Origin of the sequence: Candidatus Tumulicola sp. (assembly GCA_036490475.1) — a bacterium.
Classification (GTDB): Bacteria; Vulcanimicrobiota; Vulcanimicrobiia; order Vulcanimicrobiales; family Vulcanimicrobiaceae; genus Tumulicola.
Window position 1 is genome coordinate 1,326,447 of sequence record DASXDT010000006.1, and the last position, 56,563, is coordinate 1,383,009.

At 59.9% G+C, this 56,563-nt stretch carries 61 protein-coding genes and 1 pseudogene (2 of these 62 only partly in view); 36 read left to right on the forward strand and 26 right to left on the reverse strand.

Annotated elements, in window-relative coordinates; genetic code table 11:
- From VGF98_13865 to VGF98_13890, 6 genes are all read right to left on the reverse strand, one after another.
- On the reverse strand, positions 1–77 hold the beginning of the coding sequence (locus VGF98_13865; protein ID HEY1682727.1) for a hypothetical protein. 529 nt of this gene lie to the left of the window's left edge; only the first 77 of its 606 coding nucleotides appear in the window; it begins with the start codon at positions 75–77; its stop codon lies off the left edge, out of view.
- Positions 78–207: 130 nt separating this feature from the next.
- Positions 208–1,596: a hypothetical protein gene (locus tag VGF98_13870; protein HEY1682728.1), complete on the reverse strand. Its 1,389-nt coding sequence runs from the start codon at positions 1,594–1,596 to the stop codon at positions 208–210.
- Between the two features lie 33 nt (positions 1,597–1,629).
- Complete coding sequence (locus VGF98_13875; GenBank protein ID HEY1682729.1) at positions 1,630–2,085, reverse strand: TadE/TadG family type IV pilus assembly protein; 456 nt, start codon at positions 2,083–2,085, stop codon at positions 1,630–1,632.
- The gene (locus VGF98_13880; GenBank protein HEY1682730.1) at positions 2,082–2,495 is read right to left on the reverse strand and encodes a TadE family protein; all 414 of its coding nucleotides are present in this window, start codon (positions 2,493–2,495) and stop codon (positions 2,082–2,084) included. The genes VGF98_13875 and VGF98_13880 overlap by 4 nt, the downstream gene beginning before the upstream one ends.
- Before the next feature lie 59 nt (positions 2,496–2,554).
- Positions 2,555–3,763: a pilus assembly protein TadG-related protein gene (locus tag VGF98_13885; protein ID HEY1682731.1), complete on the reverse strand. Its 1,209-nt coding sequence runs from the start codon at positions 3,761–3,763 to the stop codon at positions 2,555–2,557.
- 10 nt (positions 3,764–3,773) lie between these two features.
- Positions 3,774–5,189, reverse strand: a complete 1,416-nt coding sequence (locus VGF98_13890) for a pilus assembly protein N-terminal domain-containing protein (protein ID HEY1682732.1) — start codon at positions 5,187–5,189, stop codon at positions 3,774–3,776.
- A 195-nt stretch (positions 5,190–5,384) separates the two neighbouring features.
- Here VGF98_13890 and VGF98_13895 point away from each other — a divergent pair, with 195 nt between their 5' ends.
- The 11 genes from VGF98_13895 (at position 5,385) to VGF98_13945 (ending at position 14,133) form a co-directional block, all read left to right on the forward strand.
- Entirely contained in the window at positions 5,385–6,128 is a 744-nt protein-coding gene (locus tag VGF98_13895) for a hypothetical protein (GenBank protein HEY1682733.1), read from the forward strand.
- A 37-nt stretch (positions 6,129–6,165) separates the two neighbouring features.
- Positions 6,166–6,327, forward strand: coding sequence for a Flp family type IVb pilin (locus tag VGF98_13900; protein ID HEY1682734.1), 162 nt, complete (start codon positions 6,166–6,168; stop codon positions 6,325–6,327).
- A gap of 97 nt (positions 6,328–6,424) precedes the next feature.
- Positions 6,425–6,889, forward strand: coding sequence for a prepilin peptidase (locus tag VGF98_13905; protein ID HEY1682735.1), 465 nt, complete (start codon positions 6,425–6,427; stop codon positions 6,887–6,889).
- Between the two features lies 1 nt (position 6,890).
- Positions 6,891–7,733 carry a Flp pilus assembly protein CpaB gene (gene cpaB, locus VGF98_13910; protein HEY1682736.1) on the forward strand — a complete coding sequence of 281 codons (843 nt, stop codon included), beginning with the start codon at positions 6,891–6,893 and terminating at the stop codon, positions 7,731–7,733.
- A 6-nt stretch (positions 7,734–7,739) separates the two neighbouring features.
- A complete protein-coding gene (locus VGF98_13915) occupies positions 7,740–9,794 on the forward strand; it encodes an ATPase, T2SS/T4P/T4SS family (GenBank protein ID HEY1682737.1) in 2,055 nt (684 codons plus the stop codon).
- Positions 9,788–10,651: a type II secretion system F family protein gene (locus tag VGF98_13920; protein HEY1682738.1), complete on the forward strand. Its 864-nt coding sequence runs from the start codon at positions 9,788–9,790 to the stop codon at positions 10,649–10,651. The genes VGF98_13915 and VGF98_13920 overlap by 7 nt, the downstream gene beginning before the upstream one ends.
- The gene (locus tag VGF98_13925; protein ID HEY1682739.1) at positions 10,648–11,511 is read left to right on the forward strand and encodes a type II secretion system F family protein; all 864 of its coding nucleotides are present in this window, start codon (positions 10,648–10,650) and stop codon (positions 11,509–11,511) included. The genes VGF98_13920 and VGF98_13925 overlap by 4 nt, the downstream gene beginning before the upstream one ends.
- Entirely contained in the window at positions 11,508–12,119 is a 612-nt protein-coding gene (locus VGF98_13930) for a prepilin peptidase (GenBank protein HEY1682740.1), read from the forward strand. The genes VGF98_13925 and VGF98_13930 overlap by 4 nt, the downstream gene beginning before the upstream one ends.
- Before the next feature lie 14 nt (positions 12,120–12,133).
- Positions 12,134–12,472: a DUF192 domain-containing protein gene (locus tag VGF98_13935; protein ID HEY1682741.1), complete on the forward strand. Its 339-nt coding sequence runs from the start codon at positions 12,134–12,136 to the stop codon at positions 12,470–12,472.
- A gap of 50 nt (positions 12,473–12,522) precedes the next feature.
- Entirely contained in the window at positions 12,523–13,044 is a 522-nt protein-coding gene (locus VGF98_13940) for a D-Ala-D-Ala carboxypeptidase family metallohydrolase (GenBank protein HEY1682742.1), read from the forward strand.
- Between the two features lie 3 nt (positions 13,045–13,047).
- Positions 13,048–14,133 carry an acyltransferase gene (locus tag VGF98_13945; protein ID HEY1682743.1) on the forward strand — a complete coding sequence of 362 codons (1,086 nt, stop codon included), beginning with the start codon at positions 13,048–13,050 and terminating at the stop codon, positions 14,131–14,133.
- Here the strand turns inward: VGF98_13945 and VGF98_13950 are convergent.
- Genes VGF98_13950 through VGF98_13960 form a run of 3 tightly spaced genes read right to left on the reverse strand, consistent with a single transcriptional unit; the run spans position 14,072 to position 18,391 of the window.
- Complete coding sequence (locus VGF98_13950; protein ID HEY1682744.1) at positions 14,072–15,478, reverse strand: glycosyltransferase family 87 protein; 1,407 nt, start codon at positions 15,476–15,478, stop codon at positions 14,072–14,074. The genes VGF98_13945 and VGF98_13950 overlap by 62 nt on opposite strands.
- A gap of 11 nt (positions 15,479–15,489) precedes the next feature.
- Positions 15,490–16,911 (reverse strand): glycosyltransferase 87 family protein, encoded by a 1,422-nt coding sequence (locus VGF98_13955; GenBank protein HEY1682745.1) that lies wholly within the window; start codon positions 16,909–16,911, stop codon positions 15,490–15,492.
- Between the two features lies 1 nt (position 16,912).
- The gene (locus tag VGF98_13960) at positions 16,913–18,391 is read right to left on the reverse strand and encodes a BTAD domain-containing putative transcriptional regulator (protein ID HEY1682746.1); all 1,479 of its coding nucleotides are present in this window, start codon (positions 18,389–18,391) and stop codon (positions 16,913–16,915) included.
- A 334-nt stretch (positions 18,392–18,725) separates the two neighbouring features.
- Between VGF98_13960 and VGF98_13965 the strand changes: the two genes are divergently transcribed.
- The gene (locus VGF98_13965) at positions 18,726–19,823 is read left to right on the forward strand and encodes a glycosyltransferase family 87 protein (protein HEY1682747.1); all 1,098 of its coding nucleotides are present in this window, start codon (positions 18,726–18,728) and stop codon (positions 19,821–19,823) included.
- A 26-nt stretch (positions 19,824–19,849) separates the two neighbouring features.
- Positions 19,850–20,131: a DUF2277 domain-containing protein gene (locus tag VGF98_13970; GenBank protein ID HEY1682748.1), complete on the forward strand. Its 282-nt coding sequence runs from the start codon at positions 19,850–19,852 to the stop codon at positions 20,129–20,131.
- Here the strand turns inward: VGF98_13970 and VGF98_13975 are convergent.
- Entirely contained in the window at positions 20,128–21,216 is a 1,089-nt protein-coding gene (locus VGF98_13975) for a hypothetical protein (protein ID HEY1682749.1), read from the reverse strand. The two genes, VGF98_13970 and VGF98_13975, sit on opposite strands and share 4 nt — an antisense overlap.
- Positions 21,217–21,321: 105 nt before the next feature.
- On the opposite strand from VGF98_13975, the gene VGF98_13980 reads away from it, so the two are divergent.
- The 5 genes from VGF98_13980 (at position 21,322) to VGF98_14000 (ending at position 28,197) form a co-directional block, all read left to right on the forward strand.
- Positions 21,322–21,879 carry a hypothetical protein gene (locus VGF98_13980; GenBank protein HEY1682750.1) on the forward strand — a complete coding sequence of 186 codons (558 nt, stop codon included), beginning with the start codon at positions 21,322–21,324 and terminating at the stop codon, positions 21,877–21,879.
- Positions 21,876–24,557 carry an AAA family ATPase gene (locus tag VGF98_13985; GenBank protein HEY1682751.1) on the forward strand — a complete coding sequence of 894 codons (2,682 nt, stop codon included), beginning with the start codon at positions 21,876–21,878 and terminating at the stop codon, positions 24,555–24,557. Before VGF98_13980 ends, VGF98_13985 begins: the two co-directional genes overlap by 4 nt.
- 100 nt (positions 24,558–24,657) lie before the next feature.
- Complete coding sequence (locus VGF98_13990) at positions 24,658–26,061, forward strand: PQQ-binding-like beta-propeller repeat protein (GenBank protein ID HEY1682752.1); 1,404 nt, start codon at positions 24,658–24,660, stop codon at positions 26,059–26,061.
- A gap of 93 nt (positions 26,062–26,154) precedes the next feature.
- Positions 26,155–26,706, forward strand: coding sequence for a hypothetical protein (locus VGF98_13995; protein HEY1682753.1), 552 nt, complete (start codon positions 26,155–26,157; stop codon positions 26,704–26,706).
- Positions 26,707–27,141: 435 nt separating this feature from the next.
- Entirely contained in the window at positions 27,142–28,197 is a 1,056-nt protein-coding gene (locus tag VGF98_14000; protein ID HEY1682754.1) for a hypothetical protein, read from the forward strand.
- A gap of 2 nt (positions 28,198–28,199) precedes the next feature.
- Here the strand turns inward: VGF98_14000 and VGF98_14005 are convergent, their stop codons facing one another.
- From VGF98_14005 to VGF98_14025, 5 genes are all read right to left on the reverse strand, one after another.
- Entirely contained in the window at positions 28,200–28,619 is a 420-nt protein-coding gene (locus VGF98_14005) for a type II toxin-antitoxin system VapC family toxin (protein ID HEY1682755.1), read from the reverse strand.
- The gene (locus VGF98_14010; protein ID HEY1682756.1) at positions 28,615–28,848 is read right to left on the reverse strand and encodes a type II toxin-antitoxin system prevent-host-death family antitoxin; all 234 of its coding nucleotides are present in this window, start codon (positions 28,846–28,848) and stop codon (positions 28,615–28,617) included. The genes VGF98_14005 and VGF98_14010 overlap by 5 nt, the downstream gene beginning before the upstream one ends.
- A gap of 120 nt (positions 28,849–28,968) precedes the next feature.
- A complete protein-coding gene (locus VGF98_14015) occupies positions 28,969–29,952 on the reverse strand; it encodes a hypothetical protein (GenBank protein HEY1682757.1) in 984 nt (327 codons plus the stop codon).
- A gap of 75 nt (positions 29,953–30,027) precedes the next feature.
- On the reverse strand, positions 30,028–30,933 hold the full coding sequence (locus VGF98_14020; GenBank protein HEY1682758.1) for a helix-turn-helix domain-containing protein: 906 nt from the start codon (positions 30,931–30,933) through the stop codon (positions 30,028–30,030).
- A 30-nt stretch (positions 30,934–30,963) separates the two neighbouring features.
- Positions 30,964–31,461, reverse strand: a complete 498-nt coding sequence (locus VGF98_14025; protein ID HEY1682759.1) for a hypothetical protein — start codon at positions 31,459–31,461, stop codon at positions 30,964–30,966.
- 123 nt (positions 31,462–31,584) lie between these two features.
- Here VGF98_14025 and VGF98_14030 point away from each other — a divergent pair, with 123 nt between their 5' ends.
- The 5 genes from VGF98_14030 to VGF98_14050 are packed head-to-tail and all read left to right on the forward strand — an operon-like array spanning position 31,585 to position 35,384.
- A complete protein-coding gene (locus VGF98_14030) occupies positions 31,585–32,259 on the forward strand; it encodes a hypothetical protein (protein HEY1682760.1) in 675 nt (224 codons plus the stop codon).
- Between the two features lie 43 nt (positions 32,260–32,302).
- Positions 32,303–32,887 (forward strand): hypothetical protein, encoded by a 585-nt coding sequence (locus tag VGF98_14035; GenBank protein ID HEY1682761.1) that lies wholly within the window; start codon positions 32,303–32,305, stop codon positions 32,885–32,887.
- A gap of 2 nt (positions 32,888–32,889) precedes the next feature.
- Entirely contained in the window at positions 32,890–33,750 is an 861-nt protein-coding gene (locus VGF98_14040) for a bile acid:sodium symporter (protein HEY1682762.1), read from the forward strand.
- Positions 33,747–34,496, forward strand: coding sequence for a TRIC cation channel family protein (locus tag VGF98_14045; GenBank protein ID HEY1682763.1), 750 nt, complete (start codon positions 33,747–33,749; stop codon positions 34,494–34,496). The genes VGF98_14040 and VGF98_14045 overlap by 4 nt, the downstream gene beginning before the upstream one ends.
- Positions 34,497–35,384 carry a formylglycine-generating enzyme family protein gene (locus VGF98_14050; GenBank protein ID HEY1682764.1) on the forward strand — a complete coding sequence of 296 codons (888 nt, stop codon included), beginning with the start codon at positions 34,497–34,499 and terminating at the stop codon, positions 35,382–35,384.
- Here the strand turns inward: VGF98_14050 and VGF98_14055 are convergent.
- Positions 35,381–35,806: an MgtC/SapB family protein gene (locus VGF98_14055; GenBank protein HEY1682765.1), complete on the reverse strand. Its 426-nt coding sequence runs from the start codon at positions 35,804–35,806 to the stop codon at positions 35,381–35,383. The genes VGF98_14050 and VGF98_14055 overlap by 4 nt on opposite strands.
- Positions 35,803–36,708, reverse strand: a complete 906-nt coding sequence (locus VGF98_14060) for a hypothetical protein (GenBank protein ID HEY1682766.1) — start codon at positions 36,706–36,708, stop codon at positions 35,803–35,805. Before VGF98_14060 ends, VGF98_14055 begins: the two co-directional genes overlap by 4 nt.
- Positions 36,709–36,880: 172 nt before the next feature.
- Between VGF98_14060 and VGF98_14065 the strand changes: the two genes are divergently transcribed.
- From VGF98_14065 to VGF98_14080, 4 genes are read left to right on the forward strand one after another with little or no spacing between them, the layout of a single operon-like run.
- Positions 36,881–38,404, forward strand: a complete 1,524-nt coding sequence (locus VGF98_14065) for an arylsulfatase (GenBank protein HEY1682767.1) — start codon at positions 36,881–36,883, stop codon at positions 38,402–38,404.
- 60 nt (positions 38,405–38,464) lie between these two features.
- Positions 38,465–39,313 (forward strand): hypothetical protein, encoded by an 849-nt coding sequence (locus VGF98_14070; GenBank protein HEY1682768.1) that lies wholly within the window; start codon positions 38,465–38,467, stop codon positions 39,311–39,313.
- The gene (locus VGF98_14075) at positions 39,294–40,139 is read left to right on the forward strand and encodes a M48 family metallopeptidase (GenBank protein ID HEY1682769.1); all 846 of its coding nucleotides are present in this window, start codon (positions 39,294–39,296) and stop codon (positions 40,137–40,139) included. The genes VGF98_14070 and VGF98_14075 overlap by 20 nt, the downstream gene beginning before the upstream one ends.
- Positions 40,140–40,160: 21 nt before the next feature.
- Entirely contained in the window at positions 40,161–41,441 is a 1,281-nt protein-coding gene (locus tag VGF98_14080) for a divalent metal cation transporter (GenBank protein HEY1682770.1), read from the forward strand.
- Between the two features lie 9 nt (positions 41,442–41,450).
- On the opposite strand, the gene VGF98_14085 is transcribed toward VGF98_14080, so the two are convergent.
- From VGF98_14085 to VGF98_14105, 5 genes are all read right to left on the reverse strand, one after another.
- The gene (locus VGF98_14085) at positions 41,451–41,915 is read right to left on the reverse strand and encodes a hypothetical protein (protein ID HEY1682771.1); all 465 of its coding nucleotides are present in this window, start codon (positions 41,913–41,915) and stop codon (positions 41,451–41,453) included.
- Positions 41,916–42,061: 146 nt separating this feature from the next.
- Positions 42,062–42,493, reverse strand: coding sequence for an RES family NAD+ phosphorylase (locus VGF98_14090; protein ID HEY1682772.1), 432 nt, complete (start codon positions 42,491–42,493; stop codon positions 42,062–42,064).
- A 154-nt stretch (positions 42,494–42,647) separates the two neighbouring features.
- Positions 42,648–42,863, reverse strand: a complete 216-nt coding sequence (locus VGF98_14095; protein HEY1682773.1) for an MbcA/ParS/Xre antitoxin family protein — start codon at positions 42,861–42,863, stop codon at positions 42,648–42,650.
- A 36-nt stretch (positions 42,864–42,899) separates the two neighbouring features.
- The gene (locus VGF98_14100) at positions 42,900–44,675 is read right to left on the reverse strand and encodes an aspartyl protease family protein (GenBank protein HEY1682774.1); all 1,776 of its coding nucleotides are present in this window, start codon (positions 44,673–44,675) and stop codon (positions 42,900–42,902) included.
- Between the two features lie 45 nt (positions 44,676–44,720).
- A complete protein-coding gene (locus tag VGF98_14105; GenBank protein ID HEY1682775.1) occupies positions 44,721–45,524 on the reverse strand; it encodes an AraC family transcriptional regulator in 804 nt (267 codons plus the stop codon).
- 107 nt (positions 45,525–45,631) lie between these two features.
- On the opposite strand from VGF98_14105, the gene VGF98_14110 reads away from it, so the two are divergent.
- From VGF98_14110 to VGF98_14120, 3 genes are all read left to right on the forward strand, one after another.
- A complete protein-coding gene (locus tag VGF98_14110) occupies positions 45,632–45,790 on the forward strand; it encodes a hypothetical protein (GenBank protein HEY1682776.1) in 159 nt (52 codons plus the stop codon).
- A 430-nt stretch (positions 45,791–46,220) separates the two neighbouring features.
- Positions 46,221–47,711, forward strand: a complete 1,491-nt coding sequence (locus VGF98_14115; GenBank protein ID HEY1682777.1) for an alpha/beta hydrolase — start codon at positions 46,221–46,223, stop codon at positions 47,709–47,711.
- The gene (locus VGF98_14120) at positions 47,708–49,237 is read left to right on the forward strand and encodes an alpha/beta hydrolase (protein ID HEY1682778.1); all 1,530 of its coding nucleotides are present in this window, start codon (positions 47,708–47,710) and stop codon (positions 49,235–49,237) included. Before VGF98_14115 ends, VGF98_14120 begins: the two co-directional genes overlap by 4 nt.
- A 12-nt stretch (positions 49,238–49,249) precedes the next feature.
- On the opposite strand, the gene VGF98_14125 is transcribed toward VGF98_14120, so the two are convergent.
- Positions 49,250–50,032, reverse strand: a complete 783-nt coding sequence (locus VGF98_14125) for a nucleotidyl transferase AbiEii/AbiGii toxin family protein (GenBank protein ID HEY1682779.1) — start codon at positions 50,030–50,032, stop codon at positions 49,250–49,252.
- 424 nt (positions 50,033–50,456) lie between these two features.
- On the opposite strand from VGF98_14125, the gene VGF98_14130 reads away from it, so the two are divergent.
- On the forward strand, positions 50,457–50,720 hold the full coding sequence (locus tag VGF98_14130; GenBank protein ID HEY1682780.1) for a hypothetical protein: 264 nt from the start codon (positions 50,457–50,459) through the stop codon (positions 50,718–50,720).
- Positions 50,721–50,862: 142 nt separating this feature from the next.
- On the opposite strand, the gene VGF98_14135 is transcribed toward VGF98_14130, so the two are convergent.
- Positions 50,863–52,350: a DHA2 family efflux MFS transporter permease subunit gene (locus tag VGF98_14135; protein ID HEY1682781.1), complete on the reverse strand. Its 1,488-nt coding sequence runs from the start codon at positions 52,348–52,350 to the stop codon at positions 50,863–50,865.
- Positions 52,351–52,358: 8 nt separating this feature from the next.
- Positions 52,359–53,116: pseudogene (locus tag VGF98_14140) on the reverse strand (SDR family NAD(P)-dependent oxidoreductase).
- 53 nt (positions 53,117–53,169) lie between these two features.
- Between VGF98_14140 and VGF98_14145 the strand changes: the two are divergent.
- Entirely contained in the window at positions 53,170–53,796 is a 627-nt protein-coding gene (locus VGF98_14145) for a TetR/AcrR family transcriptional regulator (GenBank protein ID HEY1682782.1), read from the forward strand.
- Positions 53,797–53,799: 3 nt separating this feature from the next.
- Positions 53,800–54,237: a hypothetical protein gene (locus VGF98_14150; GenBank protein ID HEY1682783.1), complete on the forward strand. Its 438-nt coding sequence runs from the start codon at positions 53,800–53,802 to the stop codon at positions 54,235–54,237.
- Between the two features lie 37 nt (positions 54,238–54,274).
- On the opposite strand, the gene VGF98_14155 is transcribed toward VGF98_14150, so the two are convergent.
- Positions 54,275–55,024 (reverse strand): aspartyl/asparaginyl beta-hydroxylase domain-containing protein, encoded by a 750-nt coding sequence (locus VGF98_14155; GenBank protein ID HEY1682784.1) that lies wholly within the window; start codon positions 55,022–55,024, stop codon positions 54,275–54,277.
- On the opposite strand from VGF98_14155, the gene VGF98_14160 reads away from it, so the two are divergent.
- From VGF98_14160 to VGF98_14170, 3 genes are all read left to right on the forward strand, one after another.
- Positions 55,024–55,392 (forward strand): cupin domain-containing protein, encoded by a 369-nt coding sequence (locus VGF98_14160; protein ID HEY1682785.1) that lies wholly within the window; start codon positions 55,024–55,026, stop codon positions 55,390–55,392. The two genes, VGF98_14155 and VGF98_14160, sit on opposite strands and share 1 nt — an antisense overlap.
- Positions 55,393–55,446: 54 nt before the next feature.
- Complete coding sequence (locus VGF98_14165; protein HEY1682786.1) at positions 55,447–56,328, forward strand: hypothetical protein; 882 nt, start codon at positions 55,447–55,449, stop codon at positions 56,326–56,328.
- A 95-nt stretch (positions 56,329–56,423) separates the two neighbouring features.
- Positions 56,424–56,563 carry the 5' portion of a hypothetical protein gene (locus VGF98_14170; GenBank protein HEY1682787.1) on the forward strand. The gene runs 1,198 nt beyond the window's last position, so 140 of the gene's 1,338 nt are visible here — the first part of the coding sequence; it begins with the start codon at positions 56,424–56,426; the stop codon falls past the right edge of the window.

A 56,563-nucleotide genomic window follows, 5' to 3' on the forward strand; every position in this document is an offset into this window, starting at 1 on the left:
GACGTCCAATCGCGATCGATCGGCTCTTTTAAAGCCATAGCTATGGTGAGTAAATTTGATGCGGGTCTCGGTGTCATTCTATCGCCTTCTGACTCCTGGGTCGATTTCTTTTTTTCAAGATAGCCCGTTTGAATAAATAATTAATAAAGCCAATAGCGTTAGTACCCAGAATTCAGCCTTTGAGACAGCCCCCGCTTAAGGAGCGTACTACGGCCGGACGGTAACGGGTTCGACGATACTTTCTTGGCCGAAGCCGTCGGTGAAGTTGGCCATCACGGTAAACCGCGTTGGCACCTTGACCGCGGGCGCGACGAGCGTGATCGTCGTTGCGTCGGACCCGACGATGCGCCCGGTGACCTCGTGGGTGGCGTCGTTGAGGGAGATCCGCATGTCGTTGCGAGGGGAGAGGACTTGGACGTGTATCGACCCGCCCGACAGTACGACCGGCGTCGTTACCTGGAACGTGCCGTTCGCGCCTGCTTCCGCGCTGGACATCTGTGTGGAGCCGTCGTCGCCGGCGATCTGTGCGGCCGGGGCGGCGGCCACCGCCGCAGCCGGCGCCGGCGGAGCCTCTGCGACGATGAATCCGGCGCTCGATTCGGCGGCCGAGCCGCCCTTGGTTACATGGACAACGACGCGCATCTCGTGCGTGCCGGCAAGCGGCGGCACCACGAACGCCGTGCTGCCGGAGCGTGAAAATGGCTTCTGGGCCCAGATGACCCCGTCGCTCCCGGTCAGACGCACGTAACCGTCGTCGGCGTTCGCCGCATATGAAACCGCGATGGGCTGGCCCGGCTTGGCCGCAATCGGCGATACCTGTACGCTGGCGACCTGCGCTCCACCGCCACGCTTGAGCGGCAGCGCGTTGAGCACGCGCACCTCTTTGGCGTTTCCGAACGGGCCTTGCATCGACATCTGGAGCGTATAGGCACCGGAATCCGTCGACGCTGGAAGTGCGACCGGAATCGCGCCCGAATGCGCGGCCAGCGTTCCGCCTTGCAGCCGGTGTCCGTCGGGAGCGGTGATTTTGTAGGCGAGCGTTCCGGCGCCGGATGCGGAGTACTCGGCCTGCACGGTGGTGCCCGATAACGCCATCGGCGGAACGGCAAAGGCCGCGATGTGCGGCTGCGCGGCGGAAAGCGCCGTCGCGCCGGCAACGACGCCCGCTAAGGCCAGCAGCGCAAATGCGCCGCATGCGACGGCCGCCGAGCCGGCACCGCGACGCGGCGCCCGTGGCAGCGAGACACTCTGCACGAGACAACGCACATCGTCGCCGGTTACTTCGGCCATCGCGCGCTCGAACGAGTCGAACTCGCGGGGACGTACCGGAACCTGTGCTGCGGTTGTAGAGAAGGGCTTAATTTCGAAGTGCAACGGATATGCTAGCACCGGCGACGCGCTTCGCGTGACGGCCCAGATGCGGCAGATCAGCGTCGACGCGCTTTGGTTGACGATCCGCAAACCGTACAAGGCGACGCCGGTCCGTCGATCGTAGGTTTCGAAGACGAAGAGCGCCGTTACAGTGCCCGAAAGCGTTTGAACGGCGGCTCCGGGACCGATGGATGAACTCGGAACTAATGCCCCGTGTGCGCGCACAACGAGGGCGCCGTTATCGCGTTCCGTACGAACCTACTGCGAGATGACCATCTGCGATGTGCTCTGCATCGCTATCCCGGCCCGTGGGAAGAAGGGCGCGATGAACGCAAACGGATACCTGACCGTCACCGAGACGACGCAGCCGGGGCCGTTGGTCGCCGCTCCGGTCGGACACGACACAGGCGTCTCGGTTGCCGTGATGCTGCTCGTAGTCATCATGCCGGTGTTGAGGCTCTGGACGTACGTCTGCAGCCCGGTGCTTCCCGCGCTGCAGTTGTCGATCACGTAGCCGTTGCCGCTGGTACACGACAGCGAGCCGCGAACGATCATCCAACGCGCTCCCAGACGAGCGGAGTTTGCGACCCACGAATACGTGTAGGTTGCGCGGCCGAAGTCGATGATGCCGAATAACAGCAGCAGCACGACGCTCATCGTGATCGCCGTTTCGGCCATACTCGCGCCGCGCTCGGAATGCTTCGCGCGGATCATTGATTCACGACTCGCATGGTCGAGCTGCCGGTGACGGTAACCGGATTCGGAATGCCTGGGTAGGGAAACAACGGCGTGAACGAGCCGGTGGTCGTGACTTGGACGTAATACACGGACCCCGGCGTTAAGGGTGACGAACCGCTGGTCGGACATGCCGACATGCTGCCGTTATTGACGGCCACCAGGCACGTCGGCGTCGTATGAAACTGCGCTAGCGACTGAGCGTCGGCAGTCGCGGCAGCGGCGATCGGAACGGCTTGCGAAACGTGCTCGAGGTCTAGCGAACCGTATTGTGCGCCGGCTCGCGCCGCGTTGGCAGCTAGGATTGAATAATACGCATACCGCCCGGTATCGATCATGCCGATTGCCAAGAAGATCATGACCGGCGCCAAGATCGCGAATTCCACCATACTCGTGCCGCGTTCGCAACGGCGTAATGTTCGCAGCAAGTGAATCATAGTTCTTGCAATCATTGCGCCAACGTCGGGTTTTTAATGAGCGAGTTTCCGGTGGTGGGTCCTGCGTAATCGGCGGTGTTCGTTCCGTTGAACTGCATCGTGTCGAACACCATCACCGCGTATTGACCACCGGTTCCATTGACTTGGCCCATCGCACCCGGCGCATAAATGAGTCCGCCCAGACTGTTCGTTCCACCGTTGAACTGTACGATATTCGTATTTGAGGGGACTTGGTAGACCAAGACGCCCGCTGTCGGACCGGTCGTCATTGGCGTAAACGCTTCAGAACTGCCGTTGAACTGGAGAGAGCCGCCGGGTGCATTGTAAAAGGTAACGTTGCTACCGACCACGCTGCCGCCGTTCTGTTGAAAGATGCCCGTCATGGTGTAGATTCCAGACGTCATCGTGAGCGTTCCGCCGTTGACTTGAATCTGACTGAAACACACGGGGTTACTAATGGTGCCACCATTGATCGTTTTCGAGCCACCGTTGAGTTGAACCGACTGGCAGTTCGACGTAGGCTGAGGATTCGCGGCTAAATAGGAGCAACCCGTAATTTCAGAACACGGATCGGCGAAAGTCGGGATTTTCTGTGGCGTGGCTTTCGGAAACGACGTGGCGTTGTTTTGCAATGACTGCGCGTATCCAAAGCCGGCGACCGATACGGTTCCGCCGTTCGTTTGCACCATCGAACTGTTGGCCATGATGCCGCAGGTCGGAGCTGTGATGTTCACCCCGTTGAGCTGGAACGTCTTCGTCGGATCCATCAGGAAGATGCATCCGTTGTTGTTCGAAATCAACGTGGCAACTGCCTGAGTCGAAACGGGGATCGTTTTTCCTTGACCCAGCATACCCGTGAAAAAGCGGTTCACTTTGGTGTTCGTGACAACTGCCGAGACCGAGCAACTCTGGCCGGCGTACGGGCCGATTACGGACGGGCTGTTGATCGTTACCGTGACACCACCGCTGCCGTTGGTGTAGCCGTTCGCCTGCGCATCATGCTGTCCGGCGGTTTGCGCGGATGTTGCGCTGCTACACCCCGCGGCCAGCAGCGCTTGCGCGCCGCCGAGCGCGGCAGCGTCGGCTGCATTCTGTTGCTGGCGCTGCTGGTACGACCAATAGCCGACGTCGACCGCCAGGCCGGCGAACAGCATCAACACTGCGAGAGAGACGGCGATCAGCGGTAGAACTTGCCCGCGCTCTGAGTGACTTGCGATCATTACGGAACTCCTAGCGATTTACGATCTCAGGGGTCATTACGAAGACCACGTCGGTCGCTGAATTTTGGTACTGCGTCGAGGTAAACAGTTTTCCAAGGATCGGGATGTCCGAGAGTAGCGGAATCTTGTTGACGATCTTCCGCGTTATGCGCTGCACGAGTCCACCCATGACGATGCTTTCGCCCGGCCGTGTAATCACGTCGGTTGAAAGTTTGCTTTCCGTCAGCGCCGGAATCAGGAATCCCGAAACTTCGACGGCATTAGCATAATCGAGCGCCGAGATGTCCGGCGTTATGGCCGCTTCGATCGACCCGTTCCCCAGAATAATCGGCGTAACGTTCAGCTGCACGCCGTACGGCTGATACTGCACGTTGACGGACCCTAAACCGGACGTCGTGACGACCGGTATCGACCCGCCTACCAGGAACGAGGCCTTGTTTCCTGGGCTCGTAACCAAGTTCGGACTGGCAAGCGTCTTTACGTGGCCTTCTTGCATCATAAGGTTGAGGGTCGGAGCAAGCGTCTGCGTTCGATAGAACGGCGAGACCGTAAACGCTCTACCTAGCCCACTCGGCGACTCGATGAATGGGATCGCCGGCGCTATGAAGTTGGGGACGATCTGGCCCGTTACGGGTTGCGCGGCGAACAGTTGCAGGCCGAGGTTGGACTGGGCCGTCTTATCGACCTCCAGCACGTACACTTTGATGTCGATCTGGCTGTTTTCTAACGAACTGAGCCGGTCGATTAGCTGGCCGTTGCTGGCGAGATAGGGACCCGACAGGCCGCGCGCCCGGTCGAGGATCGCCTGGGCGGTAACGGCGTCGGTCGCGTTGCCGCTGACGATGACGTTGCCCTTGCCGTCCGGGTCCACGCGAATGTTGGTTGCGCCCGGGATGTTCGCGATCGCCTTCTGCAGGTCGCCGAGGTTCTGGGTGATCGTGACCGCGTTAACGATGACGCCCTTTTGCTCTTTCATCATCGCGTCGAAGCGGGCGATGACATTGGTGACTTGCTGGAACTGGGCTCCGTCGCCTACCGTGCCGCGTACCACGATCGAATGGCCGAAGCTGACGACCTGCACTTGCGGCGCCGAGATGGCGCTACGCAGCATCTCCGCGACGTCGTCCATCTCTTGTGCGGTGACCGTTACTTCATATGCAGTGCGGTGGCCGTTTGCCCAAATGAACACCGTCGTGTGCCCCGGCTCCTTGCCGTTGATCACGACCTGTGAGGTCCCGATCGGCAACGCGCCGGCGATCTGGCCGTCGCCGACGGCGACGCGGGACAAGCCCGATGCTTTCAGCACGACCGAATGTCCCGACTGGATCGAGATCATAGTTACTTGATCGGCGACAGCCGGCATGGCGCATACGGTAATACCGAAGGCGACGGCCACTGCGACGAGCATACGAGTCAACGAAATCATCCGGCTCCCTACGGCATAGGCGACGAGCGGGCGCTCCAAGGCGTCCGTCAGATGAACGCATTATGGCACGGTTTCGTGCGTTAACGCGTTAACGCGACGGATACGTTGAGTTAGAATGTCGGGAAACGGAACGTCCACGGTTGCAAACGCGTTGACGTGGGTGTAATGATTACCCGGCACCAGGAGGCATGGAGGTTGTACGTTTTGCGGCCGTTTAGTTGGTTCGGGATTTTGGCATTGTTCGGTTCGATCGCGGCGCCGGGTGCCGCGATCGCTGCTGCGCAGCAAGATCTCTCACTGACCAGCGTGGCTCGCGTAGCGCATCTCGACTACGCGTGGCTCGCCGCGGACGAAGCCGTACAATTAAGCGGTCCCGACATCGTGCTGGTTATTCGCCCCGGCAATAATCTGTACGACGTCAACGATCGGGTCGAGACGACCTCGATCGCCCCGCGCTATGCGTCCAACGACATCTACGTGTCGCCGCAGCTCGCCGCTCGCATCGAAACCCTGGGGCGGCAAGCCTGGCGCACGTACGCAAACGCACGATCCACACAAGCGTGGAAATCGCAAGATGTCGCGAGCTACAACGAGCTTCGCGGAACCATCGTGATGAATGTGACCCAGCTCAAGGGCGCCGAGGCGCTCATGATCACTGGGCAGGCGCCGCCCTCGGCGCCGATTCGGATCACGCTGCTCGCAACGCTCTCCTCGGATTTGCCCAACGTGCTTATAGGAAGGCACGACATCAACTCTGCGTCGGACGGCACGTTCCAAGCGATCGTTCCGATCGGTCCGGACTACATTCAGCAAACCTTCTTGCACGTAACGGCCACTTCGGGGCCGGGCGTGACGCCCGCAAGCGCCCAGATCCTGGTCGACGCACCTAATGCCGGAGTCAAAGTCCCTTGGGAACAGATTCCCGGCGGCATCTGGTAATCACACTCCCCTTCACGCACTACTTAAGGAGAAACACATGATCAAGTCGTTCAAGTCTATGATCCGCGATGAAGAAGGCGCCACAATGGTCGAATACGGCCTGCTCGTTGCCTTCATTGCTCTCGTTGCCCTCGTCGGCGTCAAGGTGCTCGGCTCGAGCCTGAGCGCAATGTTCAGCGCCGTCGCAACGTCGGTCTAACCCACCAAACCCGGAGCGTGGACGCCGAGCTCGCGACGCGTCCGCGCTCTTTCTTTTATACAGAAGCTCACATGAACGTTCCCGAAAAGCTCCGCAGTTGATACCGATATGGTTGGCGGTTGCGTGGTGTGCCGTCGCCAGCTACGGCGACGTTCGAACGCGTCGCATTCCGAACTGGCTCACCGGATCGCTGGCGCTCGCGGCGCTGGCGATTCACTCGTTTTACGGCCTTCGCGCCGCGCTCATCAGTTTGCTGGTGATGGCCGTTCTCACGGCCGCTGGCACGCTGGTCTATTCGCGCGGCGGTATCGGCGGCGGCGATATCAAACTCGCCATCGCGGCATCGGGTATGCTCAGCTATCCGCTATGTCTGCCGTTCTTGTTGTATTCGGCGATTGGTGGCGGGGTGTTGGCGGTCGGCTTCTTGATCATGCGTCGGCCGTCGCGCGCGAGCGCCTCCGGCAAGCGCGAAACCCTTCCCTACGCGGTCGCATTCGTTTTTGGGGCGCTACTCGTGGCACTCTCGCAGACCTACGCTCCCTTTTTAAGGATAACGATTTAACATGAACGTTCGCCGCACGACGTTGCTAATCGCCATCGTTCTCGCGGTGGGGACCGGTTGGCTCACGCTCACGTATTTGTCATCATTGCGCCCTGCCAACAGCGAACCGCGCCAGGTGGTCGTAGCGACCCAAGATATCGCAGCGCGCGAACGCATCACGCCGCAAATGTTCCACGTCGAAACGCGCGACGCGAAAACGCTGCAGCCCGACGCAATCTCCGATCCGAGCCGTATGGCCGGCGCGCTGGCTCTGATCACGATTCCCGCCGGTTCGCAAATTACTGCGTCTGACGTCGGCACCAACGTCGAGTCGGCCCTACCTGTGCGGTTGCGCCCGGGTATGCGCGCAGTCAGTATCCCGGTCGATCACGTTAAGGGTGTTTCCGGACTGATTCAGCCCGGCGACCGAGTCGATGTGATTGCCGTCCCGCCGAAGGACGGCGACTCACCCGGTAAAGCTGTGACGATTATGCGCGGCATTCGCGTGCTGGCGGTAGGTTCGACGCTGGAATATGCCTCGGCAACGCCGTCACCGCAAGATCAAGGAGCACCGACCGTCACGCTCGAGGTGAATCCGAAGCAGGCCGATCTTCTAACATGGGCCGACTCCGACGCGACGATCCGCTTGGCATTGCGCTCTCCACTTGAGCCGATCCGCTCGGAGCCGGTCGAAGCGCTGGTTATCAATAGCGGCGACAGCGCACCGGCGATGTTGCCGCCGCCTGGCCCTGTCGCTCCGTTGACTGCTCCGGTAGCCGTTGCACCGGTAGTGGCGAAGCCCGCTGCGAACCCCGTACAAGTGATCATCGGCGATAAGATCGTCGATCCGTCGAAGGCACAGTAACCGCGAATGCCTTCATGCATCGCGCTCTTCATCGGTTCGAAAGGCGGGGCCGGCGCGACCACGCTGTGCAAAGAGTTGACGGCTGCGCTCAAACCCGACGGCAACGTCGCACTTGTCGACGCCGATTTTAGTGGCCGACGCAGCGTCGCGTTGTTGCACGAACTCGTGACGAATCTCGATGCCGCGCGCAACATGTCGTCGATTTCGAGCGTCCGTAGCGATGGCGTGACGGTGGTCGAATTGGCACACCGTTACGACGCCGCGTTCGGATTGACCGAAGAGGATGTGCGATCGTTTCTCGACGGCATGAGCGGCTTCGATACCGTGTTGGTCGATGCGCCACAGCCGTTCGCAGCAGCGGTGCGTCCGTTTGTCGCGCGGGCCACGCGCTTTTTCGTCGTGCTGGAGCCGACGCTCCTGGGAACGGCCGGGGCGCAAGCTCTGATCGCCGACTTGCAACGCTTTGGAATTCCAGCCGACCGAATCGACGTTGTAACGAATGCGCGCAGCGAAATCGGTCTCGTACCGCGCTCCGAAATCGAAGGCGTGTTGGGCATCCATCTCGCGGGCGAGATCCCGATCTCGACCAGCCGGAATTACGGGCGCGCGATCGGGCAGCTCAAGCGATATATCGAATCGCTCGTGCCCGCGCAGCCGATTGGCTCTTTGCAGCCGTCGGTCGCAGCGATGGGTGGCGATACACCGAAGCGGCGGAGCACGTTCGTGAGCGGTAACGGAACTGCGCGCAAGAACGATGCGCTCGAAGAGGAACGCGATGCGTTTAAGCGCGACACTCACGAGGCGCTGCTGCGAGAGGTCGACCTCGTTTCGGCCAGCACCGCGCATACCGATGCCGCGAAGCTCGCGGAGTTACGGGCCAACGTTGAAAGCGTAACCGCACGACTCGTGGCGCAACACCAGTTCCGGGGTTCGGCCGAAGACCTTGCGCAGCTCCGACAAGAGATTGTGGACGAGGCGCTGGGGCTGGGGCCGCTCGAAGACTTGATCAAAGATCCCGACATCACGGAAATCATGGTCAACGGTGCGGACACGATCTACGTAGAGCGCAACGGCGTGATCGAGCCAACCACCAAGCGGTTTACCGACGACCGGCAACTCCGCCTGATTATCGAACGGATCGTAACGCCGCTCGGCCGGCGCATCGACGAATCCTCGCCGATGGTCGACGCGCGCCTGCCCGACGGCTCGCGTGTCAACGCGATTATCGAGCCGCTGGCAATCGACGGTTCGATCTTAACAATCCGCCGTTTCGGATTCCACCGTTTAACCGCGGAGGACTTAATCGCCAACAACTCGATCCCCGCGGAGGTCGTGGACTTCTTGCGAGCTGCGGTACAGGCGAGGTTGAACTGCGTGGTAGCCGGTGGAACGGGCTCCGGAAAAACGACCTTCCTCAATGTGCTCTCAAACTTCTTGCCGGATCGCGAGCGCATCGTAACGATCGAAGATGCGGCCGAGTTATTGCTGAATCAGTCGCACGTGGTTCGACTCGAATCGCGGCCTCCCAATGTCGAAGGGAAAGGCCAGGTCCATATACGGGATCTGTTCCGCAACGCGTTGCGCATGCGGCCCGACCGCATAATCATCGGTGAGTGCCGCGGCTCCGAAGCGCTCGACATGTTGCAGGCAATGAACACCGGCCACGACGGTTCGCTCACGACGATCCACGCCAACAGCCCGCGCGATGCATTGTCGCGTATCGAAACGATGGTTTTGATGGGCGGGTTCGACTTGCCGGTTCGAGCGATTCGCGAACAAATCGCCAGCGCGATCGACCTCGTCGTACAGATTTCGCGTATGCGCGACGGCAGCCGCAAACTCGTCGCGGTCAGTGAAGTCGTCGGGATGGAAGGCGAAGTCGTGACGATGCAAGAGATCGTTCGTTACTCCCAGCACGGCGTCGATGCCGATGGTAAAGTGATCGGCGAGTTTGCCTACACTGGCGTGCAGCCGAACTGCTTGAAGAAGTTCGAAGAATACGGCGTACCGTACGATGCTAACCCGCTCAACAAGCTCGCGTTGCTGCACTCGTTATGGTGACATCGCTCGCGCCGCTAGCGATTTTCGCCGGCGTCGCCGCCACCGTCGTTCTCGTGTTCTTTTCGATTTGGGGCTCGTTCAACCGGCGCGCGACAGCAAAGGTCCGAGGCTTATCGGACAGACTCGACCGGGCCGGCATCCGCATGAGCGCCCAGGACATCGTGCTCACGATTGCTGGTTGTGTCGTGGTCGTGTGGATTGCGATTCTGATTCTGTTGCACCCCTCTTTGTTGATGTCGCTGATTCTAGGGCCGGTACTTGCTGCCGCCGGCGCGCTCTTTTTTTACACCTACTTAGATTTTCGGATGAAGCGTCGGCTCAACGCGTTTATCGAACAGCTTGAGTTAGCGTTGCGCTTGATCGCGGGCGGTATCCGAGTTGGACTTGGACTGCGTCAGGCTTTGACGATGGTAATCGACGAACTGCCCGACCCCTCTAAGCACGAATTCCGCCGCGTCATCGGACAGACGAATCTTGGAATCAGCGTCTACGACGCGATCGACGATATGGCCGAGCGTATGCCGAGCAACGAAACGCTGATGCTTGCGCGCGTCTTCCGCGTCCAATCTCAGACGGGCGGCGACCTCTCGCACATTCTGGATCAACTCGCCGGTACGATCAAAGACCGGCGCCAAATTCAGCGTAAAGTTTCAACCTTGACTGCTGAAGGTCGCATGAGTGCTTGGGTGCTGACGGCCATTCCGCTCTGTTTAGGACTGTTCATCATCGTAACGCAGCAAGATATGGGCAGCGCCCTTCTTTTTACCAACATGGGGCACATCGTGATAGGGATCGTGCTGGTGCTCGAGTTGCTTGGCTACTTGTGGGTTCGACAGCTGCTCAAGGTGAACGCATGAGTGTACTACCACTGCAGATTATCATCGCCATTCTCTTTGCTGCGCTGGCCTTTCTCCTGGCGATCTCGCTCATCCCATCGAAGAGTGTGCTGTCCGAGCAGCTCGATGCGCTCAAGGCGCGCGAGCCGATCACCGGCGACGGAAAGAAACTCGGTTTTCTCGAGCGCATGTTCGGTGGCGACCGCCGTGCTTGGCTGCGCCAGCAACTGATCGAGGCGGGTTGGTATACCGACACGCCTGCAAAATTTCTGTTACGCGTCGCTGCCGGCGCCTGCTTCGGAACGATAGCGGCGCTAGTCTTGTGGCAATTTGTAGGATTGGCGGCAGTGTGGGCGTTGATCGTCGCGGCGCTGCTGGTGCTCGCCGGTGCGTATCTGCCATTTATCGTTCTCAATCGAGCGTCGGAAGCGCGCAAGGGCGCAATTCAAAAAACGCTTCCCGAGTTTCTCGACATGGTCGCAGCGACGGTTCAAGCCGGCCTCGCGCTCAACGCCGCCCTCGCATACGCCGTCGATGCCGCGCCCGGCCCGCTGGGCGAAGAGATCCGCGAAGCCCTCTCTGAAATTCGCCTGGGTCGCCCGCGCGCCGACGCGTTGCGAGCGGTCGGCGATCGAACGAATCAGCCGGACTTACGCAATGCGCTGCGCGTCGTAACTCAGGCCGAGCGTATGGGCGCGAACGTCGCTAAGCTGTTGAACGATCTCGCCGACGAGGCTCGCAATCGGCGCCTCATGCTCGTCGAAGAGATGGCGGGTAAACTTCCGGTAAAAATGACGCTTCCAATGATTGTGTTCATGATACCGTCGATCTTCGTTATTATTTTTGGTACCGTCGCAGCTAACTATTTCGCACCAAAATGATTCTAGCGGCCTCGGTGTGCGCGGTGTTCTTCGCGTGCGTCGCGTTGGTTGGAGCGGAACTCAGCCGGTTATACTGCGGGCGGATCCAGCCGTTTGCCGACGGACCCCGGCCGGGTCGAGTCCCTGTCGTCGTGCTTGCCGCCGCCGCCGCCGTTATCGGCGGATTGCTCGCTTTCTGGAAGGTGCCGCCGTTACAAATCGCGTTAGCGGCGATCGTCGTATTCGCACTCGTCGCATGCTGGTGCAGCGACGCACTGTGCGGTATCGTTCCCGATATCTTCACGCTAGGGCCCTTAGCCGTACTATTGTTGTTTGCGTTGTCGCAACGAAACTGGGAAGTATGGCTGTCCGCTGCGATCCCGTTCGCGTTCTTCGCGGGCGCGGCACTGTTCACGCGGGGTAAAGGCATGGGTTGGGGCGATGCGAAATTGGTCGCGCTGACAGGAGCTGCCCTGGGCGCTCCGCTCGCTCTCGTGGCACTTCCGATCGCATGTATTGCAGCCGTCGTTGCACAGCGCCTCGTCAAAGAAAAAGGGACCCCGATGGCGTTCGCGCCATATATCGCCGCGTTGACCGGGATCGCGTTGCCGCTCGGCATAATTCGGTGATAGCTGTGGCTCGCTTGCGTAATGTTACCCTCGATCGTGTCGTTGCAGAGCGCGTCGAACGCGCGCGTTCGGTGTGGGAGCGAATGATCGGACTGCTGTCGTATCGCAGCGTCGCCCCCGATCTTGGCCTGTGGTTCGATCGCTGTTCGTCGATTCACACGCTCGGCATGCGGGCTACGATCGATGTCATCTTTCTCGATGTGAACTCTCGGGTTATCGACATTCGGACCGGGGTTCGTCCGAATCAACTGCTGGTGTGGAACTTTCGAGCGAAGTCGCTGATCGAACTCGGTTCCGCTCCACTCGAACGGCTCGACCTGCGCATTGGCGACCGGCTGGAGCTGGAAAGCTGATGCACCGCCAGGACTTCGTATTCGCGTTGACCGCGGCCGCGTTGGCAGGTATGTCACCCGCCGCCGTTCGAGCGGCGACTCCGCCATCGACAAAGCGCGTTCTTTGGCTGCGGCGCGAGGGGGACTCTTCCGATGTTTCCGCGCCATTTAGCATCGACGGCCGCAGCGTGTATGAGCCGGGTTACCGAGAGATTTGCTGGTTAATGCGCGACCGAAGCGTTGCTTCATCGCAGGGTTACGTGCGATTCGATATCGTCGAGATCGAAACGCTGTGGGAAGTGCAGCAGACGCTAGCATTGATGGGCATCCATCAGCCCTTGATTATCACAAGCGGCTTCCGCACGGCGCAGACCAACGCCGCCACCGAAGGCTCTGCACGAAACAGCATGCACCTGTATGCGAAAGCAGCAGATTTTTACGTGAACGGTATTTCCACGCGAGAACTTTTCAACGCGTGCTGGTCGCGCCCGAGTTCGGGAGGGATGGGCTACTACAGCAGCCACGTTCACCTCGATTCGGGAACGCGCCGGTGGTGGGTTGGCGAAATACCACTGCCGCGGTTCACCGCCTGACGCGTGAAGGCCACCCTCAGTCGGCTCGACTTTAAGTCGAACGCTATCGGCTTTTTGCGGCTTTTCTTAGCAGTAATCGTCGTGTGGTCGCACGGGAAAGCTCTGACTGGTCAAGAGCCGATTATGGCCTACAGCCACGACACATTCAGTGCAGCCTTCCTTGCCGTTTCCTGCTTCTTCGTTCTGAGCGGCTTCCTGATAACCCGAAGCGGCGAGTCGTTAAACCGTCCGGCGCGCTTCATGTGGCACCGCGTCCTCCGAATCTATCCAGGCTTTTGGGTCTGTCTACTCGTCACCGCCTTCTTGTTCGCACCGATCATGTACTTCATTCAATCAGGGACGCTGCATGGGTATCTGTTAAGTCCCGACGGGCCGCTATCGTACGTTTACAAAAACGCGCCGGCCTTCGGCGGACAGACCGACATCAAGAATCTGATAACGAGTGGCCCGTTCCCTGGCCAGATCGACATGTCCCTTTGGACGCTGCCCTGGGAAACAGCTTGCTACATCCTCGTTGCATTATTTGGTCTCTTTGCGGTCCACCGTTCGCCGCGCTCCGTTCCGATTGTGACAGTCGCTCTGATCCTCGCAATGTTCGCAATGGAAACTGTGATGCGCCACGCACCGATTTTTCAGTTCGTATATCCGCTGTACCTCTTCATCGTCTTTGGCCTTGGCTCGTCGGCGTATCTCTTTCGCTCGCGCATTCCGACGCGTTGGCCGCTCGCCCTGGCTGCGACGATCGTTGTGTTTGTTGCGTTGCCGACACCCTTTTGCAGAACGGTCGTTCCCATTCCGATGGCGTACTTGACCCTATACGCCGCGATGAGAGTACCGATTCGGAGCTTCGACCGGCGCGTCGACTTATCGTACGGCCTTTACATCTACTCGGTGCCCATCCAGTACGTGCTGGTCATGCTTGGCGCACAGCGATTCGGGTCTGCGCTCTACTTCCTTTGCACGATGGCAGTTGCTCTCGCGTTCGCAGCAGCGAGTTGGTTCGTCATTGAGAAGCCGGCGTTGAGCCTCAGGACGTTACCGCTTCCGAACTGGCTTTCCCGACGAGGAAACGCCGGCATAGCGTTATAGCGACGCCGACAACCAAAATCAAGCCAAGCCATGAGGGTGCGCGCAAGAGCCACGTTGCGGCGCGATTCGTTACATTGCCAAGTACAAAATTTCTCCAAGACGCCTCCGCCAGTTTTGGGTCGATGAAAGCGTGCGTCTGAACGAGTTGGGGGATAACGTGTGGCGCCGGCGCTGACGCAAAGACGAAGAGAACTGCGATTATCGCCGCCGCCGCGACTCCTCCACTCGCCCAAGCAACGCGCTCGCGGTTCCAAAGTTGGTGAATCAGATATGCGACGGGAAGAATAGGGACGATGAAGAGCGCCATGGACGACGCAAGCATCCAGGGCACCGTCAACAGAAGTACGGCTGCAATCGAAAGTGTTCGAAGCTCGTTTGTTCGGCTGAATAGGAGAAGGGCCGCGGCAACGGCCGCCGCTATCGCCTCGGTATGAACGAACGATCCGCCAAGAAGGGCGAACGCTGTCGGGATCACGATGGCAAATGCTGGATCTCGATAACGCCGCCGCAGTATTAACCCGACGATTACCCCCACGAAGGTCATCAGCAGATACGAGGCCGCGCCAAGCATCGCTGAGGCCTTCTCGGCGAGGCCGAACGCAGCAACAACCGTCGACAGACTGTACTGGTTATCTCGCGAGACTTCGGACAACGCGTGTGCCGGCACGACCGTGCCTAGGTACTCGAAGTTCAGCGGGATTCCGGCCGCCAACATCGACAGCGCTCCCAGGAGCGCGGCGCCCACGATCAGCGAAACGCGAGCAGATTTGGTGGAGACGAACAATCCGATAGCAGCAGGTAGCGCGACGTTTGGCTCGACCATCGCGATTGCAACGCACGCTGAAGCCGCCAGCGCCCGGCCACGTTGTAGAAAGAATGCGCCAAACGTTATCGCCGTAGCCGCGATGGGCATCGCATTTCCACCGGGAAAACATGTAAGTCCCAATGATAGCGCAAATGCTGCCCAGCCTATGGAGAACGGTCGACCGATGAGTTTTGAAAGCGCCCACGCCCCCGCTGTGATGCACGCAGCGAGCAGCGACCACCATAACGCCGCCGCGATCGGAAACGGAAGAAACGTCAATGGCGCCAGAAGCGCCAACGCATACGGTGGATAGGGCGCGGGCACGGTAACTCGATCCGGCGCGCGGTAGAACGGGAGCGGAGTCATGCTCTCGCACGTATGCAGCGGCTCGACCAGATACGGATCGAAGCGTTCACGTTGTGCGAGCGCCGCACAATAGTAGGCTCGAAAGTCGATCATCATCCAGCCGCTATGGCGATCGGCTAAGGTTTGCGCACCGATAGGCAGTAACGTGCAGATAACCGCGATTAGTGCAGCCACTCGAGCGCGCATCAAGCGGTGTCTGGCGAAGCACGAGCCGAAAGATGCTGGCGGCGTCGCGTGCGTTGCGCCTCCTGCGCTAGTATCGATAAGAGCAGTATCAGCCCGCCCCATGTCGGGATGCGCACGATCCAAGCGACGGCATCATGCCGCGCCGTGGTCTGCGTAAACTCGCCCCAACTCGACTCGGCTAACCGCTTATCGATCGATATCGCTGTAGTGTGCAACCCTTGGAACGGGCCCCGGCCCAATGCAATGACGGATAGTGCAATCGATGCCGCAACGATCGCGGCGATAATCGTCGCGCGTAGATCTTGCCAATAGCACCAAGCCAGAAATCCAACGGGGATTACGGGCGCCGCAATAAATGCCGGAGAGGCCGACCATCCCCACGGGACGCTCAGTGCTAGTAGGGCGATCACACACGCCGTCTTCGCTCGAGTTGTTGCGTAGCCGGCGAGCAGCATGGCCGCCGGTAACGCCGCCGCGATCTGTGTCGCGTGTATAAATGTACCGCCTAGCACAGCGAACGCCGGCGGAACGCATACGAGAAATGCGCGGTTGCTCGTTCGGTCGGCTAGACGATGGCCTACGACGAGGCCGATGCCGATCATGGCAACGTACCAAATCGAACCGGCCTCAATCGCGAGCCGAAGCGGAGTTCCAAGCGATACCAGAAACTCCGTCAGGCTGTACTGTGTGTCTCGGAAGATCTCAGAAAGTACGTGCGCGGGCAGTACGCTTGTAAAATAATCCATGTTCGTCCGAAGGCCGAGAGCCACAATAGATACTGCTGCGAGCAAACCGGCGAGACTCACAAGTATGAGTCGAGCTCGGGGCAGCCACAGGAACACCGCTAGTGCGGCCGGCAGACCGAGATGCGGTTCGATGAGCGATCCCGCGGCCGCAATCGCTGCGCCATTCCAGTTCCCAACCCAGACGAAATATGCAGACAGGCAGATGCACGCGATGCAAATCGGAACGACTTCGCCAAATCCCACTGAGAGCACGCCCACGGACAGTGAGAATGCGGCAAGCGCTACTTGCCACGGCACGCCCGCGAAGCGCGCAACGGTGACAACTGCAACAATGCAAGCGAGAAGCGAGATTATTACCCAGATGACCGCTGCCATCTGGAAACTAAGGAACGTGAGCGGTATCACGCCGGCCAATACGTATCCCGGCAACGGCGCGGGTATCGTGACGCCTGGGTAGTGCTTGAAGAACTCCATGGATCCGCCGGCGTTCACTTCGCACGTGCGAAGCGGCTCGGTAAGATACGGATTATGATGTTCGGCGGTTACTTTTGCGGCGCAGTAAAACGCCCGAAAATCGCCGACCGAAAAACCGGTGCGACTGACGACCCAGAACTGGGTTCCCAGCGCGACCAGCGATACGGCCACGATGACCGCGCTGAGCCACGCGTTGCGCATTCTATCCGACTGCGAAGCGGTTTCTAGCAGCAAATGCTGCGCGAACGGCGATGCTCGGTTTGCTCTCGACCAGTCGTTCGGAAATAATCTGATAGCGAGCTTGCAGCGCTTCGGCCTGCTCGGCGGCCCACGACTCCTGACGATCGCCGATCAGCAGATCGCCGCGATACAGTTCGCTCGCGCGTCCATAGTATTGATAGGCGACTCGCACGTCTCCGCGTTCGTACTCTTCGTCGCCATCGTTCGCAAAATCGCTGAAGTTGCGAACGTCGACCACGACGTTGGCCGGGTCGATCGCGACGTCGCCGTTTGCGAGGAAGTACGAATCGACGGTGTTAAAGCCGACGATGTTCCCGATCGCCTTGCGAATGTTCGAACACGCGGTGCGCAAGCATTGCGATACCAACTGTTTTTCGCCGCCTGGCCAGAACACTTCGCCGAGTTCGGCGCGCGTGGCTCGTCCGTCGGGCTTGAGCGCGAGATACTTGAAGATCTGTTGGTCGCGCCGGCGGACCCACTTGATCTCACGCCCGTCGACCTCGGCGCGGAACCAGCCCAGCATCTGCACTTGCAGCGGGTGTAGCGACTCTTTGCGCACTTCCGTGAAGTGGTGCGACTCCACCCGAGCGAGCGGCCGCAACGGGCGGTACTCGTTGTCCTGGTGGATCACGAACAAGCCTTCGCGTTCTAAATGCTGCATGGGCTTCGAGGCATCGTCGTAGCGGTGGCCATGCATGAGTTTGCCGATGAACTCGGCATCGGCTTCGGACGCGTCCTCGAGCGAGGTCGCGATGAACTCGTTGAACAGGTGCCCGCGGCGCTTGCGCCAGTTCTCGTAGGCGCCGGAAAGGCTGCAGGCGTCCTCGGCGGCGCTGCGGAGCGCGCCGCTCACGACTTGCGGCCAGCCATCGGTCACGTCGATGAAGCGGGGGATGTCGCCATGGACGAACGTGACACCGCAGGCATCGGCCAGATGGGCGACTTCGGCGGCATCGAAGGCGAGCCGGTCGGAATCGCACAGGGTTGCCAGGCCGCGCGTCACCATGCGCCCAGAATCGAAGGCAGCGCGCGACCGGCAAGCGATCAGCAACGACACGCCTTCTGGAGCCTCGTTGATAATTTGGGAGATAGCTGCGACGCCGCCGGCTTCCGGCAGCCCCTCGCAGTCGAGGGCGAGTTCGAAGGGCGCGGCCTTGGCGAGAGCGCGCATCAGCTCACCGTGCGAGGAAAACGTTCCTCGCACTTGCATGGCTCGAGCGATGGCGGCCCAGACCCCAACGGCGCTCGTGCCGCTGGGCAGGCTACAGTAGATTCCCTTGGACGTCGAGTGGTGCAAGTAGCTCACCAGCGCCGTCGTCTTGCCGAAACCGGGCGGTGCGAGCAATAGGCGAACCGGAACGCTGCTAAAGCGTCCTAGCCACTCTTCCAACCGCGGGCGCCGGATCGTCGATGGCGCCAACCGTGGACCATGGGTAATCAAAGCTTCCTCATGGAGCTTGACATGCTAGCCCTCCTAGCCGGGTTAGTATATGGCCTTTCCCGTCCGCTTGCAAGAGGTACGGGCATCCAAGAACATGATAAGCGAAGTCCCCGACGCCTGGAATCCCCTGAATCTATCAATTTTGTGTTCGACTTGTGGCCCGCATGGACCAACGGGAAAAACACCCGGTGTGGCCTCACGAAGCCCTACAAGCCAGCCGCTAACGTGCTAGAAATGAAGCCGGAGACCCGGACGTCAGAGACGGACAAGGGAGCGGTTCGTGGTATGCTAGGCGGCAGTGGGGCTGCCGCTTCGAATCTCGCGGGATCGGATCGTGCTGTACGGCTCGGCGATTTTCATCGCCGGGTTGTATCAGCTCGTGGTACAGGTCGTCCGCGACCTTAACCGGTCGGACTGGTCGAGCATTTGGTCGGGGGGGGCCACGGTTGGTACGCCGGCCCTGATGGATCCGAAGCTTCACTGTGCGTTTCAGCAAGCGCATCACGTGTGGTGCGGAATTTGGGCCTATCCGCCGGCGGTCGCGCTATTCGTCTGGCCGGTCGCAAAACTGCCCATGCCCCTGAGCTATGCGATCGATCTGATCGTGATGTCTGCGTTCGCCGTTATCGCCGGCATCGTACTCGCGGATGCGTTCGACGTTCCGCGCTGGCTCGGCGTGTTCATGACGCTCGTATGGCCGCCCACTAAATACGCGATCGTGAGCGGGCAAAACGAAACGTTGGCGCTGTTGCTCATCGCTCTGGCGATCGCTGCCGCCAAGCACAACCGGCAACTCTTGGTCGGGCTCGCCGTCGGAGCGCTTCTCTTTAAGCCGACGGTCGGACTTCCGTTCGTCGTCTTGATCCTGCTGCGACGAGAATGGCGCGCACTTGCTGTCGTGATGGTGATCGCTGCCGTCTGGTATTTCACAGGAGTCATGGCCGCCGCGAATTCGTGGCATTGGCCAGCACAATATGCTGCCGACCTGCGCGGCTATTTTGCCGGTGACTTTTTTTCTAATGCCTCAAAGAGCGCGAGTTTGCCGGACGTTCTCATGCAGGCCGGTTCTTCGCCCGTTATCGCGACCGTCGCAGGCATCGTACTCTTTATCTGCGCGGTTCCTCGATTGCTGCGCGTGCCGCTTTCAGCTGCTTTGGCGATCGTTTCCATCGTCGGAGTCGCGATCAGTTTGCACGCGTGGAACTACACGGTGACCGTCGGGCTACCGGCGGTCTTCTATGTTATGCGAGCCGTGAAGGAACCGATGCGAACGTGGATCGTAGCGGCGTCGTACGCGTTGTCTATTTTGTCGATCATCTTAATTCCGGGCTTCACGTCGTGGAATTTGGAGGCGGTCGTGGTGTTAGGTCTTACTGCGATCCTCATCACGGGCGCCTTCACCGAGCCGCGACCGGCGACGGCCCGGGTTTAGCGGCGGAGGCGCAGAACGCTCGACGGGTGTGCCGTAACATCAAGGACCTTCATAACTTCGCGCCGCCCGCCAACGAGGACGAAATTCAGGCGTCGGCCCGACAGTACGTGCGCAAGATCAGCGGCGCGACCCACCCCTCAAAGGGAAACGAAGCCGCGTTCGAGCGCGCCGTCGAGCAAGTGACGGAGGCGACGCGGATACTGCTGGCTAGCATCGTCACGGCGGCGCCGCCGCGCGATCGTGTCGTCGAAGCCGCCAAGGCGCGGGAGCGTTCCCTGCGCCGGTTCGGCGCCCCCGCTAAGGGTTAGGCGTTTTTGCCCTTTACCGCGGCGCATGTCGCCGTCTTCCCCGTTTTGCTGGTCATCTCGAAGTAGACCGACGGGTACTGCACCCTCGGGTGCGCCGGCGCTCGCGTGAAGAACAGGTTGTTCGTTTCGCCGGTCGTTCCGGTGTTCGCGGGGCACGTCGGCCTGGCGTTCACGCCCGTATCGCCTTGAATGTTGACTGCGATCTTCGAGCCGGAGTTAAAGTTCGCGATGTCGCCACCAGCGTTGCCGATGATGTTGAACTCCGAACCCTGCCAATGCTGCGACAGATCGGTGATGCCGTCGCTCTGCACGTTCTTCATGCCATATTCGGTATTGTCCACCGACATGTACACGCTGTCGCCGTCCGCCGCAGCCACACCGGTTTCTATGACGTTGCCGATATCGGTCACGTTGACATTCGGAATGTACACGCCGCCCGGGCTGTTCTGCACGCAGCCGAAACCGGTGTTCTGCCAACCTTGTCCCGGCGGGCAATTGCTGAATCCGGATTCGGTCGTCGGCACGAGCCAATCTTGAATGAACAGGCCGCCTTCGCTGTTGCCGGGCGGATTTTCATACACGAATTGCGACCAGCCGAGGCAGTTCTGCAACGATCCGCACGCAGCGGTTGTGAAGAAATTCGAATTCAATTGCAGTGTATAGCTGTTGGTGCCTTGCGAGCCGCAGCAGCCTTGACTCGACACGGTCTTCACACCTTTGACGAGCGGAAACGAGCCGATCGACGTAGAGATAATGTTGGGCGTTACGTCGAGCGTGAAATCGCGACCGTCGCCGACTTGTTGGCCCAACTGCGGTTTATGACGCGGCGGATACCATAATTTCGGCGGAGTCTTACACTCGATCTGCTGCCACGTGGTCGACGGGAAGACCGCCTTAAAACATCCCGCGGCGGGCAGCTTCTCTTGCGCGAGAGCGGCGTGCCAGGCGCCTTTGGATGCGGCGATTTTCGGCACCGAAGTATTCGCGGCGCCCGTACCAGTCGCCGGTAATGATTGCGAGGTATTCGAACACGCTGAAAGTGCGACGGCCAAGACCGCCACCGAAGAGAGACGTAAAAAATTCATGCATCGAGCTTTCACGTGGACGAGCGAGCGACCTTGCCCTAGCCGAGCCGAGGGTAGGGACTGCTCCCCATGCCGCTATGCGTAGCGACCCGCTATGCTGAGCCGGTGCCGAGCTCCGACGCGCTCACGGTCGTATTGCTGGAGCGCATCCGGGGCCTGAACCGCACCGATCGCGTTGTGTTGATGCGCGCTTCGATCATCGGCCGTCGCTTTCGCGTTGCGGTGCTGCATGCGACCGTCGAACTTGCCGAGGAACGCGTACGAGCGGCGCTCGATAAGGCGTGCACGCTGGAGTTGGTCGAACCCGAACGCGCGGATGGCGAATGGTACGCGTTCCGTCATGCGTTGATTCGCGACGCGATGTACGAGCAATTCGTGAAGTCGCGCGTGCGGCACGCGCACCGCCGCATCGCGTTGGCAGTCGAACGTTATGCCGGTCAAGACGCGCTCGACGATCTGGCCTATCACTCGTGGGCCGGCGGCGATGCGACGCGCTGCATCCGCTATAACGAGTTGGCCGGCGACCGGGCGGTTGCGGTGTTCGCCTACGACCATGCCCGAACGTTGTACGGGCGCGCTCGGACCTTCGCGCCGCTGCGGTCGCTCGACTACGTGCGCCTGAGCGGTAAAATCGACGCGTTGCGCCAATCCGACTTGCAGTGATCGTCCGGCCCGTTCTTTGCAAGCCGTTCGTCGGCCGTCGTGCCGAACTCGCGTATCTGCGCGAGCGGCGGCTCGAAGCCGGCGCGTCGCGCGGCGGACTGGTGTTCGTGGCCGGCGACGCCGGCCTTGGTAAGACGCGGCTGATCTCGGAGTTCTGTCGGTCGCTGGCCTATTCGCGCTGGCGTATTACGTCGGGTCCGTGCAGAGAGTTCGGCGGACGTCCATACGGTCCGATTCTCGATGCGCTCGCAAACATCGATCCGTCTGCACGACTCGCACCGGCCGAATCGAAACGGCAGTATTTCGAGGCGGTGGTCGACCGGTTCGCGCAGTTCGCCGCGCGCAAAGCCTTGGTCGTGGTCATCGAAGACGTGCATTGGGCCGATGCGGCAACGCTCGATCTGCTGGCCTATTTCGGTTCGCGATTGCACAACATGCGCGTGCTGGTGCTGGCGTCGTTTCGTCCCGATGATTTGCACGCCGGCCATCCGGCCGCTGCCGGCATCGAAAACGTCGGCCGTTCGGCGCGCGCCGGACGCATCGATTTGGCACCGTTAGCCGGCCTGGAGCTGCGCACGTTCATCGACCAAGCGTTGTCGGGATTCACCTTGGGCGACGACGCGCGGCGATCGATCGCGCTGACGGGCGAAGGCAATCCATTTTTCACCGAAGAGCTGTTGAAAAACGCGGTGCAAGAAATCGCCGAACGTCGCGGCCGCGCGGGGGCCGGTTCGGCGCGCGTGCCGCACGGCGTGCGCTCGACGTTGCTCGAACGCTTGCGCCCGTTGGACGACGACGAGCGGCGCATCGTCACGCAGGCGGCGGCGATCGGTCGAACGTTTTCGCTCGAGCTGTTGGAGTCGGTGACCGACATCGCGTCCGAACGTCTGCTGCCGGCCTTGCGTCGGGCGCGCGATTTCCAGCTGATTGAGGAGCTGGAGCCGAGCGTTTTTCGCTTCCGGCATGGCTTGACGCGTGAAGCGATTTGCGGCGACTTTTTGGGCGCGGAACTGCGGCCGCTGCATCGCCGGATTGCCCTCTCCCTCGAAATGGCGGGCGAACGGACGGTCGAGGCGCTGGCGTATCATTGGTGGGCGGCCGGCGACGACGATCGCAGCGCGCATTACAACGTCTTGGCGGGCGATGCCGCACGCGCCGTCTACGCGCACGAGGACGCGATCGCGTTCTACCAGCGCGCGTTGGAGGCCAAGGATCTCGACGCGCTGACTCGCGGGTCCATTCTCGAGCAGATCGCCAACGTGCGATTGGTGTTGAGTATGGCCGAGGAGGGCTTGGCGACGTATAGCGCGGCCGCCGATGCGTATCGAGTCGCGGGAGCGTCGGAGCGCGAGGCGGTGTGTCGCGTGCGCGCGGCGATGACCGATTACACGATGCGCTTGAACGATACCAGCGCGCCGTTGGAACGTATGCTCGAACGGCTCGATGCATCGGACTATTTGCCTCGGGCGCGCCTGCATCTGGGAATTGCGTGGATTGCGGCTGCGCTGCGTTTTCCGACGCGCGCGAAAGCGCATCTCGCGCAGGTCGACGCGCGTGCCGAAACCGGCGCGACCGACGTCGCGGTGCGCTATCACAACGTCGCGGCCTGCGTGGCGACCGATCTGGCGGATCTCGATAGTTTTCGACGCGAGCACGTTGCCTGGCTGGAGGCCGCCCGGGTGCACGGTTCGGGCGCGATCGCCGGCGCGTACTATAACGGCGCAAAGTTCTTCGCATCCTTCGCGCTGCACGACGAAGCGCGCGAGAACATCCGACAGGCGCTGCACGCGGCGCACGAGTCGAAGAGCGTGCACGCAGAGGAGTGCGCGCATGCCACCGCGGCGTTGTGTTACGTGCTGAGCGGCGATTTGCAGGCGCTGCGTTCGGCGTTGGATGCCGTTCCGACCACGACCGATAATCGCGTGAATGTGACGTTCGCGCGCGCCGCCGGCACGGCGGCCGCGACGTATCTGGACGACGATGCCTTGATCGAAACGTGGTTCGACGGTTTCGACGACCCGCTCGAGTCGGTTACGGAGATCGAGTGCGGGTACGGCTTTGCAGAACTGCTGGTTCGGCGGGGACGCCAGGCCGACGCCCAAGCACTGCTGCACCGCGTGTTGCCCGATTGCGAGTTGGTGCGCGGACAAGTGATGACGCTGCTGTCGATCGCGCGACACGGCGCCAAGGCGGATCGCGCGCGTGCGCGCGAATACTTGGTTCGCGCGGCCGCGATGGGCGATTCTTTGGAGCGCCCGGCTCTTGCGTTCTTCGATGCGATTTGTTGTGCTGCGGTGGAACCCGGCCGCGCGCGATTGTTAGCGGCCGAGGCCGCCGAGGGTTTCCGCCGGTTGCGAACGCCGCTGCTCGAAGCCGACGCACGCGAAATCGCCGGCGACGTGGAAGGCGCGTTGTCGCTGTATCGCCGTTGTGGGGCGGCTTTTCACGTGCGGAGATTGGAACATCTCGCCAAGCCGGCCGTGGCGGATGGGGTCGAATTGACGGCGCTTTCATCGCGCGAACGTGAGATCGTCGCCCTCGCAGCCGGCGGACAGTCGAATTTGGAGATCGCGCGCAGCTTGTCGATCAGCCACAAGACGGTCGAAAAGCACCTGGGCGCCGCATTTCAGAAGCTTGGGGTGTCGTCGCGGCGCGAACTTCGCAACTATGTAAGGTAGGGTCGCCCACCCATACTCCAACGCGCACAGCTTCCGTAGGATGGACGAGTACGGCCCACGTTTCGTGGCGCCGGCAGTTGTGAAAGGAAGCTTCGTTCAGATGCGCGGCATACGACAGATCGCCACCGCGATCACGCTCCTCACTTTTCCGGCGCTGTTCGCGACCGGCTGCGCGTCGGGAGCCGCCGGAACGGCGTTCACCCCGCTCTCGCCGGCCTCGACCGCGTCGCGTTGGATCGACAACCGGCAAGTCGCGGTGCCCGATGCAACCAAGGCGGATTGGCTGCAGTTCGGCTACGACGCCGGACACAGCGGTTTCAACCCGCTCGAGAAGACGCTGAATTCGAGCAACCTCTCGAAGTTGGCGATCGCGTGGAACGACAAACAGATCATTCAACCGAACGGAATCGTGGCCGGCGATAGCGTGCTGTATGTCGATTCGATGGGTCAGAAAAACGAAGGTTTGTACGCCTTCGATTCCACGACCGGTAAGAAGAAGTGGTCCGCGGACGTTAAGCTCAACGGCGGTTGGGGAAGTTTCCAGCATGCCGTGTCCGCGATCGCGGGCAGCATGGTGGTGACGCCGTGCAGCAACGGTTCGACGACGAAATTTCTTACCGGCTATTGCGGTGTGAACGCGTCCACCGGCAAAATCGCGTGGAAAGCGTACTGCACGGAATATCAAGGTAACCCGTGTCCCGGTTTGGCGAACGGAGTCGACACGTCGCCGGCCTACGATAACAAATTGATTTTTGGGCAGATCACGCAAGGCGTCAACGAGCAACCCGACACGTTGGCCATCGATGCACAAACCGGCAAAACCCTGTGGGCCGTGGCAGGCCAGTATCACTGCCCCGACGCCGGTTTGACGAGCGAAAATCCGTTGCCGGTGTCGAGCGGCGTGGTGTTCGCCGTTCTCGGTTGCGGAGATGCACAGGGCAATACCGAAATCTGCGCGTTTGCCGAGTCTTCCGGCAAGACGGTCTGGTGCGATGAATCGCCGACACCCTATATCGAGGAAATGGTCGCGGACGCATCTCGGTTGTACGTGGTAGAACCCGGCGGCGGAAGCACGATGGTCGTGCAGGCGTTCGCGGTGAAATCCGGAGCGTCGGTATGGAAGTCGAATATACCCGCGCAGGGCGCTGCAGGCCTCGCCGTTGATACATCGCGCCTGTACGTCGAGGACGGTAGCGTGGGCGTGTACGCGCTGCAAGCCGGCAACGGTAAGCCGGTTTGGAGTAATACGACGAACGGCAATCTGTACGTCGGTGGCGCAATCGCGGTTGCGAACGGGTTGGTGTACACCAACGGCGGCGGCGGAAATAATGGCAATGTTGCGATCGCCGCGTTCGATTCCGCGAAAGGCAAACTGGTGTATTCGACACCGTCGATCAGCAACGGTTCGTCGCAAGCCTCGGGGGTTATCGTGAATGGCACGATATACACGGGATGTTACACGCTGTGCGCGTTTGCGATTCCGGCTAAGAAGGGCGCTAAGTAGCGCTCTTCTTCATATTATAAGAGGAATTAAGCAAGGTGGCGTTCTACGGGACGCTTACTAGCTCGTTCCCTCGGCGAGCAGAAAGGCTCTGATATGAAGCCCTGGATAGCTGTTGCATTTGGAAGCGCCGTCATGGCGATGGCGATCAGCGCGACCCCAATCGTGTCGGCCGCCGCACCCGCGCCGGCACCGACGCCGGTTCCGATGACCAAACCCGACTTTTCTTCGGTAATGTTCCTGGTCGGAACGTGGTCGTGCACGCAACCGTTGCGCGGTAAACCGCGCCCGGAAACCGACGTCTATTCAATGGCCATGGATGGTATGTGGATGATGCAGCAAACGACGGCACCACCCTTCGACCAGTATCGCACGTACACGATCAATGGCACGGGATATATCGGTTACGATCCTGTCGCGAAACTGTGGATACAAACCGGCGTCGATAATGGCGGCGGATACGGCATTCAAACCTCACCGGGCTGGCAGGCCAACATGATCACGTGGACTGGCAAGAATCCCGACGGTAGCAGCGCCACCGATGTGATCACCAAGGTCAGCGACACTGAAACCAGCGATGCAAACACTGCGACCGATCCCCAAGGAAACACCACGAGTCGAACGATTCGCTGCACAAAGAGCAGCTAAAAACGTCGTGGGGACGCAAAGAAGCCGGTGCAGAATCTGCGCCGGCTTCTTTGTTAGCGGCGTGCATCTCCGTGAGCGGCGATAGGGATTTTGGACTAAGTCTAGTCCACTCGTTCACAAATCGCTAATGGCCGTTTTGACTATTGACGAGCCTTTTTTCGATCTAGAATGAGCCAACGAAGTGTTCGACCGCTGCGATCGGGCCGCGCGTTCCCCGAAGAGTGAGTCCCTTGGACAATCTAGCCGCCTCATAGCGTAAATGTTGCGTTAAATTCCGTATTGTCGGGATGTGAACTACTTAGCTAAGTCTAGTTCGAATTCCATACGGTTCGGAAAGAACACGCACGAGCAGGTAGCTCTGCTCACGTGAGCAAGGATCGTGCCAGCGGACGCCGCACAAAGCGGTCCGCTCGCAAGAAAGGGATGTGTGTTTCCATGACTAGCAAATTTTCGCACGCCGTCGTCGTCGGCGTCTCAGCAGCCGCGCTCGCGGGTTGCTCGATGAATAGCGCTTCGCCGCAACAGCCGGCCGCCGCCCAATCGATGACGGCCGGCGTGCGAACGCTCAATACTCAGTCCTATCCGCTCGGTGCGTACGGCTCGCGAGGGTCGAACATCTCGCTGCGCGGCCAGGATGTCGTACGCGGTAACGGCCCGCGTTATGCTGTGAAGAAGGGCGCGAAGCTCGTCTACGTTTCGAACCTCGGCAACGGCGCGATCGACGTGTACGACCAGAAGGGCAAAACCCAACAACCGATCGCGACGATTACCGACGGTATTTTAGGACCCGGCGGCTTGACGACCGATGACAAGGGTAATCTGTACGTCTCCGACGAGGGGCAAATCAGCGGCAAATGGACGGTAGAAGTGTACGCGCCGGGCGCGACATCGCCGACCAAGAGTTACACGACCGACCTGTCGTCACCGACCGACGCAGTGGTCGCCAAAGATGGAACGATCTACATCGCCAACTTCAACGGTTTCAGCAACGGCTGGGTGACGGTGTATCCCAAAGGCAACGTAAAGAAAGAGTATCGTCTTTCCGACTACCAAAGTGGTGCGCCGCTTTCGGTGGCGGTCGATAAGCAGCAAAATCTGTACGTCATGTACGATTACAACCAGAGCAGCGCGGTCAACGAATATGCGCCGGGTGCGAAAACCGGAACCAACCTGAACCTCGCGTTCGGCAGCGGCGGCGGCATTCAAGTCGACCCGGCCGGCAACATCATCATCGCACAACAACTCGATCCGTCCGAGTTCTTGGTCTTCCCGCCCGGAAAAACGCAGCCGTCGAAAGAGATCCCGACCCCCTCCGGTGGCGAGCCTTTCAACTTCGCGCTGAACTATAAAGCCAAACTACTGTTTGGCGCCGAGTATTTCAGCGTAAACCAGGTAGACCGCTTCACCTATCCTTCGTTCAAGGTTCAGTATATTCTCGCGAATGGGTTCAACAATCCGTCCGGGGTGGCTGCCGCTCCGTACGAGTTCTAGCGTTAACTCGGTTCCCAAAGCAGACGCATAGCGCGAGCAGCTCCTCGCAGCGCTTTGTCGCGCGTCATCAATGGCCGTTTTGCGCGTTCCGCCAATTCAAGATAGGCTGCGTCGTAAGCGCTCAAGCCGAAACGTTCGGCTAACGCAAAGCCAGAATTGAAGCTGAGGTTCGCTGCGGCGGAATCGACGATGAGATTCAGGCGATCGAGGTCACCGAGTCTTTCGTCAACGATGGCGCGCGTCATCCGCTTGCGGCGAAGCGCTTGGAGCAATGCGTTCTGCATCTCTAACCGGAACAGCGCCGGTACGAGTGCGCCGGAAGCCGCGACAACCTCGGCCATTGCGAGAGACAAATCGTCCCGCTCGTCTTCAAAAAACCACGTTAGCGCTGCTGAGGCATCGAGAACGGCCTGGCCGCTAATGGCGGCGTCCCTCTTCGACCAAAGACTTGGTTGGGATGCCCTTTAACTTCGCATGCGAGGAGAGAATGCGATCCATAGCGCCGCGCGCGTCGGCGTTGCGGGATGGCATGGGCACCATTTGAGCGACGGGCTCACCGTTTCGAGTAATAACAATCGTGTGACCGTTGCGCGCTTCGTCAACCAATGCCGAGAAATGTGTCTTTGCCTCGAAAATGCCGACGGTCTTCATGCAAGCCGATTATATCATGGGTTTGACTAGTTGACTAGATGACTAGATGACTAGATGTGGTCGTCGGACGCCGGCTTCTTTCGTAGTGGCGTGCACCCCCGGTTGCGAACGCGAATCGGACTAACGCGGCCCTCGACTAACGACGACGGCGACGGGCTGGCTAAACTCGTTCGTCTTGATGGCGTCGCCGCCCGCCGGATAGCGATAGCGTCCCACGAAACCGGAGCCGGTAAACGGAGCGTCCGGAGCGATGATGCGGTCGCCGTCGATAAAATATTGCCACAGGAGCGTTACGCCGGCTAGCTTGATCGTTCGGGCTAGTTTCGCGCCGCTAGGTGAAATCGTATATTCATCGATGGCGGCGGACGTTGCACCGGTGTCGGCAACGGTCAAATACTTACCGACCCATTGCATGCCGTAAAGAAATGGAATCTCGTGATCCAACGTAACGTGAGAGAAGGTGCCTGAGCCTTTCGGCAGTTCGGAAATAATGTTTTTGCCACTCATATTTTCGGTGCCATAGCCGTAGAGGTTTCCGCGGTGATCGTAAGTGCAGCAGTCGTAAAAACCTTTGATCGTTGAATCTTCATAGAGTTTTGGATTTCCGCGCCCGCGATTATAAATGGCGATCGTAGCGGTCCCGCCGGTCACAGGCGGTGTACTAGATATCGCAAGCTTGTCGGTCGTCGGATCGGCAGCGCAACCGGTCGGCACACCCGCCGGATCCGTGAGCACGGCGATCGGAGCGGTTCCACCGTGCGCGTATTCCGTGGCGCTATATGACGCGCCGTCACGTTCGCCCAAAATCCATACATTTTGCTGTTTGTCGACGCACATCGGTCCGGGTGGCGTCGGTTGGTTCAACACGCCGACGAACTTAATCGCATTGCGGGCGTACGCGTAGACGAAGACCGCGCCGTACCCTTCATCGGAGATATAGAGCAGATTTCCGGATGCTGCGTTGGGCGCCATCCATGAGCGCTGCGCCGGTGTTGCTGCATGAACTGACGGAACAGCCCCACTTCCGGCAACGGTCGTCGCATTCGCGCAACCCGCGATCGCGCAACTGCATAGAAAAATTGCAAACCGGCTAACGATCTTCATCGTGATTGGTTGCGCGAGCAGGAACTATTCACCTTGGTCGCCACAAGGGTCGCCGACCACTGGCCGGCCGCCAGCTTAACGGCTCAATAACGTTTGCGAGGGCGCTTCTCCGAACATCACGCGATAATCGTGAGCGAAGTGCCCCATGTGCCAAAATCCCCATTCGGTCGCAACGTCGATCACGCGCGTGGAGCGAGGATCGGATCGCAGCAACATGCTGCGCACGGAGCTGAGGCGCAACCGCTTCAAGTAATCCATCGGGCTAAGCCCGACGACCGCCTCGAAGGCGTTGATCAGCGAACGCGAGCGCATTCCGCACGCGGTGCTTAAATCGATGAGCGTAATCGTTTCATCGATGTGCTCGCGCATGTACGCCGCGCACGCTCGGACGGCGGCATAACGACGATTCAAACAGTGGGATCGCGCGATCGAGTGATTCTCGATTTCTGCGACCGTGGCAGCGAGTAACGCGAGCATGGTGCCAGCCGCAGTCGGTGGCACGGACGACTCGGCGGCGCAGACCTGGCGCACGGCGGTGCGCACGCGGTGTGCGGCTAAGAAGTTTCCAGTAACGCGGTTATTACCCAAGCGGTCGACGATGTCGGATGCATCGAGTGAATGGTGGTAGTGCCTTTGCAGATCCGGTTCGTCGACGGCGATCGCCAGTAGCGTCGATGCGCCGGTGGTACGAACGTCGACCTCGTCGCCGGACGCTATGTTGGCCGCCCCGAACGCGGTGCCGCGCCAACGCGCCTCCGTCGCTGAATCGATAGTAACGACGCTGCGCCGGCCGGGCACTACTTGCGCGCTACCGTGAAACGCCAAATTCATCGTACGGGAAGAGATCACCAGCGGCGTGGTCGCGAGCACTTTGAAGGCGACATCGAAATTGCCGGGCTGCAGTTGCTGCCAGCGGACGGTGGAGGGGACTAACGATACCAGCTTCGACTCATCGACGAAGCTCGTGTGCTCGACGTTCACAATAGGCACCCGAAGCACGTCGTTTACCGGTTAGGACTCAAGCCCCCCTTCCGCCGGTGGGGTGAGGAGCTCTTCAAGTAAGCGCTCTCTTGCCAGGGCGGCCCGGTCTGTGGCGTCGCGTGCCAGCTCGGCAAAGAGCGGCTTCATATTGTGACCCAGGGTCGGAGTCGCATAGCCCAGCCTGCGCCAGCGGTCGCGGAGGTCCGCATCGATTTGTTGGTAGAGGCCGGCGTCGACTTCGTTGCCTTCTTGGAATCGCTCGTCGATGCGTTCGCGACGCGCTTCTGCCAGTTCCGCATCGTACGCAGCAGGATCTTCCCACACGGCTTTACCGTTCTTGAATATCTGCAGCGCGCTCAGACCTCTGCGCCGAAGCTGTTCGTGCTCCCATTCGCTCTCGTCGACGGACCGCGCCACGGCCGCGCGCACGCTGAACTCGACGATACGCGCTAGCAGCGTATCGTATGTCTCACGTTGCGCGATGCAGCACGATTCGCCGATCTGCGCCGAATAGCGATCGAGATCCATAACCAAACGTTATTGTAGCGCCCAACGGGCCTTGCCACTATCCCGGAATCGCAACTGCTTTATGCAGTTTTGGGATTGAGGCAGGCTCCGACACGTGCTAGTCTAAACGCGGAGGATATGAAGATGAAACACGTTGCTATTTCGCTATGCGGCGCAATCGTTCTATTTGCCGCGTCGATCACGGCGGGGGTCGCGAGCCCGCCAACCCTTACCGGAACCTGGCAGATCCAGCAGAGCGGTAATAATGGTTCGTCGACCACGACGGTCACGCTCACGCAGTCCGGCGGTTCCATCATCGGCAACAATGCCGCAAACGGAAATGGCTTCACCGGCACGTTCGTTACGGATTCCAAAATCAACGGTAAATGGCACGGCCCGAGTGGCGCCGGCTGGCTCACGGTCTACGTGAGCGCTAACGGCCACAGCCTGAACGGCGTTTGGGGCTACAACGGCACGAAGCCGAATGGCTCGTTCGTCGGCAACAAGGTGCTGCCGCCGTCGCCCATCACGGCCAAGGGTTCGTGGAACGTCGTCGGCGCGGGCGGTCCGGCCGCATTCATCGGCAGAATGGTCTGCACGGAATCCGGTCCGACGGTCGTCTGTAAGGTCGGCCCGTACGTTCTCAACGGTAAGTTCCGGACCAAAGATAAGGTTCGCGCCACGTTCAGCGGACCGACCGGACCCGGTTGGTTCTCGTTCTGGTTCAACGGCGACAACAACAGCTTTAACGGGCTGTGGGGCAAAGGATCGGATTCGACGCCGCCGGTTGGTCGCGTGATCGGCCAGCGCTCGCTCTAACATGCACAGCAGGGCGGATAGAATCGTCGATGTTCTATCCGTCGTGCTGATATCGGTGTCCGCCGTCCTGACCGCGCTGTGCGGATATCAATCCGGGCTTTGGGAAGGCGAGCAGACGCGCATGTACAGCACCGCTAACGCGGACCGCTTGCACTCCACCGAAGAGGCCGATCGCGCCAACACGTTGGCGGCCATCGACGTAGCAGTCTTCGTCCACTATGTGGAGGCGGTCGACACCAACAATGCCCGCTTCAAGGATTTTCTCTTCCGCCGGTTCCGGCCGGAGTTCGTGCCGGCGATGCGGGCTTGGCTCGCGACCAACCCGTTCCAGAACGTCCGCGCACCTTCAACGCCATTCGTCATGCCGGAATACCGGTTGCAGTCGCGCGAGGAGGCCCTTGAGTACGAAAAACGTGCCGCCAACGACTTTAATGAGGCCGGCAGAGCCAACCACAACGCCGACCAGTTCGTGCTGCTGACCGTCATCTTCGCCGGCGTTTCGTTTCTTGCGGGCATCAGTACGAAGATGGTGTATCCCAGTCACACGATCGTCGTCGCGCTCGGGCTCATCGCTACGGTCTACGGCGTTGTCAGGCTGTTCGAACTTCCGCTCCATGGGATGAATTAGCAATGCATGCATCTGGAATCAAGCCGGAGCAAATCTTCGCGGCGCTCATGCTGATCGCGCTGACCTTCGGCGCGGGCCTGGAGGTCGACCGCGAGCACCTCCGCGAGACGCTCAAGCGCGTCGGTTTGACCGTCCGTGCGATACTCGCCAACTTCGTCATCGTGCCAATCATCGGCGTCGTTGTCGTCAAGTTGTTCCGCCTTCCCGGCGAGGTCGCGACCGGCGTGCTGCTGATGGCGATCGCGCCCGGTGTGCCGTTCGTGTTGGCGTCGGTTCGTAAGCGTGGCGGCCGCCTCGCGCTGGCCGTCGAACTCGCGGTCGTGCTGCCGTTACTATCGATCGTAACGGTGCCGATCACGGCGGCGCTGGTATTGCCGGCGATCGCCGAAGCGCATCTTCCGTTCGGAAAATTCGCGATGACGCTGGTGCTGTTTCAACTACTGCCGTTGTTGGTGGGAATCGTCCTCGGTGGAAGGGCGCCGCAGCTCGCCCAACGACTCGCGCGCCCCCTCCAGTTCGTCTTTTTCGGCGCGGCGCTCATTTTGATCGTTCTGCTGTTTCCGCAAATCATCAGCGGTGTTGCGTCTATCTACGGATCGTTGGGCATGCTCGCATCGCTGACCATCGTGCTGTTATCGATGGCGACGGGATGGTTGTTGGGTGGACCCGCCACCGAAGACCGGCGCGTGCTGGGCATCGGCACGACGCTCCGCAACGTCGGTCTGTGCGCGCTGATCGCAACCTCGAGCCTGCAAAATTCGCGGGTTGCCGCCGCCGTATTGACCTATCTCGTGATTCAAATGATCGTCTCGACGATCTTTGGCGCGATCTTTTCGCGAAAAACGAAGGCGGCGCTAGCATGACCCCGCTCATACTCTCGAAGTTCGGCCTCTGGACGTTTACGACGGTCGAGTACATCTCGCTCATCGCCGCCACAACCAATGCGTTCAATGGCGCGTTGCTGGCGCGGCGTCCCGATCATTACAAGAATTTCACGGTGATGGGCATCGTCATTTTGGCCTATGCCGGCGGCATCGGCGGCGGCGTCATCCGCGACATTCTCGTCAACAAAGTTCCCTCGCCCTTGCAAAACCCGTGGTACATCGTTGCGTGTTTGGGGGCCGCTGCGATTGCGCTGCTGATCGACTACAAGAGCGAGCAGAAATTCAAAGACGGTCTGTTCCAGTTTATGACGGCGTTCTCGCTGCCGTGGTATGCCATCGTCGGCGTACAGACCGCACTGATCGCCCACTTGGGATACGCCGCTGCCGTACTAATCGGCATCATCGCGACGACCGCCGGTCGCTGGATCATCGACCTCGCCTGTCAATGCGTTCCGAAGCAGTTGGTTCGCGGCGAATTTTTCGTGACCGCCGCGGCGTTGACCGGTATCGCCTATTTAGTCTGCAATCAGGCGTTCGGTCTGAACGTCATTGCGTCGACCGCGATCGCGTTTTTCATCGGCTTCGGTTTCCGTTTGCTCTCGCAATATCTCGGATGGGAAGAGTGGGAGCCATGGGAACCAGCCTCGGTTACCAAAGTGCAAAAGTCTCGCGAAACACTTGGCGAAGGATTGCACGCCGAGTTTCGCGGCCCGCAAGGTGACTAAATGATTCGCATTCCGGGTGGAAGTTTTCAAATGGGATCCGAGCGATTCTATCCCGAGGAAGCGCCGCTACGCGACGTCTCGGTCGGCGATTTTTCGATCGACGAATACAGCGTGACGAATGCGGACTTCGCGAAGTTCGTGCACAAGACCGGATACGTTACCGTCGCCGAACGGCCGTTGAAAGCCGAAGATTACCCCGGCGCTCCACCCGAAAATCTCGTTCCCGGTTCGCTGGTTTTTCACATGACGCCGGGACCGGTCAACTTTAACGACTATCGGCAATGGTGGTCGTGGACGCCGGGAGCGAGCTGGAAGTATCCCGACGGACCGGGCAGTTCGGTTGCGTCGCGCCCCGATCATCCGGTGGTGCATGTGGCGTTCGAAGACGCGCAAACGTATGCCACGTGGGCCGAAAAGCGTCTGCCGACCGAAGCTGAATGGGAGTTTGCCGCACGCGGCGGTCTCGACGGCAAAGACTTCGTGTGGGGCGACGAGATGTTACCCGGCGGAGAGCCGGCAGCGAACACGTGGCAAGGCTCGTTTCCGTATCGCCATACGTCCAAGCACGGGCCGCGGACGTTGCCCGTCGGCAGCTTCGCCCCGAACGGTTATGGCTTGTATGATGTCGCCGGCAACGTGTGGGAGTGGACGTCGGATTGGTACGTGATCGATCGCGTTGCGTCGTCGCCGTGTTGCGGCGGTGACGACCTGCGAGAACGCAGTTACGATCCGTGCAGTCCCGAGATACGCATTCCGCGCAAGGTGCTCAAAGGCGGATCGTTCTTGTGTTCGCCGGAGTACTGCTTACGTTTTCGCCCGGCCGCGCGTTCGCCGCAAATGATCGACACGGGCATGTCGCATATCGGGTTTCGCTGCGCGAAGGATTAGCGGTTTTTTGAACTGGTGCGCGCGTCGATAGCGTTCGCTAACGGCTGCAGCGTTAAATTCAAGAAGACGATCGCGACCGCACCGGCGAGCGCTTCTTGCCAGAATCCAAAGCCCGCCAGCGCGCCGACGGCTGCGGTCGACCAGATCGTCGCGGCGGTGTTCAAACCCGAGATGCCGGCTCCCGAGCGTAGAATGACGCCGCCCGCGATGAAACCGACGCCGGTCACCACGCCGGCGACGATGCGCGTCGTGTCGCCGGCTCCGAGAACCCCGTCAAGTAACGCGAACAGCGCGGCGCCGATCGACACGAGCGTACTCGTGTGCAGACCGGCAGCGCGCTGACGCCACTGACGTTCGAATCCGATCGCTATTCCCAACAGCGCCGCCACGGCAAGGCGCGTCAGGAAAGCGCTAACGCTCACAGACCAAACGTGTAGCCGAACACCGGTCCGCCGAGATCCAGTCGTTGGACGTGCGCCGTGTTGGGAAATCCGTAATAGTCGAGCTGGCGATAGAGCAACAGGAACGACTGGCCGTGCGGAAACGCGTAGCCGAGGCCGGTGTAGGCTTCCCACGTCGAATTGTTGTTGCCGCCGCCAAAGTCGCCGTAGTACGGAACGTACCAGCCTTTGTCGTTGAAGAAAATCCTACCCTTTAAGCCAAAAACGGCATCTTCGGTTTGATCGTGGGTCGTCACGTTGCCGGTGGGCGCGATGATGCCGCGCTTGCCGACCGACGCATTGTAATCGACGTTGAGATTGATCGGAAAGTCGCGGTATCCCAGAAACGTGCTGAGATCGGCGTAGTGGGTGCGCGCAACCGTAAACCCAATCGCTCCCTCGTAAATTCCGCTGGCGAGTCGCGCCGAACTATTGACGGTTATGGGAATATTAACGTGCCCGAGCGGTCCTTTAATGGAACCGACGATCGTGGCCGACGTCGACGCATTCAGGTAGATTGCGTCCAGGTACAGATCGAAATTGCCCTTACGAATGTCGATCACGCCCATGACCGCCGAGTTGAGCTTCGGAAGATAGTCGCTCGGACCGACTTCGATCGTTTTCGACAGCACGCCGCCGCCGCTACTCGTACCCCCGGCCAGGCGCTGGATGGGAAACTGAAAGTTCGCGTGGACGCTCGGCGCCCATATATACGGGGCGGCCGTTATGTGCAGTTGACCGTCGTACTGGCGATCCATGAGGGTGGGCGCGGCCGTCTGTGCGGGTGCCGGCGTGGGTTGCGCATCTTGCGCACGCGCGACCGCGCCTGCGGCGCAAAAAGCGACTATGGCCGCCGCCGTGGCGAGGCCCTTGAAACGATCCATGAGTTGAGACGCCTCCTTGTAATCGCGATTGTAGGCGCTCGTTCGAGGCCCGGTCTATCCGATAACCGCAAGTTGGAAAAATCCAGGTGCGCGTTTCTTTTTTGGGATACCTCTATGCGCCGGAATTGCGTAGACTGGACGCGTACTACCTTTACAACACAAGGAGGCTCTTATGCCCTCTAAGGGGCAGCCCAACATCATCGCTATCATGGGCGACGATATCGGCTGGTTTAACGTTGGCGCCTATAACCGAGGGATCATGGCGGGCAGGACGCCGAACCTCGACAAGCTCGCCGCCCAAGGCATGCTCTTCACGGACTACTACGCTGAGGGCAGCTGCACGGCCGGCCGGGCGGCGTTTATCACCGGCGAAATTCCGCGGCGCACCGGTCTGACCACCGTCGGTCAAGCCGGCGCTAAAGTCGGAATGCCTGCCGAAGCCCCCACAATCGCAACCGCCCTGAAATCCATGGGCTACGCGACGGGGCAGTTCGGCAAGAATCACCTCGGCGATCTCAACGAATACTTGCCGACGCTGCACGGCTTCGACGAGTTCTTCGGCTATTTGTATCATCTGGATGCTATGGAAGATCCGGCGCATCCTAACTATCCGCAGCAACTAAAAGACAAAATCGGTCCTCGGAATATGGTGCATAGCTGGGCGACCGATACCGACGACGCAACCGTCCAGCCGCGCTGGGGCAAAGTCGGCAAACAGAAGATCGAAGACTGCGGCACGCTCTATCCGGATCGCATGGAGACGGTCGACGACGAGATCCTCGGACACGCGGTCAAGTTCATCGATAAGGCCAAGTCGGACGGCAAACCGTTCTTCGTGTGGCTCAATCCGACGCGCATGCACGTCGTCACGCATCTGTCGGAAAAATACGAGAGCCAACGAACTCCCGAAAACGGCTGGGACGTGTACGAAGCGGGCATGGCGCAACTTGACGATATCGTCGGATCCGTCATGCAGAAACTCGAGGACGACGGCCTAGAAGACAACACGATCGTCGTGTTCACCACCGACAATGGCGCCGAGAACTTCACCTGGCCCGACGGCGGTCAAACGCCGTTTGCCGGCGGTAAAGGCACCGTACTCGAGGGTGGATTCCGCGTTCCGTGCATCCTGCGTTGGCCCGGAAAAGTGCAGGCGGGTAAAGTCGAAAACGGACTGTTCGCCAGCCTCGATTGGTTCCCGACGTTCGTGGCCGCCGCCGGCGACGCGAACATCGTCAACGAACTGCTGGCCGGCAAACAGCTCGGCGATCGTACGTATAAGGTGCATCTCGACGGCTACAATCAGATGGATCTCATCACCGGCAAAGGGCCGTCGGCGCGTAAGGAGTTCTTCTACTTCGCCGAAGGAACGCTCGGCGCGGTGCGCGTGAACGACTACAAATACCGGTTTATCGACCAGCCCGCCGGCTGGCTCGGCGGTACCGTGAAAGTCGATTGGCCGATTCTGACCAACCTTCGGCTCGATCCGTTCGAACGAACCGGAATGGCCGGCTCGCTCGCCTTCTACAACTGGTTTGCGTACCAGTTCTGGCGCTTCGTGCTGGTGCAAGAGGTCGTCGGGGAACTCGCCAAAACGGCGGTAGCGTTTCCGCCGATGCAGGCGTCGGCGTCCTTCAACCTTGAGGGAGTGAAGGAACAGATCGACAAAGCGATGGCATCGCATACTGGGTCCTAAGGACCCGACGCTCGCGAAAGACGGGTCTCGCACGAGGCCCGTCTCTCTCGGAGGGGTGAAATGAGTAAAACGCACGACAAAGCGCCTGAGAACTCGCTGGTAACGCACCGCGAGTTCAAGTTGCTTTTGAAGCCCGAGAAGTTTCCCAACCGTCGCGCGCTGCTTACGTTCAACCAACTGTTGGCGAGCATCGCAAAAAAGCTGGACGTCCACTACGAGCCGGTCGAATCGCTCGATTCGCAGCTTCGCATCGTGCAGTTTTATGACACGAAGAATCAAGATCTGCGCAAACACAAACTGATCTTTCGAATCCGCCAGATTCGCCAAGGCGGTTGGCCGGATGAGAGCTGGGAACTGACGTTCAAGTGTCGAGCGCCAGAGTACGATAAGGCCGCCGGCTTCGACACCGACACGACGCTGAAGAACGTTCAGGTCAAGAAGTTTAAAGAAGAGCTGATTCGCGGTGACGCGCCCGGATCGATGGAAAGCATTTTTTCCAACAACGTGATCGTCGAATATCCCGAAATCGAGACGGAGTTTCCGATCGGCCGCCTGGCCAAGGCGTTGCCGCATCTCGGCTCGATCGGGGTGGATCCGGAGGAGACGATGTCGATCGTGGCCGGAGCGAAAGTGTTCGAGATTCAATCCACGCTGGGGAATCTGTCGTTCGGACACGGCGTTACCGCGCACGCATCGTTGGCGCTGTGGGCACGCCCGGTGACCGATCGTTTCGAGCCGATGGTCGCCGAGTTCGGTTTTTCGACGCACTTGGTACGCCGTGATGATAAAGAAGCGAAAGGCCAGGCTGCGGCGGATGCATTCTTTAAAGCGATGCAGGTGCCGCTGCACGATTATCTCGCCGAAGGGACCACCAAGACGGCGCTAATTTATGACGACGGAGCTTCTTGACGAGTCGGTCCTACGCGACCCCACCGAACGGCCGATATTTTTTGCATCGGTAGCGTTCAACTTCGTCCTCATGGCGTTCGCGATCGCGCTGATATTTTATCAGCCGGCGTGGTTGCGAACGCATCCCGTCATCGCGAAGGATATCGGGTTCCTGCGGGTCTTGGCGGTTACCGCGTTGATCGGAATACCGTTGCTGGTGCTGAACCGCAACCGCCGCGAGGCGGCGATTCGCGGCAGCTCGGTGCGTCTGTCCGAGAATCAGTTTCCCGAAATTTATGCGATATTGAAAGCGCATTGCGAGCGACTCGGGATGGAGCATCCTCCCGAGCTGTTTTTGACGGGAAGCACGATTCAGCCGTATTCGCAGACGTTTTCATCGTGGCACGAAAACTACATCGTGTTGCATCAAGTGATCATGGATATCGACGACCGCAAAACGCTCGACGTCGTTTCGTTCGTGTTGGCGCACGAGCTGGGCGCGATCCGGCTTCGGCAAACGAGTATCTGGAACGAGATGATGCTCACGTACCTGTCGTCGATCAAATGGCTGCGCAGTCCACTCGACCGCGCGCGGACCTATTCGCGGGACAGATATGGCGCTGCACTCTCGCCCACTGGATTTCGCGGCTTGCTGGTGAACGCCGTGGGTCGCCGGTTGATGAATCGCGTCGATGTCGACGATTACCTCGCACAGGCGCGTAACTACGGAGGTCTGTGGTCGGGGCTGAACATCCTGTTCGAGAGCAAGCCGCAGGTTTTCGTACGTCTACAGCGATTGCGCGCTGCAGGGTATCGGTATTTGCCTCCGGAGCCGCCGCCCGCCTGACGTGCGCTGCATGATAGCGGTATGCCCGTAGAGTCCGTTGTCAAAGAGGGCGTCGACGCGACGGCGAGCGCAGTCGTGACGCGCCGCCGCATGCACTTCGTGCGCGGGTTCGGACCGGGCCTCGTGTCGGGCGCGTCGGCCAACGATCCGACGACTGTCGGTTCGATCGCGGTCGTCGGCGCGGCAACGGGCTATGCGATGGGCTGGCTTGTGGTGCTGCTGTTGCCGCTGCTGGCAATCGTCCAGTCGATTGCGGCGTCGGTTGCGACGGTATCGCAGAAGAGCTTGCAACAGGCGATTATCGATACGCTTGGCCGCCGAGCTGCCGTGGCTGCGGCGCTGTCGATCGTTGTGGTCAGTTTGTTCACGTTGGGCGCCGATATTCAGGCCGGCGCGCAAGCGTTGTCGATCATTTGCGGCGGTATTCCGTACCAGCTATTCGTTATTCCGCTGGTCGTCGTCGCCGGGTGGTTGTTGGCAACGAAATCGTATATGCGCGTCGAGCGTATTTTGGCGTGTTTTACGCCGGTATTTTTGTGTTACTTGGTGAGTGCGATTTTGGCGCGTCCCAACTGGGGTGACGTGCTGCGTGGTATCTTGGTGCCGCACATCGCGTTCACTCCGTTGTTTTTAACCGGAGCGATTGCGCTGCTTGGAACGACGCTCACCGGTTACGTCTATTTTTGGGAGTCGATCGAAGTGGCCGAGCGTCACCCGCGTCCCGGCGACGCCGCGAAGATGAGCGCCGACGCCGCAATCGGCATCGTGGTCGCGGGCTCGAGCTTTCTGTTTATCTTGGTTGCGACTGCGGCGACGGCCGGCGTGCATCATCTTCCGATGCAGAGTGCGACGGATGCTGCGGTTGCGCTCAAGCCGCTGGCCGGACCGGCAAGTCAGATTCTGTTCGGCGTCGGGCTTCTCGCTTCGGCTGCGATCGCGATTCCAATTATATCTGCGACGAACGGGTATGTTATCGCGCAGACGCTTGGTCTTCCGGCCGGCTTGAGGCATGGGGTTCGCGAGGCGCGTGTGTTTTACGGCGTGATCTTTGCGTCGCTGGCCGTGTCGTCGGCGTTGGCGCTGGCACCGATCAGCACGATGTGGCTGCTGTACTGGGCGTCGGTCGCGGCCGGAATCGCAACACCGGTTACGCTGGTGATGGTAATGATGGTCGCTACGAATCGGAAGGCGATGCATGGCCGCCCGGTCAGTCCGCTGCTAGCCTGCGGCGGTTGGGCGGTGACCGGAATCGTAACGCTTTCGGCCGGCGCGTTTATTTGGTCGATTTTGCCGCGGCATTGATGGCCGAGGCTAGCGTGCTTCCAAGTCGGTTTTCCAAAGCCGGGTCATGACGAGGAACAAGAACGCGGTGCTTGTCCCAAAAAGCAACATGCCATCGCCGGCCTCGGCCGCGCCCATCATTCGCCATTCTCGAACCGCTGTGAGACCGGAAGACCCGCGCGTCGTCATCGAGTCGACCGAATAAAGCGTGGCATCGGCTGCAGAGCTGAAAGCATTGAGGTGTACGTATGCGAGGGCCCATACGAAACACTCGACGCCATGAAGCACGGCTAGCCCGAGGGCGACGATTACGAGGAGGGCTATCGCCGTCGGGGTCCCCGTAAGATACGGACGGCGTGAATCTACCAGCTTGTGTCGAAACCGCGCGACCGCATTCGCAATCGAACCGATACCCACAATATGAATGGTGATCGTGATCGCGATGAGTCCGAAGCTCCAGGACAAGCTTGCATCCCACGCGGTCCAGTTATGCATCCTTAATTTATAGCAGGCCGCTGCAGTGTCGTTATATCCTAAAATCGCAAACGCGAAGGTTTATCTGGTCGCGAGCCCCTGAATCTGGTGCCAAGGCTTGTCGGGACACGCGAAAATAGAGGGTGACAAGGTCGCGTGAGAAGTGCTCAAAGTGTATGCGTCTTTAGCTCTCGATATTCTGTTATCGCGTTGCCATCCCACACTAGTTCGAGCTCGCGAGCCGTTCCTTTTACACTTCGAACCGCGGCGGGCTTGAACGTCGCGTAACAAGTGCCGCCTGGCGATCGAACGCTGTCATACCAAATACCCTGCCGACCACTGGCGCGCGCCCTTGCGCCGAATGCTTGTGCGGTGTCGGCTCCGCCGCTTCGGATGTCCAGATGATCCGAATCATCCAGCGTAAGCTGCAGTTCGTATCGCGGCACGATAATCGGATCTGCGAATCCCGCGGCCCGCAGATAACGCGCGGCGTGATAGCTCGACTCTCGCACCGCAACGATAAACGCGTCCGCGGTATAGAAAACGCCGTACGTTCCAGGCGAGAAGCGGCTCTGCCCGATGATGAGGAACGGCGCCATTACCACCGAGGCGCGCGGGCCGAGATATCTGTCTTCGGGGGCACCAACGAGAGGTTACCGCGTGCATCCACGGCGAGCGGATCTTCAGGCTGTTCGGCGAGATCCGCGAGAGCGGCGAGCGGAGGTCGCGGGTCAGGTACAACCCGATGGACCTTTACCAACCTTGGCGAGCGCGGTCGAGATAGGTTCGCACGAAGACGAGATCTTGCACGTAGCCATGTAACATGCGCTGTAATGGTGGCCGGCCGCCGAAGTCGGCGTTGTCTCGTTTGAGCCACGTGCGGGCCGGCTCGCCTCGCCCGAAGATCGCTGCAAGATCTTCCCATATCGCGATCAGGTGCGAGATTCGCTCTAGCGTGTCGGAGCGCATCTGGTCGGGGCGGCGTTCGCGGAACCATCTCCAACGCTACAGCGCGTCGTTTGCCAGGATCAAATCGATCGTGTGCGTTGTGGCGCCGTCCTGAATCGCAAGGCTAACCTGCGATCCGACGGGGCCGGTTTCTAGCTGGTACCAGGCGCCGTCGGCAAGTTGCTGGCGATTTTGGCCGTTGATGCTAACGACGACTTGACCGACTCGTAGGCCCGCTCTGGATGCGGCGGTGTTCGGATAAACCGTGCGCACTTTCCAGCCGGCGCCGTTCGCGCTGAGATCGATGCCGACGCGATTGAATACATCTGGATTGCCGTAGTTCGCGTTCGGTTGAAACACGATGTAACGATCCGCGTAGTCGAACGTCAGGTTGAACTTCTGAAGAATACCGATGCCGACGTTTGCCGACACGTATCGATTGGCGTCGAAACCGAACTCTTGCGTCGAGATGCGCGTCACGGGTTTGGTGACGCTCACCGCAGGACGTCCGGTACTATCGTCGAGCGACACCGTGCCGGCTCGATCGGCCCACACACCGTGCGTTGCCCCGATCGAAGTTCCACCGTAGGGCAAATGCGCATTATATTTCTTTATCAAATCGTATCGTCGCGCGAACGGGGCAGTCAGCAACAACGACGAGTCATCGCCGGTATCGATGGCAAGGTGCGCGGAGATCCCGTCGATCGAGCCGGTGACTTCCGGTTGGTTGTCCTGAAAATGGAATGGAATCTTGATGCCCGTGCCGTCGAACCGATATTGCGACGGTGGCGTCAGCGTCATCTGCATCTTGTCGAAATCCAGCGCAACGACGTATCGCTGCAGCACTTCCAAACCAACGAGCATACGCTCCGGGTAACGGTTGAAGAGCGGAAAGCTCGAGAATTGTTGCGGGCCAATTTTTGCGTCGCCGACCGATACCGAATCGATCGCACCCGAAGACGAGGCGATCGACCCCTCGCCGCCGCCGGATTCGCGGCCACCGCCGTGCGCGATGAGCTTGAGGTGTTGCAGCAACGCGGGCGGAATTATGAGCGATCCGCCGGTGTCGAACTCGGCATCGAACGGCCCTTGGCCGTTGAGATACACCGGAACCAACAGCTTTTCATTGACCACGCGAAACGGTACGGTAACCGGATGTTCGGCGATGTCGGTTTTCGGCAACGGCGGAATCGCGAACGCATCCTCGGCGAACGCGGCGTTGATCTCGACGTTCGCGAGATGGACGGTGTCGCCGTCGCTTTGCACGGCGAACGGAAGGCGAATGCCCTCAACCCAACGGTAATCCGAGAACGTCGTCGTGTCGATCTCTTCGGCGCCGCGTTCGACGTCGCGCGCGATGAGGTGGGTTCGAGCGTCGATCCACAACGTAAAGGGCCGTCCGTCCTCGGGCGTGATTTGGATCGTATCGAACGTGGTGCCGCGATCGACTTGTCTGCCTGCGTACGCGATCGTTCCCGGATGGCGCGATACAAACCACCACGCGCGTTCGGTGCGATAACTGTCATTCGCAGCCGATAGCTGTGAGTCGCGGTCGCCAAGCACGTACGCGATGCCGCTTTTGCCTTGCGTCCAGCGCGAAATGCCGTCGAAGCCGTCGGCGCCGGTGCCGCTGCGCTCCACGAACCGCCCCGCAACGACGTCGTCGAGTTCCACGAGGCCGGAGTCGTATCGAAATCGCAGGCTCTTGACCGCGGCCCAACGATCGCCGCCGCTTGCAGCGTACGCCTGTTGTAACACGCGCGTGGCACGGTCGGCGGAAAGGTTCAGCTGGGGTTGGGTGGTCGCCACGACGGCCGCAAGCAGAAGACTCATTGCATCCAGTGTGCCACGCCAGCCACTAGGGCGTCTTGAACAAACTCAACGTTTTCTGGTCTGACGATACGCTCCGGGCGATATCCCGATCGTTGCGCGAAAGACCCGCGTGAAGTGGCTTTGGTCCGAAAAACCAGCCGATTGTGCGATCGTCGAGAGCGGAAGATCGCTCGTTGCTAAGGCCTCGCACGCGCGCCGCGCGCGAAGGACGCGCAAGTAACCGGCAACCGTACACCTGAATGTGCGGCGAAACTCTCGCGCAACGTGCACGGGGTGCACGCCGGCGACATTGGCTAAATCGTCCATCGAAATGCGTCGCTCGGTGGTTTCGTGCAGCGCGTCGACGACGCGGCTTAGCCACTTATGATTCCGTTCGTTTGAGACGCGATCGCAGAACGCCGTGACGAACGCTTCTAGGACCAGGCTTTCTAATGCCAGCGAGGATGCGTCATCGTTACGATGCAACTCCGTTTCGATTGCGTTGGCTAACCTACTGTAGCTGTTCGAGCGCTGCTCGAATGGCTGTTGTAATACCGGCGCGATATCATTCAGAAGACGCGCGCGCGCCGGGTCGAACTCGACGTTGAGCAGTCGTACTCCAGAAGGCCCGTGAACGTTCGAGTGGCGCTCGCCCGCTGGGTGCACGATCAGCATGTCCGGTTCGCACCAGCGCTCCCGCTTTTCGAACGTTTCGCGATAGTGCCCGTGCCGCACGAACGTTATGTTGGTCGAAGCATGCTCGTGCGGCGGCAGCGCGCTTGCGGGGCGATACTGTGTCGTCGTAAAACGCAAACCGGCTTCGAGAGAACGACTAACATCCGGAGTTCCAAGGAGGTCGCTTTGCTGCACGCCGACAGATTTCCGCGGGCCGCTGGCGAGTCCCGCGAGGCGGTGACAAGGCCGCTTCGAGGCAAAGGCGCTTGATCAGGAGCTGCGGAGGGAACGAAAGCGATCTTATGAGCAATGACAAGCCCGACCAGCCCGACCAGCCCGATCCCCAGAGTGAAGGTACTGGAATGCAGAAGAACGCCGGACGCCTACGAGATGGCGGCGGCGATATCGATCCAAAAAATGCGGCGCGAGAAGCGTCGGAGGGCGACGAAAAGTCTTCCTGACGGACTAGAGAAAACGGACTAAGTCTAGTCCACTCGTTCACAAAAAAATGACGCAATCTTAACCGTTTTTCGTCGCTTTTTCAGGCGTTTGCATTCATGCGCGGGTCTCGTTCAGCGCGAAAAGGGGACAACGTGGATCAGCGGTCGGATTTTGCGACGCGAAACTCATTTCTAAAATGTGAACTGGTGGACTAAGTCTAGTCCGAATTCCACACAGCGCGCCGATGCCATCAGGGAGCTTGCTCAAGCCAATGCTCTGTTCTTAATTAGCCCGCCACGCGGTCTAACAGGAGAGGGCTCGCTTGCGGTAAAGACGAGCGTTTCGCGATACTCTTGAGGAGCGAAACGCTATGTTTGGAACCGCGTTCGGTCGCACGTGCTGCCCGCCGCTGCAACCGCTCCACCCGCACCCCTCTGTTCGGAGCATTACATGCGACTGATGCTGTTATCGTTGCTGGCGTTTGCCGCGCTGTTTGCCGCAAACCCGGCCGCTCGACCCGTAACGCCGAGATTCGAAACGTCCGCATGTCCGAAAACGGCAGAGCCGATGAAGGCACTTTCGAGCGCGCGTTGCGGCTTTCTCATAGTTCCGGAGAATCGTTCCAAGCCCAACGGTCGTACGATTCGTCTTGCGGTCGCTATACTGCCGGCTCAACAGTCGCCCAGCCCAATGCAGTCCGAGCCGATCGCGTTCATGGCAGGCGGCCCGGGTGAAGCAGCGATTCTCGACGCGCCGTTCTTAGTCGATGCCGGCATCAATCGCAAACACGACGTCGTCATCATGAATCAGCGCGGCACGCTGTTCGACGATCCCGATCTTAACTGTCCCGAACTCGATCGATTTTATGCGCGCCAGGTCAGCCTCGTCTACGATGCGCCATCGACCGGCAAAGCACAGGCGGCGGCGGCTGCCGCATGCCATAAGCGGCTCGTGGGCATGGGCGCCGATCTCAGCGCCTATAACACGACCGAGAACGAGCAAGACTTCGTCGACCTTCGTCAGGCACTCGGCTATAAACAGTGGGACCTGTACGGCTATTCGTACGGAACCGATTTAGCGCTATCGATGATGCGCGACCATCCGCAAGGCATCCACCAGGTCGTGCTCGACTCGGTCGTTCCGCCGAACATCGTCGGTTTGGTGTGGACGTGGGGTAGCGCGCGCGAGGGCCTAACGACGCTCTTCAACGATTGCAAATCACAGCCCAAATGCAACAGCAAATATCCAAATCTCTTAGCGACGTTCACACGCGTTGTGCGGCAGTTAGAAGCGCATCCGATCGTTCGCAACGTTGTGCCGCCGGGCGGTAAGACGCCGGTGAAAGTCGTTCTGGACGGTGGCACGATCATTACGATGGCCGTCAGTAACGCTCCGAAGGCGCCCTATTTGCCCCGCGCGATCACCGAGCTCGCGCATGGGAACCCAAAGATATTCTTGGAAACGCGAGCGACAGCCGCGCACGTTGCCGAGGTGCCGGAACAGGCACTCGGCATGACCCAGAGTTTCATCTGCCGCGAATGGGTGCCGTACGGATCGCCTACGGATATCTTGCTCGCCGGCAAGGCCGAGTTTCCCGATTTCCCCGACTCGGTCTTGATCAACGCTCCGCAAATGCCGTTCCAACATGAAATGTGCGCTGCGTGGAACGTTCCGACGGGACCATCTTCCCAACGCGTTCGGGTGCACAGCGACATTCGAACGCTCGTCGTGTCGGGGGCGATCGACGCAAAAACCGGCGCGAAATGGGGACGCTATGCGGCCGACACGTTGCCAAACTCTACCTACGTACGCATGCCGGCCTTCGCGCACTGGGTGATCGTGCAGTCGTCGTGCGGGCAGCAAATCTTCCAGAACTTCGTGTCGCCACCGGGCGGCAACAAAACTTGCGCGGCGACCGCACCGAGAGTGGACTTCAAATGAGACGCACGTCATGGTTCGCAATTGTCATCGGAATCGTCGTCGCGACGAGCGTGGGTACGCATTTGGTTTCGAAAGCCGCTCCGAGCGCGCCTGAGTTCGTAGCCGGCGCGTGTCCGAAGCCGCCGCAGCCGATTCCGCAGTTACAGCAGGCCGAGTGCGGCACCATCACCGTTCCCGAAAACCGGCATCGCGGCGATGGGCGGACGATTACGCTTTCTGTTGCGATAATGCCGGCGGCGTCCGCGTCGAAAAAGAGCGATCCGATCCTATGGCTCGCCGGCGGACCCGGCGACGACGCGATCACCGAGATTCCGATGGCGTTAGCCGGTAAGTTGAATGCAGATCGGGACGTCATCTTCATGTCGCAGCGCGGAACGTACACCGCCCGGCCGAAGCTGACGTGCGACGCGGCCGATCGCTGGGCCGCCGAAACGCTCGATATGCCGTACGACGCGCCGGAAACGCAGCAAGCCTATTCGAGGGCAACGCTCGCATGCCGGCGCGAAGTGCTGACGAAAACGCAAGATCTCGGTGCGTACAACTCGCTCGAAAGCGCCGACGATATCGAAGCGCTTCGCGTCGCGTTGCATATCGCCAAGTGGAACGTTTACGGTATTTCTTACGGCACCGACCTCGCGCTGACGTACATGAAACAACACCCCGGCGGTATTCGTTCGGTAGCGATCGACGGCGTGTTTCCGCCGCCACTCGCTGGCGGGGTGGCGTCGTGGACCAGCGCAGGGGAGGGAATCAACGCGATTTTCAAGGCCTGTGCGCAGCAGGCGGCATGTCGCAAGCGCTACGGCGATATCGGTGCGACGTTCCGGCGGCTCGTCATTCAATACGAAGCCTCGCCGAAGACGGTGCGAGTCGACGTACCCGGACACACAGGTAAGTACAGCGTCAAGATTAGCGGCGGAATGCTGTTGCAGTGGACGGTGTCGCCCGGAACGCATATCGCAGCGAAAGTTCCGGCGGCGCTCGACGCGCTCGCGCACGGCAATCCGGCGCCGATCGCATCGACGTGGGCGATCCCAAAGTTAGATCCTAACGGTATCGGAGTTCTGAGCAACGGCCTGTTTTACGGCGTGTCGTGCGGCGAGTGGGTGCCCTACGAAACCGAGGCGAGTGTCATTGCGTCTGGCCGGCGTGCTTTCCCGACATTTCCACTATCGATGCTAAGGAACGCGCCGAACCTGCCGTTTATGCGCCAGAACTGTCGCGATTGGAACGTCCCGCAGGTATCCGCGATCGTGCGTTCGGTGACGCGGAGCAGCATTCCCACGCTGGTGGTCAACGCCCAGTATGACGCTCAAACGGCGGCATCGTTCGGCGCCTACGTCGCGAAGACGCTATCGAATTCAACGGTCGTAACGATTCCCAATGTCGCGCACGTCGCGTTCGGCAGTCCCTCCGCGGCCGCGAATCAATGTGCGTTTGCGATCGCGGCATCGTTCTTCGACGTTCTGAATAGGGCCGATACGAGTTGCATCGGCAAAGTGCCGCCCACCAAATTCGAACTGTAGGTCCGCGTCAAGCTAAACATTGCCCGCTCTCCAAGCGCGCGCTTCGGGATCCCACCACTGTTCTTTGGTAGGGTCTGCGAGCATCGGATCTAGGAAAGAGGCAACCTGCCTAAACGCTTCGGTTACGTCGTGCGTAATCGGAAGAGTCTCCGAAAGCTTCTCGTAGGTCTTGTCCCAGCCGGGCGGCGGCGGTGGAAGGTTCTGAGGCCGCTCGTGACTGTTTCGATTGCGAAACACGGTGTCGATAGCGAAAAGTAAAGTGCTTGCCCGCAGCGGACGGTAACCTAAGAGAAGCACTAGATCCACGAGATCTTTTACTCGCGAACTCGGGTGCCCGTTATAACTCTTTGTGTATGCATGTATTTTCTCAGCAATGTGTTGCTCGATAGGTATAGCTCGAACGACGACAGGCTGCGCGCCGGCAAACACCAGGGTTTCGCTCGTAAGGCTTTCGGCTTCGCCAATCCAGGGATCGGCAAAACCGATATCGATGCTGATCTTGACAAAAATCTTATTATTTAGCCGAACGTCCAGTTGAAAACGATACGTTTCGACTTCGTCAACGGGGCGAAAAGGCGCACTGGAAACTCGAACCTCGAAGTGATCGCCAAGGTCGGTCGCGACGGCCTGTACGAGCTTTTCCGTAAAAGCGGCGATACTAATGTTAGAAGAGAGATCGAGGTCCCCGGTCGAACGCGCCTCGCCTAATCGGTAATCTAGAGCGACCCCACCCTTAAGAAGCCATACGTCAGGATCTTCTGCCACCAGTCGCGCGAGAACGCGCTCAAAGGCAATATTGCGGCGTTTCTGTTGATATCGTTGGCACGATCAAGCGCAGCGGGTGTTTGGTACTTCATATGGTTGGCACGAGGGCGGCGTCGGCGAGGGCCTCTAGGATCGTTCGGAGTACGGCGGGCTCCGCATGTGTTTGCGCGGCCTCTTTAATCTGTTTAGGCGTTGCTTTGATTTTGCGGAGCGCGTCGAAGACCACCGATCGCACTAGCTTTAGGTCCATGCCGTCGTTCCCCGCGTCCACTATAGAACGAGGAGCAGAAGTCACACGAATCCCATCTAGCTTTACAACCTCTTTCGGATCGAGGTGATTAACCGTGTGAATTTTGACGCCGATCGGATGTCGTCGACGGCTGCTTCGATAGCGCTTTTCTCGCGGTAGCGTGAGTTCGTACTTATTCGGAGCGATCTCGCTAAGTTCGTGAAGTTGAAGGGCACTCTGGCCAGAAACGACAGCATCCTCCGGATCTACGCGGACGAGAGCGCTTACAAGCCCATCGAGGTGATCGCTAGGGAAAAGACCGAGCCGGTAAACGCCGCGCGCGATGCGCCCGAAGTTTCCGGTTTTTATATGGTGTGCAATGAGTTGTCTCGAGTAACCGCAGCGCTTTGCTTCGCCGGCTGTAAATATGCCTCGGCGCCACCCGGACACGAGGTCGTAGAGCGCCTCTTCTCGTGGTTTTTGCGGTGATAGCATAGAAATATGTTCCCAAGTGTATTTTCCCATATTGTCAGCACTTAGTCAAGTTTTGTTTGACTAAATGATGACATGGCGCTCCTCGGCGTCGCAGCCTCGCGACCAGAGTGGTTTTCCGAGAGCGAGCCGCCGCTCGTCAGCCGGAACGTGCAAACCGGAATCCAAGGACGATTACTGCCGCGATAGCTGCTACTGGCACAATCGCGTAAATCGAATCGGCGAAGCCCGCGTTCATCGCTTGCAGGGCGATCGCGGCCTGGAGCTTTGCGGCCGTAGCGCCTTGGGCGAACAAATGCTGCACTTCGGGATTGGCCATCGTAGCCAAGCCGCGGTAGATGTCTGAGTGGAAGTACATGCGGCGGTCGAAGATCGTAATCAGTAGTGCGCTGGCGATCGAGCCGCCGAGCTGCACCGACAACGCGATGAACGAGCTGACCTTCGGACTGTCGGCCGGTGCGACGCTGCCGAGCATCGTCACCAAGAGCGGCACGAGGAACATGCTCTGGCCGATGCCACTCAGCACAAGATAGAACTGGAATGAGCCGAAGTCGCTGTCGGTCGTCATATGCGATGCAATCATCGCTAGGCTGAACGCGCTCAATCCCATGCCGATGAACAGCAGAATAGGCGGCCACACTTTTTGCACGAAGCGGCCGATCAGCGGCGTCAAGATAATCACGGGCAGTGCGCGCGCCAGAATAAGGTAACCGCTCATCACTGTCGTGAAGCCGAGCATTTCCTGTACGTACTGCGGCAGTACGACGATCGGCCCGAACAACACAACCCCAATCATGATCGCGCACGGCACACCCAACTGCACCACGCGGTAGCGGAAGATTCGCAAGTCGACGATCGGCGTCTTCGTGCCTCGCAGCTCCCAATAGACGAACGCTGCTAAGCCCAGAACCGCAGTCGTAGCCGCGAAGAGAATGCGCCCATCGCTGAACCAGTCGTAGCGCTCACCTTCGTCAAGCACGAACTGCATCGACCCAAGACCGATCGCTAATAACGCGACGCCGATTGAGTCGAACGGCATACGCTTTGGATCCGCGGGGTTGCGCAGCGTCGTCAACACGATGAACAGAGCGATGGCGCCGGGCACGATATTGATGTCGAACACCCACTGCCACGAGAAATTATCGGTGAGAAAACCGCCAAGCGTCGGTCCGAGCGCCGGCCCGACCGTCAGTGCGAGGGCAAAAATACCCGAACTCGTGCCGATCTGTTCTTTCGGAAACGTTTCGCGCAAAATCACCTGCGATGTGGCGATCAGGCCACCGCCGAACGCGCCCTGCACCACGCGGTAGAATATCAGCTCGCTAAGCGTTCCGGCCGTGCCGCACAAGAACGATGCTATCGTAAAACCGGCGATGCAAATCGCGTAGTACTGACGGCGCCCCAGGCGCGTCATCAAATACGGTGCGAGCGGAATAACGACGACGTTGGAGATGATGTAGCCCGTGATGATCCACGTGCCTTCGTCGATGCTGGCGCCGACGTTACCTTCGATCGTGGGCAGCGCAACGTTCACGATGGTCGCGTCGAGCGTTTGCAAGAGCGCGGCCATCATGACGCCGGTTACGATAAGTAACCGGCGCCGGCCGAATTCAACGACGTTGGGCATGCGGGAAGTTAGTAGGTTGCCAGTTCTTTTTCGAGCGATTTGTGATCGGCGAAGAAGCTCTGCGCGAGGCCCGCGGCTTGTGCGCCGGCATACACGTCGTCGTCGCCGCGTTCGAGCGCAGCGAAGGTCTCGTCGGCGACGTCATAGGGCGACATCTTGGGAGCCTCGAGGCCTTTGGTCAAGTCGGTATCGACGAAGCCCGGCATCACGCCAACCACGCGGACGCCTTTAGGCGCGAGTTCGGCGCGAATCGCTCGCGTTGCGGATAACGCGGCGGCTTTGGAGGCGCTGTACGTTGCGAGACGGGGGAAGCCGATCAGGCTTACGATTGACAGCACGTTGACCATGGCGGCGGGTGCGTTGCCGGTGAGAATCGGCGCGAACGCGCGACTGACGTTGAGCAGACCGAAATAGTTGACGTCCATGTCGGCGCGAGCGTCATCGAGTGAGTCGATGTCGGTAACGCCGCCCATCCGCGCCGTGCCGGCGTTGTTGATCAACAGGTTGACGTCGGTGGAGCGCGCGGCGGCGCTTTGATCGACGCGGGGTCGGTCACGTCGAGCGCGATCGGCTGAACGCTCGGATATTCGGCGATGAGCGACGCGAGTGACGAGATGTCCCGGGCGCCGGCGTAGACGCGGGCTCCGGCCTCGGCCAGGCGTTCAACGTAGGCGCGGCCGATGCCGCGGTTGGCGCCGGTCACGAAGGCGACCGTCTGCGCCGAGATGGAGGGGTACTTAGCATTATTCATTGCGAGCGCAATCATAACACCGGACTGGGCGCTTTGCAAGAGGTTTGATTGCGAGTATAATGATTGCTATGAAGGTCACGAAGGAAAAGTCCGCCGAGAACCGCCGCGCCCTGATTCATGCGGCCGGCAAGTTGTTCAAGCGGCACGGGATCAATGGGGTCGGGGTGGCCGATATTGGCCGCGAGGCGGGCCTCACGCACGGCGCGCTCTACGCGCAATTCGATTCGAAGGAAGCGCTCGCGGCCGAGGCCCTCGCGGACGGCCTAGAACGTGGCTACGAGCGGCGCGTCAAGAGCGCCGGCGACGACTTCAACCTCAGCGACTATCTCGACTGGTATCTCGGAAAACGCCACCGGGACAATCTCGAGACGGGCTGCGCGATGACTGCATCCGGCAGCGAGATCGCCCGCCAGGGGAAGAAGGTCAGTCGCGCGTTCGCCGATGGCTTCGCGAAGTTCGCACAAAACTTCGAGCGTAGTTTAGGCGATTCGAAGTCGGGCGCGAGCGATCGCGAACGCGCCTTAACGATAGCGTCAGCGGCGATCGGCGCGGTTATCGTTTCCCGTGCAGTAGCAAAGGCCGAGCCGAAATTTGCGGATGACATTTTAGCTGCTTCCCGTCGAATCGTAGGCGAGATTGCCGGCAAGTCGGAGCGGGCTAAGCGAAGAGAAAACGCCCAGTTAGGGAATCACTAAGTCATGGCTACCGCGGGGAAACGAATACAGACCAAGCGTCGAGTAGCGACTCCGCGCGCCCGTAGCCCGTGGGCCCCGACCGCGATCAAGGTTAAGCCGGGCGCTCAGCGCGTCTTCGACGTGACCGTTAAGCTTCAACGACTAGTAGCGGCGTTTGGCGAGAACGCGGCCGCGGAGTTATTGGCGCTCGACCCGGGGCAGATGCTTCGATGTCTCAAGGGCCGAGAAAAGATTGGCGTTGCAACAGCGCAGCGAATCATCGATTTCGAGTACATGGTCGATTGCGCATTGCGCGTCTTTCACCCCGACGAAGTTGGACCGTGGCTTGGCCAACCGGAGCCGCTGTTGGGCGACGCCATCCCATTGAACGTGCTGGTGCTTCGTGGAACCTCGCCAGTGATCGCCGCGCTGACGCGCATCGCCGCGGGAGCCTTTGCTTAAGGCCGCCGATCCTGACGATCTCTGCTTTTGATTTCGCCTACCGTGTAGCAGAAGCGGCGTCGTTGAGGGCCCACGACCGTGCAGCCTGATTACCGTGCCCGGCTGCATATCGCTGAAGGCCTTGTAGCAGCCGCACCTCCTCTTCGGTCAGATCCGGATGCCACACGTCTACGACGAGAACCGCCCGCGTGAAAGTACTGTCGTTCCACGCCTCGTGCAGAAAGCTGTCGTCGAAGACAAGGCATTTTCCAACCGTCCAAGAGCGCGACTCGTCCGCAACGCGTATCCCGCAATCCGGTGGGACATCGATCCCGAGATGGCAGCGCAGTCGTACATTCGTCGGTCCGTGATGGCGTGCGACGCGCGTTCCGGGTGCCATCCGCGAGAAATAGACGAGGCCGGCCAGATCGCGAACGGTGCGGTGCTCTTCGATAAGTTGTGCGGTCACAGGGCAAGCCGAACAGTTCGCTTCGTGGCGGCGACCACGATCGTATAGAAAGAAAACGTCCCAGTTGCCCGTTCGAGAAATTGGCTCCGTTTCGCGGTGGAACGCGCGCGCGTCGATAGCGGATGCTTCGACCGCGATTTGCTTGGCCGCATTCTCGAGCGCTAGTACTAAAGGGAACTGTGTGGGATCGTGCCACGGCTTCGACGTCAAGCCGGGGTAATGCAACATCTGTGAGCCGTCGCCATCCTGTCGCAATTGAGCGATGTAGGATGAAAAGCGCGCTGGAAGCGGCGAATCGAGCATCTCCATCATGTTGCTCTCCGAAAGCGAAGGTTCCAATGAAAAAAGTCACTCTTCGTGATAAATTTGACAGCTTCGACGAGACGTGGCAGCCGAAGATCGTCGGCGAGCTCAACGATTTTCACGTCAAGCTCGTGAAGGTTGAGGGAGAATTCGTCTGGCACCATCACGAGGTCGAAGACGAGTTGTTTATGGTGATCGAGGGCGAAATCGCGATGCACTATCGAGACGGCGACGACGAGCGAGTCGAACGCTTCGGTCCGGGCGAATTCTTAATCGTGCCACACAGCGTCGAGCACAAACCGGTTGCCGCGTTGGCAACCGAACTATTGTTGCTCGAGCCGAAATCCACGGTCAACACGGGCGCTGCCACTGGGGACCGGACCGCTCACCCCGAGTGGATATAGTCCCGACGTCACGCTAAAAGGAGCAAGCAAGCTTCGCCGGAATGACGACGCACGATGATGTTGTCGGTCCGACGCTTCACGACGGTTGCAATTCTTGCGCTGGCGGCGACCGTTTGGTCAGCCGCGCCGGCTGCTGCGCTCATCACCCCGTCAAAGTCGTACGCGGCGGCCTACGCGTTCGATATCTACACGCCTGATGTACCGGATCTTTCGTCGTTGCGGATCGACTTCTTCAACTACTTGGTTCCGCAGAAGTTGCTACCCGCGGACAACCCGTTTTGCGTCATCCCCGTGGGTTGCCGCACCGCCGTATTTACCTACGACTACAGCGGGACCGTCGAAGCGTTAACACTGATGTACGGCGACGGCAATAAGGCGCTTCATACCGATGCGATGCAACGCGGAACGCTGCATGCGGGAGCGCTTCTCAGCGTTCCGATCTTCGACGACAACGCGAACGTCGTACCAGCTATACGGATCGGCCGCGCGTTCTGGCAGCGTGCTGGATACGTTGTGGGACCGGCGCTACCCGCCGTCAGCGTCGAGGCAACTCCAATCCCAGCGGGAACCGATCCGGACGCTCTCAACTATGCGGTTGTGTTCGTTGCTTCATCGTTTACGTCGACCACCGATGAAGACATGACGGCGTGGTATCTCATACCGTACTTTGGATTGCGTCTCCCGAAAGTTACGCTCGTCAACTACGGTTCGCAGCCGGTCAACGTCGTCGCTTCCGGTATCGTCGCAGCGACCACGAACCCACAGCAGATCGCGACGCCGTTTTCTCCGGATAACCTTCAGGCGCTGGACTCGCTGAACGCCGAGGCGATGCCAGTTGGTGTGGGCAGCTCTACATTTCAGGCGTTGAGACCTGAGCCACCCCAGACTCTTACGCCTTCGGATAAGGCGAATGCCATGATCTGGACCGCGCAATGAAGCGGAGCGATTTCGTAGTAAGCTGCGCCTCCGCTGCAACTGTCGCTGCAACAGGGTTTACTGGCGGGTCCGCCCTGGGACAGTCGCAAGTCGGCATGTCTATTGCCGAGAAAATCGCCGGAAGTCTGATAAAGACGTACGGAGGTAAGGTGGCCGACTCGGTCGGCTTGGGTAGCGTATGGAAGTTCTTTAGCGGAGACAGCGGGTCGGATCATAGTGAAGAAATTTTGGCAAA

What these genes read in the sequence shown, in the direction of transcription:
- VGF98_14120 (HEY1682778.1), top strand. Translation starts at nt 47,708, where the DNA reads ATGAGACGCACGTCATGGTTCGCAATTGTCATCGGAATCGTCGTCGCG.
- VGF98_14075 (HEY1682769.1), top strand. Translation starts at nt 39,294, where the DNA reads ATGACGACGGAGCTTCTTGACGAGTCGGTCCTACGCGACCCCACCGAA.
- VGF98_14000 (HEY1682754.1), top strand. Translation starts at nt 27,142, where the DNA reads ATGACTAGCAAATTTTCGCACGCCGTCGTCGTCGGCGTCTCAGCAGCC.
- VGF98_13885 (HEY1682731.1), bottom strand. Translation starts at nt 3,763, where the DNA reads ATGATCGCAAGTCACTCAGAGCGCGGGCAAGTTCTACCGCTGATCGCC.
- VGF98_14010 (HEY1682756.1), bottom strand. Translation starts at nt 28,848, where the DNA reads ATGAAGACCGTCGGCATTTTCGAGGCAAAGACACATTTCTCGGCATTG.
- VGF98_13995 (HEY1682753.1), top strand. Translation starts at nt 26,155, where the DNA reads ATGAAGCCCTGGATAGCTGTTGCATTTGGAAGCGCCGTCATGGCGATG.
- VGF98_14160 (HEY1682785.1), top strand. Translation starts at nt 55,024, where the DNA reads ATGAAAAAAGTCACTCTTCGTGATAAATTTGACAGCTTCGACGAGACG.
- VGF98_14045 (HEY1682763.1), top strand. Translation starts at nt 33,747, where the DNA reads ATGACCCCGCTCATACTCTCGAAGTTCGGCCTCTGGACGTTTACGACG.
- VGF98_13930 (HEY1682740.1), top strand. Translation starts at nt 11,508, where the DNA reads ATGATTCTAGCGGCCTCGGTGTGCGCGGTGTTCTTCGCGTGCGTCGCG.
- VGF98_14040 (HEY1682762.1), top strand. Translation starts at nt 32,890, where the DNA reads ATGCATGCATCTGGAATCAAGCCGGAGCAAATCTTCGCGGCGCTCATG.
- VGF98_14030 (HEY1682760.1), top strand. Translation starts at nt 31,585, where the DNA reads ATGAAACACGTTGCTATTTCGCTATGCGGCGCAATCGTTCTATTTGCC.
- VGF98_14145 (HEY1682782.1), top strand. Translation starts at nt 53,170, where the DNA reads ATGAAGGTCACGAAGGAAAAGTCCGCCGAGAACCGCCGCGCCCTGATT.
- VGF98_14110 (HEY1682776.1), top strand. Translation starts at nt 45,632, where the DNA reads ATGAGCAATGACAAGCCCGACCAGCCCGACCAGCCCGATCCCCAGAGT.
- VGF98_13880 (HEY1682730.1), bottom strand. Translation starts at nt 2,495, where the DNA reads ATGGTGGAATTCGCGATCTTGGCGCCGGTCATGATCTTCTTGGCAATC.
- VGF98_14090 (HEY1682772.1), bottom strand. Translation starts at nt 42,493, where the DNA reads ATGGCGCCGTTCCTCATCATCGGGCAGAGCCGCTTCTCGCCTGGAACG.
- VGF98_14115 (HEY1682777.1), top strand. Translation starts at nt 46,221, where the DNA reads ATGCGACTGATGCTGTTATCGTTGCTGGCGTTTGCCGCGCTGTTTGCC.
- VGF98_14150 (HEY1682783.1), top strand. Translation starts at nt 53,800, where the DNA reads ATGGCTACCGCGGGGAAACGAATACAGACCAAGCGTCGAGTAGCGACT.
- VGF98_14025 (HEY1682759.1), bottom strand. Translation starts at nt 31,461, where the DNA reads ATGGATCTCGATCGCTATTCGGCGCAGATCGGCGAATCGTGCTGCATC.
- VGF98_14080 (HEY1682770.1), top strand. Translation starts at nt 40,161, where the DNA reads ATGCCCGTAGAGTCCGTTGTCAAAGAGGGCGTCGACGCGACGGCGAGC.
- VGF98_14050 (HEY1682764.1), top strand. Translation starts at nt 34,497, where the DNA reads ATGATTCGCATTCCGGGTGGAAGTTTTCAAATGGGATCCGAGCGATTC.
- VGF98_13920 (HEY1682738.1), top strand. Translation starts at nt 9,788, where the DNA reads ATGGTGACATCGCTCGCGCCGCTAGCGATTTTCGCCGGCGTCGCCGCC.
- VGF98_13990 (HEY1682752.1), top strand. Translation starts at nt 24,658, where the DNA reads ATGCGCGGCATACGACAGATCGCCACCGCGATCACGCTCCTCACTTTT.
- VGF98_13875 (HEY1682729.1), bottom strand. Translation starts at nt 2,085, where the DNA reads ATGATCCGCGCGAAGCATTCCGAGCGCGGCGCGAGTATGGCCGAAACG.
- VGF98_14135 (HEY1682781.1), bottom strand. Translation starts at nt 52,350, where the DNA reads ATGCCCAACGTCGTTGAATTCGGCCGGCGCCGGTTACTTATCGTAACC.
- VGF98_13915 (HEY1682737.1), top strand. Translation starts at nt 7,740, where the DNA reads ATGCCTTCATGCATCGCGCTCTTCATCGGTTCGAAAGGCGGGGCCGGC.
- VGF98_13900 (HEY1682734.1), top strand. Translation starts at nt 6,166, where the DNA reads ATGATCAAGTCGTTCAAGTCTATGATCCGCGATGAAGAAGGCGCCACA.
- VGF98_13940 (HEY1682742.1), top strand. Translation starts at nt 12,523, where the DNA reads ATGTCACCCGCCGCCGTTCGAGCGGCGACTCCGCCATCGACAAAGCGC.
- VGF98_14095 (HEY1682773.1), bottom strand. Translation starts at nt 42,863, where the DNA reads ATGCGCTCCGACACGCTAGAGCGAATCTCGCACCTGATCGCGATATGG.
- VGF98_13955 (HEY1682745.1), bottom strand. Translation starts at nt 16,911, where the DNA reads ATGCGCAACGCGTGGCTCAGCGCGGTCATCGTGGCCGTATCGCTGGTC.
- VGF98_13925 (HEY1682739.1), top strand. Translation starts at nt 10,648, where the DNA reads ATGAGTGTACTACCACTGCAGATTATCATCGCCATTCTCTTTGCTGCG.
- VGF98_14100 (HEY1682774.1), bottom strand. Translation starts at nt 44,675, where the DNA reads ATGAGTCTTCTGCTTGCGGCCGTCGTGGCGACCACCCAACCCCAGCTG.
- VGF98_14070 (HEY1682768.1), top strand. Translation starts at nt 38,465, where the DNA reads ATGAGTAAAACGCACGACAAAGCGCCTGAGAACTCGCTGGTAACGCAC.
- VGF98_14165 (HEY1682786.1), top strand. Translation starts at nt 55,447, where the DNA reads ATGATGTTGTCGGTCCGACGCTTCACGACGGTTGCAATTCTTGCGCTG.
- VGF98_14065 (HEY1682767.1), top strand. Translation starts at nt 36,881, where the DNA reads ATGCCCTCTAAGGGGCAGCCCAACATCATCGCTATCATGGGCGACGAT.
- VGF98_13890 (HEY1682732.1), bottom strand. Translation starts at nt 5,189, where the DNA reads ATGATTTCGTTGACTCGTATGCTCGTCGCAGTGGCCGTCGCCTTCGGT.
- VGF98_13975 (HEY1682749.1), bottom strand. Translation starts at nt 21,216, where the DNA reads ATGAATTTTTTACGTCTCTCTTCGGTGGCGGTCTTGGCCGTCGCACTT.
- VGF98_14085 (HEY1682771.1), bottom strand. Translation starts at nt 41,915, where the DNA reads ATGCATAACTGGACCGCGTGGGATGCAAGCTTGTCCTGGAGCTTCGGA.
- VGF98_14060 (HEY1682766.1), bottom strand. Translation starts at nt 36,708, where the DNA reads ATGGATCGTTTCAAGGGCCTCGCCACGGCGGCGGCCATAGTCGCTTTT.
- cpaB (HEY1682736.1), top strand. Translation starts at nt 6,891, where the DNA reads ATGAACGTTCGCCGCACGACGTTGCTAATCGCCATCGTTCTCGCGGTG.
- VGF98_14015 (HEY1682757.1), bottom strand. Translation starts at nt 29,952, where the DNA reads ATGAAGATCGTTAGCCGGTTTGCAATTTTTCTATGCAGTTGCGCGATC.